Annotated in this window: 43 protein-coding genes and 2 pseudogenes (1 of these 45 running past the window's edge); 36 read left to right on the top strand and 9 right to left on the bottom strand. The window is 57.4% G+C overall.

Annotation, left to right across the window (positions count from 1 at the left end; all coding sequences use genetic code 11):
• From ACK5JN_RS14650 to ACK5JN_RS14670, 5 genes and pseudogenes are all read left to right on the top strand, one after another.
• A pseudogene (locus ACK5JN_RS14650) lies at positions 1–2201 on the top strand (hypothetical protein); the annotation flags it as partial.
• Between the two features lie 799 nt (positions 2202–3000).
• Positions 3001–6000 (top strand): retention module-containing protein, encoded by a 3000-nt coding sequence (locus tag ACK5JN_RS14655; protein WP_416870847.1) that lies wholly within the window; start codon positions 3001–3003, stop codon positions 5998–6000.
• Between the two features lie 129 nt (positions 6001–6129).
• A pseudogene (locus tag ACK5JN_RS14660) lies at positions 6130–7469 on the top strand (TolC family outer membrane protein).
• Positions 7470–7566: 97 nt separating this feature from the next.
• Positions 7567–9753 (top strand): type I secretion system permease/ATPase, encoded by a 2187-nt coding sequence (locus tag ACK5JN_RS14665; protein WP_416870848.1) that lies wholly within the window; start codon positions 7567–7569, stop codon positions 9751–9753.
• A 16-nt stretch (positions 9754–9769) separates the two neighbouring features.
• Positions 9770–11104 carry an HlyD family type I secretion periplasmic adaptor subunit gene (locus tag ACK5JN_RS14670; RefSeq protein WP_416870896.1) on the top strand — a complete coding sequence of 445 codons (1335 nt, stop codon included), beginning with the start codon at positions 9770–9772 and terminating at the stop codon, positions 11102–11104.
• A gap of 86 nt (positions 11105–11190) precedes the next feature.
• On the opposite strand, the gene proP is transcribed toward ACK5JN_RS14670, so the two are convergent.
• On the bottom strand, positions 11191–12693 hold the full coding sequence (gene proP / locus ACK5JN_RS14675; protein WP_416870849.1) for a glycine betaine/L-proline transporter ProP: 1503 nt from the start codon (positions 12691–12693) through the stop codon (positions 11191–11193).
• A 682-nt stretch (positions 12694–13375) separates the two neighbouring features.
• On the opposite strand from proP, the gene kdgT reads away from it, so the two are divergent.
• The 17 genes from kdgT (at position 13376) to phnP (ending at position 26488) form a co-directional block, all read left to right on the top strand.
• The gene (gene kdgT, locus ACK5JN_RS14680) at positions 13376–14374 is read left to right on the top strand and encodes a 2-keto-3-deoxygluconate transporter (RefSeq protein ID WP_416870850.1); all 999 of its coding nucleotides are present in this window, start codon (positions 13376–13378) and stop codon (positions 14372–14374) included.
• A gap of 171 nt (positions 14375–14545) precedes the next feature.
• Positions 14546–14881: a zinc ribbon domain-containing protein YjdM gene (locus ACK5JN_RS14685; RefSeq protein ID WP_064546752.1), complete on the top strand. Its 336-nt coding sequence runs from the start codon at positions 14546–14548 to the stop codon at positions 14879–14881.
• A 174-nt stretch (positions 14882–15055) separates the two neighbouring features.
• A complete protein-coding gene (gene yjdN, locus ACK5JN_RS14690; RefSeq protein WP_416870851.1) occupies positions 15056–15502 on the top strand; it encodes a VOC family metalloprotein YjdN in 447 nt (148 codons plus the stop codon).
• A 131-nt stretch (positions 15503–15633) separates the two neighbouring features.
• Positions 15634–16422 carry a phosphonate ABC transporter ATP-binding protein gene (phnC, locus tag ACK5JN_RS14695; RefSeq protein ID WP_416870852.1) on the top strand — a complete coding sequence of 263 codons (789 nt, stop codon included), beginning with the start codon at positions 15634–15636 and terminating at the stop codon, positions 16420–16422.
• 23 nt (positions 16423–16445) lie between these two features.
• Complete coding sequence (gene phnD, locus ACK5JN_RS14700) at positions 16446–17462, top strand: phosphonate ABC transporter substrate-binding protein (protein ID WP_416870853.1); 1017 nt, start codon at positions 16446–16448, stop codon at positions 17460–17462.
• A gap of 116 nt (positions 17463–17578) precedes the next feature.
• Entirely contained in the window at positions 17579–18358 is a 780-nt protein-coding gene (gene phnE, locus ACK5JN_RS14705) for a phosphonate ABC transporter, permease protein PhnE (RefSeq protein WP_416870854.1), read from the top strand.
• Between the two features lie 20 nt (positions 18359–18378).
• Complete coding sequence (gene phnF, locus ACK5JN_RS14710; protein WP_416870855.1) at positions 18379–19104, top strand: phosphonate metabolism transcriptional regulator PhnF; 726 nt, start codon at positions 18379–18381, stop codon at positions 19102–19104.
• Entirely contained in the window at positions 19105–19557 is a 453-nt protein-coding gene (phnG, locus tag ACK5JN_RS14715) for a phosphonate C-P lyase system protein PhnG (protein ID WP_416870856.1), read from the top strand.
• The gene (phnH, locus tag ACK5JN_RS14720; protein WP_416870857.1) at positions 19554–20138 is read left to right on the top strand and encodes a phosphonate C-P lyase system protein PhnH; all 585 of its coding nucleotides are present in this window, start codon (positions 19554–19556) and stop codon (positions 20136–20138) included. Before phnG ends, phnH begins: the two co-directional genes overlap by 4 nt.
• The gene (locus ACK5JN_RS14725; RefSeq protein ID WP_416870858.1) at positions 20138–21202 is read left to right on the top strand and encodes a carbon-phosphorus lyase complex subunit PhnI; all 1065 of its coding nucleotides are present in this window, start codon (positions 20138–20140) and stop codon (positions 21200–21202) included. Before phnH ends, ACK5JN_RS14725 begins: the two co-directional genes overlap by 1 nt.
• A complete protein-coding gene (gene phnJ, locus ACK5JN_RS14730) occupies positions 21195–22040 on the top strand; it encodes an alpha-D-ribose 1-methylphosphonate 5-phosphate C-P-lyase PhnJ (protein WP_416870859.1) in 846 nt (281 codons plus the stop codon). Before ACK5JN_RS14725 ends, phnJ begins: the two co-directional genes overlap by 8 nt.
• Entirely contained in the window at positions 22037–22795 is a 759-nt protein-coding gene (gene phnK, locus ACK5JN_RS14735; protein ID WP_416870860.1) for a phosphonate C-P lyase system protein PhnK, read from the top strand. The genes phnJ and phnK overlap by 4 nt, the downstream gene beginning before the upstream one ends.
• Before the next feature lie 127 nt (positions 22796–22922).
• On the top strand, positions 22923–23609 hold the full coding sequence (gene phnL / locus ACK5JN_RS14740) for a phosphonate C-P lyase system protein PhnL (protein WP_416870861.1): 687 nt from the start codon (positions 22923–22925) through the stop codon (positions 23607–23609).
• Positions 23606–24742, top strand: coding sequence for an alpha-D-ribose 1-methylphosphonate 5-triphosphate diphosphatase (gene phnM, locus ACK5JN_RS14745; protein ID WP_416870862.1), 1137 nt, complete (start codon positions 23606–23608; stop codon positions 24740–24742). Before phnL ends, phnM begins: the two co-directional genes overlap by 4 nt.
• On the top strand, positions 24742–25299 hold the full coding sequence (gene phnN, locus ACK5JN_RS14750) for a ribose 1,5-bisphosphokinase (RefSeq protein WP_416870863.1): 558 nt from the start codon (positions 24742–24744) through the stop codon (positions 25297–25299). The genes phnM and phnN overlap by 1 nt, the downstream gene beginning before the upstream one ends.
• The gene (gene phnO / locus ACK5JN_RS14755; protein WP_416870864.1) at positions 25286–25720 is read left to right on the top strand and encodes an aminoalkylphosphonate N-acetyltransferase; all 435 of its coding nucleotides are present in this window, start codon (positions 25286–25288) and stop codon (positions 25718–25720) included. Before phnN ends, phnO begins: the two co-directional genes overlap by 14 nt.
• Before the next feature lie 9 nt (positions 25721–25729).
• Positions 25730–26488, top strand: coding sequence for a phosphonate metabolism protein PhnP (gene phnP / locus ACK5JN_RS14760; protein WP_416870865.1), 759 nt, complete (start codon positions 25730–25732; stop codon positions 26486–26488).
• Here the strand turns inward: phnP and yjdP are convergent.
• On the bottom strand, positions 26485–26817 hold the full coding sequence (gene yjdP, locus ACK5JN_RS14765) for a DDRRRQL repeat protein YjdP (protein WP_416870866.1): 333 nt from the start codon (positions 26815–26817) through the stop codon (positions 26485–26487). The genes phnP and yjdP overlap by 4 nt on opposite strands.
• A 309-nt stretch (positions 26818–27126) precedes the next feature.
• Between yjdP and ACK5JN_RS14770 the strand changes: the two genes are divergently transcribed.
• The 7 genes from ACK5JN_RS14770 (at position 27127) to ACK5JN_RS14800 (ending at position 37479) form a co-directional block, all read left to right on the top strand.
• Positions 27127–29112 carry an alkyl/aryl-sulfatase gene (locus ACK5JN_RS14770; protein WP_416870867.1) on the top strand — a complete coding sequence of 662 codons (1986 nt, stop codon included), beginning with the start codon at positions 27127–27129 and terminating at the stop codon, positions 29110–29112.
• Between the two features lie 215 nt (positions 29113–29327).
• Complete coding sequence (locus ACK5JN_RS14775; protein WP_416870868.1) at positions 29328–29603, top strand: YtcA family lipoprotein; 276 nt, start codon at positions 29328–29330, stop codon at positions 29601–29603.
• 19 nt (positions 29604–29622) lie between these two features.
• On the top strand, positions 29623–30654 hold the full coding sequence (gene mdtN, locus ACK5JN_RS14780) for a multidrug transporter subunit MdtN (protein WP_416870869.1): 1032 nt from the start codon (positions 29623–29625) through the stop codon (positions 30652–30654).
• A complete protein-coding gene (mdtO, locus tag ACK5JN_RS14785; RefSeq protein ID WP_416870870.1) occupies positions 30654–32639 on the top strand; it encodes a multidrug efflux transporter permease subunit MdtO in 1986 nt (661 codons plus the stop codon). Before mdtN ends, mdtO begins: the two co-directional genes overlap by 1 nt.
• Entirely contained in the window at positions 32636–34090 is a 1455-nt protein-coding gene (locus ACK5JN_RS14790) for an MdtP family multidrug efflux transporter outer membrane subunit (RefSeq protein ID WP_416870871.1), read from the top strand. The genes mdtO and ACK5JN_RS14790 overlap by 4 nt, the downstream gene beginning before the upstream one ends.
• Positions 34091–34400: 310 nt before the next feature.
• A complete protein-coding gene (fdhF, locus tag ACK5JN_RS14795) occupies positions 34401–36548 on the top strand; it encodes a formate dehydrogenase subunit alpha (RefSeq protein WP_416870872.1) in 2148 nt (715 codons plus the stop codon).
• Between the two features lie 247 nt (positions 36549–36795).
• Entirely contained in the window at positions 36796–37479 is a 684-nt protein-coding gene (locus ACK5JN_RS14800) for a tetratricopeptide repeat protein (protein ID WP_416870873.1), read from the top strand.
• Positions 37480–37667: 188 nt separating this feature from the next.
• On the opposite strand, the gene gltP is transcribed toward ACK5JN_RS14800, so the two are convergent.
• A complete protein-coding gene (gene gltP / locus ACK5JN_RS14805) occupies positions 37668–38981 on the bottom strand; it encodes a glutamate/aspartate:proton symporter GltP (RefSeq protein ID WP_416870874.1) in 1314 nt (437 codons plus the stop codon).
• A gap of 414 nt (positions 38982–39395) precedes the next feature.
• Here gltP and acs point away from each other — a divergent pair, with 414 nt between their 5' ends.
• The 4 genes from acs (at position 39396) to ACK5JN_RS14825 (ending at position 45063) form a co-directional block, all read left to right on the top strand.
• Positions 39396–41354 (top strand): acetate--CoA ligase, encoded by a 1959-nt coding sequence (gene acs, locus ACK5JN_RS14810; RefSeq protein WP_416870875.1) that lies wholly within the window; start codon positions 39396–39398, stop codon positions 41352–41354.
• Positions 41355–41519: 165 nt separating this feature from the next.
• On the top strand, positions 41520–41834 hold the full coding sequence (locus ACK5JN_RS14815) for a DUF485 domain-containing protein (protein ID WP_416870876.1): 315 nt from the start codon (positions 41520–41522) through the stop codon (positions 41832–41834).
• Positions 41831–43480, top strand: a complete 1650-nt coding sequence (gene actP, locus ACK5JN_RS14820; protein WP_416870877.1) for a cation/acetate symporter ActP — start codon at positions 41831–41833, stop codon at positions 43478–43480. The genes ACK5JN_RS14815 and actP overlap by 4 nt, the downstream gene beginning before the upstream one ends.
• 287 nt (positions 43481–43767) lie before the next feature.
• Positions 43768–45063 (top strand): ABC transporter substrate-binding protein, encoded by a 1296-nt coding sequence (locus ACK5JN_RS14825; protein ID WP_416870878.1) that lies wholly within the window; start codon positions 43768–43770, stop codon positions 45061–45063.
• A gap of 54 nt (positions 45064–45117) precedes the next feature.
• On the opposite strand, the gene ACK5JN_RS14830 is transcribed toward ACK5JN_RS14825, so the two are convergent.
• Both ACK5JN_RS14830 and ACK5JN_RS14835 read right to left on the bottom strand, forming a co-directional pair.
• The gene (locus ACK5JN_RS14830) at positions 45118–48075 is read right to left on the bottom strand and encodes an alpha-mannosidase (RefSeq protein ID WP_416870879.1); all 2958 of its coding nucleotides are present in this window, start codon (positions 48073–48075) and stop codon (positions 45118–45120) included.
• Between the two features lie 397 nt (positions 48076–48472).
• Positions 48473–50050: a hypothetical protein gene (locus ACK5JN_RS14835; protein ID WP_416870880.1), complete on the bottom strand. Its 1578-nt coding sequence runs from the start codon at positions 50048–50050 to the stop codon at positions 48473–48475.
• 47 nt (positions 50051–50097) lie between these two features.
• On the opposite strand from ACK5JN_RS14835, the gene ACK5JN_RS14840 reads away from it, so the two are divergent.
• Positions 50098–51393 (top strand): Gfo/Idh/MocA family protein, encoded by a 1296-nt coding sequence (locus ACK5JN_RS14840; RefSeq protein ID WP_416870881.1) that lies wholly within the window; start codon positions 50098–50100, stop codon positions 51391–51393.
• A 105-nt stretch (positions 51394–51498) separates the two neighbouring features.
• Positions 51499–52788, top strand: coding sequence for an ABC transporter substrate-binding protein (locus ACK5JN_RS14845; RefSeq protein ID WP_416870897.1), 1290 nt, complete (start codon positions 51499–51501; stop codon positions 52786–52788).
• Between the two features lie 43 nt (positions 52789–52831).
• Here the strand turns inward: ACK5JN_RS14845 and ACK5JN_RS14850 are convergent, their stop codons facing one another.
• Entirely contained in the window at positions 52832–53521 is a 690-nt protein-coding gene (locus ACK5JN_RS14850) for an LrgB family protein (protein WP_065356578.1), read from the bottom strand.
• Positions 53514–53924, bottom strand: coding sequence for a CidA/LrgA family protein (locus ACK5JN_RS14855; protein ID WP_163447530.1), 411 nt, complete (start codon positions 53922–53924; stop codon positions 53514–53516). The genes ACK5JN_RS14850 and ACK5JN_RS14855 overlap by 8 nt, the downstream gene beginning before the upstream one ends.
• 102 nt (positions 53925–54026) lie before the next feature.
• Between ACK5JN_RS14855 and ACK5JN_RS14860 the strand changes: the two genes are divergently transcribed.
• Complete coding sequence (locus ACK5JN_RS14860) at positions 54027–54911, top strand: LysR family transcriptional regulator (RefSeq protein ID WP_416870882.1); 885 nt, start codon at positions 54027–54029, stop codon at positions 54909–54911.
• 72 nt (positions 54912–54983) lie between these two features.
• Here ACK5JN_RS14860 and ACK5JN_RS14865 read toward each other — a convergent pair whose 3' ends face one another.
• Together ACK5JN_RS14865 and ACK5JN_RS14870 are read right to left on the bottom strand one after the other, a co-directional pair.
• A complete protein-coding gene (locus ACK5JN_RS14865) occupies positions 54984–56630 on the bottom strand; it encodes a Na+/H+ antiporter (RefSeq protein ID WP_416870883.1) in 1647 nt (548 codons plus the stop codon).
• Between the two features lie 177 nt (positions 56631–56807).
• On the bottom strand, positions 56808–57671 hold the 3' portion of the coding sequence (locus ACK5JN_RS14870) for an NCS2 family permease (RefSeq protein WP_416870884.1). Its footprint extends 486 nt past the window's final position; the window shows 864 of its 1350 coding nt (coding positions 487–1350); the start codon falls outside the window, past its right edge — the gene reads right to left on this strand; its stop codon occupies positions 56808–56810.

Below are 57671 nucleotides of genomic sequence, written 5' to 3' on the forward strand. Positions count from 1 at the left end.
CTGATGCAGATGCTGATGCTGATGCTGATGCCGATGCTGATTCCGACAGCGACTCTGACTCCGACAGCGACTCTGACTCCGACAGCGACTCTGACTCCGACAGCGACTCTGACTCCGACAGCGACTCTGATTCCGACAGCGACTCTGATTCCGACAGCGACTCTGACTCCGACAGCGACTCTGACTCCGACAGCGACTCTGACTCCGACAGCGACTCTGACTCCGATAGCGACTCTGATTCCGACAGCGACTCTGATTCCGACAGCGACTCTGATTCCGACAGCGACTCTGATTCCGACAGCGACTCTGATTCCGACAGCGACTCTGATTCCGACAGCGACTCTGATTCCGACGGCGATTCCGACGGCGACTCCGATTCCGACGGCGACTCCGATTCCGACGGCGATTCCGATTCCGACGGCGATTCCGATTCCGACGGCGACTCCGATTCCGACGGCGACTCCGATTCCGATGGCGACTCCGACTCCGACGTCACCCTTAACGTTAACGTGAACGTGACGGAATCATCCAAAGTCACAGAGGTGAACGGCGGCAGTAAAGATCCGAGCGGGAATGGTTTTGACGTCGACAGCAACGGCATGATCGTCGCCGTCGGCCCTAACGTGGTGATTTGGGTGTCGGAAGGCGATATTGGCAAATACGTTTCCAGCGATATTCCTGCAGAAAATATTCACGTTTACGACCAGGGGAACGAGGGTAAAACGGACGTCTTCGTGCTGCATGAAGACAGTACCTACACCCAGAGCGACGGTACCCAGCATCCGATGAACGCCGTCAACGGGAACCGGGAGCCGTCAACGAGTGACGCGAACGACTATATCTTCGTGCCTGGCTCATCGAACTGGAGCTCGTCAGCGGGTTCGGCCAACGTCAATGGCAACATCAACTATTACGAAAGCGTGAACGTCACCATCAACGGTAAAACGTATGGCGGCAACAACAAGGTGACGGAAGTCATCTCCGGTGACGGGAAGGAAGGTCTGGATCCTTCGAATCCGGATACCGATACCACGTGGAAGTATGAGCTGAACATTGATGCGAACCTCGATGGTGCGGCGGATGGCGACCACATCTCGTCAGTTAAACTCACCGGGTTACCGCCGGGCACCACGGTCAGCTACAACGGTGAAAACTACACAGTTGATGAACATGGCAACGTGGTTATCGATATCACCGGTGATAGCAACCTGAATATGGATCTCACCTTTACCTCATCGACGCAGATCGACGATCTCGGGTCGATCAAGGTGGAGATCACTAGCGAGGTTGATGGTTCGTCGCATTCTTCGGGCGAGATCGATGCTAACAGCGGCGATCACGCGATCGCTATCACTGGTGACGAAGATCATCATGCGGATAGCGATTCGGCAAGCCTGATGAGCGCGGACGACGACGTACATCATGCGACGTCGGATCACGCGGAAAGCGGCGATCATGGCCATGCTGACGATACCGCTTCGACGGATACAACCAATAACAGCACCAGCGCAGATCAGGCGGGAGAGACAGATTCACCAGCGCAGACCGGCGAGGAGTCGACGACGGATCAGAGCGAAGGTGACGGCACATCCGAACAGACTGCAGATACCGACTCGACCGACACAACGGACGAGACGGCCTCTACGGAGACGACGGATCATACCGATGGTGACAACACATCCGAACAAACCGCAGCGACCGACTCGGCCGACCCAACGGACGAGACGGCCTCTACGGAGACAACGGATGACAACATCACTACGGATCAAGATGCCTCAACCCTGCTGGATGACCATGATGAGCTCGACCTGAGCAGCGTGAACCAGGACGCTTCGTTGACGCAAACTGCCGAGGAAAACCCGGAAACGTCGCTCAGTCTCTTGCTGGATGATATCGATAGCCAGTTAAACAGCAGCGATGCCGCGCAGAGCGAAGCGACGCAGGCGGATAACTCAGCGGCGGTTGAAACCAGCGAGCCAAACCAGGAGAACGTTATCGATCTCAGCGACATCATTCATGATGATGACGCGAAAGACCTCAGTTCGCTGATTCAGGTCGCGGACGCTGCCGACAGCGAATCGACAGCAGGGCACGTTCAGGATGTGCCCGCCGAAAGTTCAGGCAGTGGCGGAGAGTCCTGGGGCGCATACGATGCGGCCGAATTGGATCACCTGATCGCGCAGCCGGATACGGATGCTTAATACAAAAGGGCTAGCTTACGCTAGCCCTTTTCTTTTTCCCTGGCCAATACATTCAACAATTCAACGTATATAAGACAATCTTTCTTATCTATATTTTAGACCAGATGGTCTGATATTACATATTTCATCATAAAAATACCCCCAACAAAGCTATTACAAATACGAAATTTTGTAATTCTAAAAATGTGCCATGCCACATCCGGCTAACCAATTAAATTTATTAACCAATTGACAGCGCTAAACTCAAATATTTCAGATAATACATTCTTTTTTATCGTAAGGTTATCTAATGCATTAGGGATAATATTGAAATAATAATAGAATGGTCCATCAAGATTAGAATAGCTCATTTATTATCAATATGTTAGAGCATAAGCCTGTTAAATCACAGCCATAAAAACCTTACAACAATGAGCAGTAAGAAAAGTAAATTTCATTTAATATCAATAAATTATAAAACCGTCTATCATAACCCTTATACAGCATGAATTTTTCTGCCAGGTATTTCATGACCTTATCAGAAACAGACATAATCCTATTTCTTTGTGGAAAATTCTTACTAAAACGACATTAAAATCAAAGAAACTGTCTTTTTTGCATATTACTTTATAACCATAGCCAGATTTTTATTTACCAGCCCTCATCTCCAGGCGGGGCTGGAATACTATCAGCACGCACACAAACGTATTAGCTACGGTGTTTTGTGTTGACGGTGCTGCCATGGAGCGAAGTTATACACAACCACTCTATGAGCCATGAACAAATGGAATCGTTCACGTAAGATTAAGAGGAGTAAGATATGGCTGATGTAACCGGAGTAATAAAAGCGATAATAGGGCAAGCCTTCGCTATTTCACCTGACGGAAGCAGACGCTTACTGGTGGAAGGGGATAAAATTTTTGCCGGTGAACAAATTCAAACCAGTGCCGACGGCGCGGTCACGCTGAGCCTGGCCAATGGCAAAAATCTCGATCTTGGACGCGATAGCCTCTGGGATAGTACAAGCATCTCCCCTGCCGCTACTCCTGATACCCCTCCTGTTGATATTGCCGCAATCCAGCAGGCGATTGCCGAGGGTCAGGACCCGACCCAAACCCTTGAAGCGACCGCCGCAGGCCCACAAACCATCGTCGAAAGCGGCGGTGAACCTGGCGTCGGCGGCGCGCACACGCACGTGATTCTCGATCTGACGGGCGAAGTCGTTGACCCCACCGCGGGCTACCCAACGGAAGGGCTGGATTTCCCGGATACCGATATTGTTGAGGAAATGACGATCCTCGACCCCGTCGATCGCAGTTTAGTCGATGATGATACTGATGCGGATGCTGATGCGGATAGTGATTCAGACTCTGATTCCGACAGTGACTCGGACTCCGACAGCGATTCTGACTCTGACAGCGACTCAGATTCCGACAGCGACTCTGACTCCGACAGCGACTCTGACTCCGACAGCGACTCTGACTCCGACAGCGACTCTGACTCCGACAGCGACTCAGATTCCGACAGCGATTCAGATTCCGACAGTGACTCGGATTCCGACAGCGATTCGGATTCCGACAGCGATTCGGACTCTGACAGTGACTCGGACTCCGACAGCGATTCTGACTCCGACAGCGACTCGGACTCCGACAGCGACTCGGACTCCGACAGCGACTCGGACTCCGACAGCGATTCTGACTCCGACAGCGACTCAGACTCTGACAGTGACTCGGACTCCGACAGCGACTCAGACTCTGACAGCGACTCAGACTCTGACAGTGACTCAGATTCCGACAGCGATTCGGACTCCGACAGCGACTCTGACTCTGACACTGACTCTGACTCTGACAGCGATTCTGACTCCGACAGCGACTCAGATTCCGACAGCGATTCAGATTCCGACAGCGACTCAGATTCCGACAGCGACTCAGACTCTGACAGCGACTCAGACAGTGACTCAGATTCCGACAGCGATTCCGACTCCGACAGCGACTCAGACTCCGACAGCGACTCAGATTCCGACAGCGATTCCGACTCCGACAGTGACTCGGACTCCGACAGCGATTCCGACTCCGACAGCGACTCGGACTCCGACAGCGATTCTGACTCCGACAGCGATTCTGACTCCGACAGCGACTCAGATTCCGACAGCGACTCTGATTCCGACAGCGACTCTGATTCCGACAACGAAAAAGTCACACTCTCCGTTAACGTGACTCCAGGCATAAAGTCCGAGATCCCCGGTGAATCAACGGAAGGCAAGGTATTCCAGGTTAACGGCGGTTCTTCAGAACCTTATGGATTTGACGTGGTCGACGGAGTCATTACCGCGATAGGAAGCAGCGTTCGGGTTTGGCTCACTAAGGGCGTCGATCCTGAGCCGACCTGTGATGATCCGTCGCAAATCCAGTATTACACCAGTAAAAACGTGGATGCGACGAAGCTGAATGACAGCGAAAGCTACAGCGATATCTTTGTAATAGGCACTCACTCACAGGCCACAAACGGAAGCAAGCTAGGCGGGGTCGGCGGGGATCAGATAGCTATTGGAGAGAGCGGGTGTAAAGATTACATCTTTTTAGTCGGCGAAGCGGCTGACTACCAATTCAGCGCTACAGAAAAAGATAACGGTCAATTCAACAACCTGACCGCAATCAAAATATTCAGCGCTGACGGTAAAACACAGCTCATCCCGAATGCCACAAAATTTATCGAAGGCGTCATTTATGGGGATGGTCTCTCCGAGCATCCGGGGCAAACCACGGCAAGCTGGAAGGTTACTCTGGATATAAACGTCGATCTGGATAGCGAAAGTGAGACGCAAACCATCACGCAAATAACGCTGCATGGGCTACCGAAAGATGCAGTATTCAGTGGAAATGACATGGAGCACGTGACCGTCATGTACAACGAAGACGGCACCTATACGCTCATCTTTGAGGACGGTATTAAGGATTTCAACGGTCAAATCACTATCACCATACCGGATGGCGAAGACACCACACTCGAACTCGCCATGGATGTAGATACCTCCGCGGGAACTTACGAAGGAGATGAGTTCAGCAGCGAAAATGGATACGCCGATACCACACAATGGGATTACAGCAGCGTCGACAACGAGGAACTGTCTCTTGACGCCCAGGAAATGGATATCGCTATGGCGACCATGGCGGACACCCCTATCGACGTCGAAACCGTAGAGGATGCCAATACCGAAGACCACACCCTGCAACCCACGGACAGCGACGACCACGTCGACGAGAGTCAGTATGCAGAGGATAACGTCTCCACGGAACCGACGGATACCCCAGAAGAAACGGCCGAGATCAGTGATGACCCGCAGGATACCGATGCGGATAGCCTCGATAATCCGCTGGTGGACAGCGACTCGCTGGTTCTCAATAACGTCGGCGATGCACCCGATAGCCTGACCACCGATAGCGCCCCGCTGAACGACGCGCACGGTGACACGGAGGAAAACTCACTCACTACCCTGCTGGGCAGCAATAGCGACGATGGCACGGTTCATGAAACTGAAACAATCAGTGGAGAAAGTAATCACAACGACAATAGTAATGAGTCTGGTCAAGAAACCACCATTATTAGTCAGGATGAACCTTTATCATTCAGTGATATTATAAATGAGGGTGACAATAAGGATATCTCCAACCTCATTCCAACAACGGAGACAACGGAAACGGCGCAAACGCCAAATAACGTTGAGCATGTTCCGGCGGAAGGCGGAGACGCAGACGGCAGTCAGACCTGGGCCAGCAATGAGCCGGATGATTTAATTGCCAAACCTGAAGTTGAAGCCTGATGCATAACGCCATGGGGCTGCTATCAGCCCCATGAGCGTTGGCACCTATTTTGTTTTTTGTCTAATGACATTGCCTCTGGCGGGTAAAGCCACGAGTCAGGGAAATGTACGAAAGGAAAGGACGACATGATGAATAAACACATTCGGGTATTAACAGGCATCTCTCTGCCATTACTGTTTGCCAACAACGTGAGCGCGGCGTCGCTCGAGCAAGCGGTCAGAGACAGTTTACTATGGCATCCGCAGGTGAGCGCGTCGGTGAATAGCCGTTATTCTGCCGACCAGGATCTGCGTGCCGCGAAGGGTGGCTATTTGCCGACGTTGGATCTGTCCGCCGGGACCGGCTGGGAGCAGACCGATAACTCCTCTACCCGTGCGGCAGACGATCATCGTCGTAACCTGCACCGCAGCGAATCAAGCATCAACCTGCGGCAGAACGTGTTTAACGGCTTTGCCACTTCAAGCGAAGTCGCACGCCAGAAAGCCACCGTGAACTCACGTGCGTTCTCGGTGATGAATACCAGTGAAGTGACCGCGCTGGACGCCATCCAGAGCTACCTTGACGTGCTGATGCGTCAGAAAATGGTGAAGCTGGCGCAGGATAACCTGAAAAGCCACGAACGTATTTTCGATCAGATTCGTTTGCGTACCGAGCAGGGCGTAGGCCGTACCGCCGACTATGAACAGGCGCAGGCCCGTCTGGCGCAGGCAAAAAACAACCTGCTGACCGAGCAAACCAACCTGGAAGATGCGCAGGCCAACTACTACAGTGTGATCGGCAAAGAAGCGACCGGTCTTTCGATGCCGATGACCACCAAAGTCCCGGCCTCGCAGGCCGAAGCGCGGAAGCTGATGCTGGAAAACAGCCCGCTGCTGAAACAGGCGGATTCGGACGTTGAGGCCACCCGTCAGCAGTATGAAGCGGCGAAATCCCGCTTCTACCCGAGCGTTAATATCGACGTGGGTCGCCGTATGGATAACAACGTTGACGGCACGCGCGGTCATGACCAGGAGTGGCAGGCCATGGTTCGTATGAACTATAACCTGTTTAACGGCGGCAGCGACCAGGCACAGTTGTCATCCTATGCGTATAAAATGCAGGAGGCGCAGGACGTGAAGCGTAACGCCCTTCGCCAGCTGGATGAAGAGCTGCGTCTGTCGTGGAACGCCTGGCAGAACGCCAAACAGCAGGTGCCGATCGCCAAAGACTATGCCGATCGCAGCGCCGTGGTACGTACCGCCTACCAGGAGCAGTTCAGCATCGGCGAACGTAGCTGGACAGCGAAAACGAAGTCTTCAACGCCCAGCGCCGCTACGTCGAGATGCAGTTTACGGAGATGTTCACCACCTACCGCATCAACGCCCGTATCGGCGATCTGTTAAAGCAGCTGAATATTCAGGCACCGTCTGCCGCGCAGCCGGTCGAGGTGCAGCAAACGGCACACAGCAATTTACCTGACCTGAAGTAACAGATTTTGGGCCTACGGGTTATCTCATCTTATGGTGAGATAACCCATTATATTCTCTAGCCTTAGCGAGTTTTTCGCTGGTATATAAGGTCTGATTATGGCGTCTTATACTGATCCACTTGAGCAAGCAAATACCTCTCCTGATGACTCCATCAGACTCGACCCACGTCAAAACCATGATGATCCCCTGCTCGACTCGCTGATGATCGTGTGCCAGCTGCACAATATCATCACCAGCCGCAACGTCTTAACCGCCGGGCTACCGCTGAATGAACACCGCCTGACCCTCAGCGCCTTTCCGCGCGCCGCGCAGCGTGCGGGGTTAAAAGCGCGCGTATTACAGCGGCCGCTGGAAAAAATCACCGCCCTCTCGCTGCCCGCCATTGTGCTGCTTAAAAACGAGCAGGCCGCGGTGCTGATCGGCTGGGATGACCAGCAGCGCGCGCGTCTGCTGTCGACGGAAACGGAAGGCGGCGAAATCGTGCTCGAGCGCGAAACGCTGGCGGAAAACTACAGCGGGAAAACCATTTTTATCCAGCGCGGGCACGAATTTGATAGCCAGCCGACGGCCATTATCCCGCGCACGAAGTCCTGGTTCAAAGACACGTTAAAACTGTCGAAATTCCTCTATCTTGACTCTATCGTCGCCAGTTTTATCATCAACGTGATCGCTATCGCCACGCCGCTGTTCGTGATGAACGTTTACGACCGCGTGGTGCCCAACCAGGCGACCGCCACCCTGTGGGTGCTGGCGATCGGTATTTCGATTGCCTTTATCTTTGACCTGATACTGAAAGTATTACGCGGTATCTGCCTCGATTTAGCGGGGAAAAAGACCGATCTTATCGTCTCGGCGGCGCTTTTCGAGCGCCTGCTCGGCATGAGGATGAAAGCGCGCCCGTTACGCGTCGGCAGCTTTACGCAGCACTTTCAGGAATACCAGTCGGTACGTGATTTTCTCTCATCGCTCACCCTGACGGCGCTGATCGACCTGCCGTTTACCTTATTGATTTTGCTGGTTATCGGTATCATCGGCGGCCCGCTGGCCTTCGTTCCGCTGCTCTGTTACCCGCTGGCGCTGCTCGTCAACTGGATGATTCAGCGCCCGCTGCAGGCGCAGGTGCAGAAAACCTATCGCCTCTCCACGGAACGTCAGGCCATGCTGGTTGAGACCATTACCGGGCTGGACGCCATCAAGGTCAACAACGCGCAAAGCGAGCGTCAGTACCAGTGGGAACAGATTATCGGCCAGCTCAGCAAGCTTGAGCTGCGGGTCAAATCGCTGTCCTACGTCGCGGTGAACTTCACCGCCTGGATTCAACAAATCGCGGGCGTGGTGATGATTGTCGTCGGGGTTTACAGCATTATTGCCGGTAGCCTCAGTATGGGCGGCCTGATCGCCTGTTACCTGCTGAACCGTCGCGCGATGATGCCGATTGGCCAGCTCTGCAGCCTGATCACCCGCTACCAGCGCGCGAAAATGACCAAGGCCACCATCGACAACATGATGGACCTTGAGCAGGAAGTGCAGGACGACGAAGTGCCGCTGAAGCGCGAAACGCTCTCCGGAGCCATCGAATTCCGCGACGTTAGCTTCCGCTATCCGCATAACCAGTTCCTGTCGCTCAACGGTATTTCGCTGAAAATTGAGCCGGGCGAGAAGGTCGGGATTATCGGCCGCAGCGGCTCCGGCAAAAGCTCGCTGGCCAAGCTGCTGGTCGGTTTCTACCAGCCCGACGGCGGCACTATCCTGATTGACGGTATCGACGCCCGCCAGCTCGACGTCAACGACGTGCGCCACAACATCGGCTACGCGCCGCAGGATATCCATCTGTTCAGCGGCACGCTGCGCGACAACCTGTTAAGCGGCGCCAGCTACGTGGACGAAGAAACAATGCTGCGCGCGGCCACCTTAGCCGGCGTGCACGAGTTTGCGCGCCGTCACCCGTCCGGCTACAACATGCAGGTCGGTGAACGCGGGATGAACCTCTCCGGCGGCCAACGACAGGCCGTCGCGCTGGCTCGTGCGCTGCTGCTCGACCCGCCGGTGCTGCTGATGGATGAGCCAACCAGTTCGATGGATAACACCAGCGAAGACCTGATTAAGAAGGCGCTGACGCCAATGGTGCGCAACAAAACGCTGTTGCTGGTGACCCACCGCGCCTCGTTGCTGACGCTGGTCGATCGTCTGATTATCCTCGACAACGGCAAAATCATCGCCGATGGTCCGAAAGAAAGCGTGATGAACGCACTGAAGAAAGGACAAATTCATGCGCAACGCTAACCGACTTACCCGCCTGATGAAATGGCTGTTTGGCGACAAAAATGCCTCTACGCTCACCGCTAACGAGGTGAATAAGGCGCTTATCGATGACTCCCCGCGGGTGGTGCGTATCACCCTGTGGGCCATTCTCGGCTTCTTTATCATCATGATTACCTGGGCATCGCTGGCCGACATTGATGAAGTCACGCGCGGCGATGGTAAAGCGATCCCGTCCTCACGCCTGCAAAAAATCCAGAACCTGGAGGGCGGGATTGTGGCTGAGGTGTTCGTGCACGAAGGTGAAGTGGTCAAAGCCGGCGCACCGCTGCTGCGCCTGGACGACACCCGCTTTCGCTCTAACGCCGGTGAGTCTGAGGCCGACCGTTTGGCGCTGGAGGCCCGCATTCAGCGCCTGACCGCGCAGCTGGACGATAAAGAGACCCTGACCCTGTCGCCGGATATCCTCGAGAAATCGCCGGATATCGCCAACGGCGAAATGGAGCTGTTCGCCAGCGTCAACAAGCGTATCCAGAGCGAACTGTCCGGCTTAAACGAACAGCTGGTGCAGAAGAAGCAGGAGCTGCTGGACTATCAGGCCAAAGGCTCGCAGTACCGCCGCAGCCTGAGCCTGTTGCAGCAGGAGATCAGCATGTCTGAGCCACTGGTCGCCAAAGGGGCGATTTCTAAGGTCGAGGTGCTGCGTCTGCGTCGTTCTGAGGTGGAAACCCGCGGGCAGCTTGAGTCCGTAACCCTGGCCGTGCCGCGCGCCGAGGCGGCGATTAAAGAGATTGAGAGCAAAATCAATGAAACGCGTGGCCGCTACCGCAGCGAAGCGCTGTCGCAGCTCAATGAAGCGCGAACCGATCTCAGCAAAATCGAAGCCTCCGGCAAAGCGATTGAAGACCGGGTGAACCGTACCCTCGTCACCTCGCCGGTGCGCGGTATCGTGCAGCAGCTGATGGTCAACACCATCGGCGGCGTTATTCAGCCGGGTAATGACCTGGTCGAAATCGTTCCACTGGATGATACGCTGCTGGTCGAGGCGAAAATCCGCCCGCAGGACATCGCGTTCCTGCGTCCGGGTCAGGAAGCTATCGTCAAATTCACCGCCTATGACTACACCATCTACGGCGGCCTGAAGGCGAAGCTGGAGCAAATCAGCCCGGATACGGTGACGGATAAAGAGGGGAAAAGCTTCTACGTCATTCGCCTGCGTACCGAGAAAAACCACCTGGGCAGCGACGAGAAGCCGCTGATTATTATCCCTGGGATGGTGGCGTCGGTAGATATTATTACCGGTAAGAAAACGGTTCTCTCCTATCTGCTGAAGCCGATTCTGCGGGCCAAAGCGGAAGCGTTCCGCGAACGGTAAGCATCAAAAAACCCCGGCGGCTTAACGGGCCGACCGGGGTTGTTTGATCTGTTTCCCGGCGTCGCTGCGCTCGGCCGGGCTACGTTTTACTCGTTAATCTTCGGATGCTGCATCACCAGCTGCGAGCGTTTCTCCTGCAGCTCGGCAATCTCCGCGTCAATATCTTCAATCTTGTGCTCAATATGGTCGTGATGCTCCTGAAGAATTTCACGCGCTTCCTCGATATCCGAGGCCGCAGGTGTCGCGCCTTTCAGCGGACGGTTGGCGGTCTCTTTCATCGTCACGCCGGTAATCAGACCAATCACCGCAATCACCATCAGATAGTAAGCCGGCATCATCAGGTTCTGCGTTGACTCAACCAGCCAGGCCGCCAGCGTCGGCGTCAGACCGGCCACCAGCACCGAGATGTTAAAGGCGCTGGCCAGCGCGCTATAGCGGATGTGGGTCGGGAACATCGCCGGCAGCGACGAAGCCATCACCCCGGTGAAACAGTTGAGGATCACCGCCAGCAGCAGCAGGCCGGAGAAAATCAGCCCGATCGAGTTGCTGTTAATCAGGATAAATGCCGGAATCGAGAACACCAGCAGCGCGACGCTGCCCACTACCACGAACGGGCGACGGCCGAAGCGGTCGCTCAGCAGCCCCATCACCGGCTGCACGAAAAGCATCCCGATCATAATGGCGATAATAATCAGCACGCCGTGGTCTTCCGAGTAGTGCAGGTTATGCGACAGGTAGCTCGGCATGTAGGTCAGCAGCATGTAGTAGGTGACGTTGGTCGAGATAACCAGGCCGATACAGGCCAGCAGGCTACGCCAGTGCTTGGTGGCGATCTCTTTAAACGATACTTTCGGGCCGTCCTGCAGGCCCTGACGATCGCCCTGCTCGAGCTTATCCACGTGCTGCTGGAACGCCGGCGTCTCTTCCAGCGCATGACGCAGGTAAAGACCGATAACCCCTAGCGGCAGCGCGACGAAGAACGGAATACGCCAGCCCCATTCGAGGAAGTTGGCCTCACCGACCGCCGTAGAGAGCAGAACCACCAGCCCTGCGCCCATCACAAACCCGGCGATAGAACCGAAGTCCAGCCAGCTGCCCATAAAGCCGCGCTTACGGTCCGGTGAATATTCGGCAACGAAGATCGACGCCCCGGTATATTCGCCGCCGACCGAGAAGCCCTGCGCCATTTTACACAGCAGCAGCAGCACAGGCGCCCAGATACCAATGGACTCATACGACGGAATAAGCCCGATACAGAATGTACTGAGCGACATAATGATAATGGTGATGGAGAGAATCTTCTGGCGGCCGTATTTATCCCCCAGCATCCCGAAGAACAGCCCGCCCAGCGGACGAATCAGGAAGGGAACGGAGAAGGTCCCCAGTGCGGCAATCATCTGTACGCTTGGGTCTGCGTCCGGGAAGAAGACTTTACCCAGCGCGTAGGCCACGAATCCATAAACCCCGAAATCGAACCACTCCATCGCGTTACCCAACGAAGCGGCGGTAATTGCTTTGCGTAGTTTGGCATCATCGATAATGGTGACGTCACGAAGCGTGATCGGTTTTACTTTTTTCCTTCTAAGCATGGTTTTCCTCGTTCAATTTCGCCTTGAACGCACACCCCGTGGCGGCAAACGGCAAGGCGTTTGCGAAGGTGCGTAAAGGGAACCGTGGCAATTCTGGTTCCGTTTATCCAAGCGTAGCAGGTTTGCATGTCGGCGGTGGAGTATGTTCTCCGGACAATCAAACCTGTTGAGCCTGATGGCGAGTCTGTTAAAAAGGCGCCTCTCGAAAAAATCCCACAGAGGGGCAATCCTATTTACCCTAACAGCGATTAATATTGTGATCAACTTAACAAAAGCATGACACCGACTACGCTGGCGAAATATTTCCCTCACATTTGACCGACCATCGCGGTTTGACCAGCCGAAAAATCGCGCAAATCGCCCCCCTTTTTTCCTCATCTAAGATAAAACTTATTTCAAAATATTTCACAATGTTTTCACAGCATTTCTCAATCTCATCAGAACGCTGATTCCATTTATGAAATATGTGATCCACATAACTAAAACACTGTTTTATTTTGATTGAATCAGCATTCCAGCAAATGCATTATAGCGTCCGAAACAACGTTAAACATGCCAGAAAATTCCTACGCATGGGTAGGCTACTGGGATGTAAACACCAGACGATAGCAATATAAACAACTGAAATTATTATACTTAATCTCTTCTGACGTCAGCCGACGGCACGAAGCGAGGATGCCACATGAAAATTAAAGCAACAATGGAACGAATCCCTGGTGGGATGATGCTGATCCCGTTACTGTTAGGCGCGGTATTAAATACCTTTGCACCTGACACCGGTGAATATTTCGGATCTTTCACTAAAGGTATGATCGGCGGAACGGTGCCTATTCTGGCCGTCTGGTTCTTCTGTATTGGGGCATCCATTGATTTGCGCGCCACCGGCACGGTATTACGTAAATCCGGTACGCTGGTGCTGACCAAAATCGGCGTGGCGTGGGTCGTGGCGATGATTGCCGCGATGTTTATTCCTGAGGGCGGTATTCAGACCGGTTTCTTCGCCGGGCTTTCCGTGCTGGCGATCGTTTCCGCGATGGATATGACCAACGGCGGCCTGTACGCCAGCCTGATGAACCAGTACGGCACCAAAGAAGAGTCCGGCGCATTCGTACTGATGTCTCTGGAATCCGGCCCGCTGATGACCATGGTGATCCTCGGTTCCGCAGGTCTCGCTTCCTTCGAGCCACACCACTTTATCGGTGCGGTGCTGCCGTTCCTGATCGGCTTTACGCTGGGCAACCTGGACCACGATCTGCGTTCTTTCTTCAGCAAAGCCACGCCGGTACTGATTCCGTTCTTCGGCTTCGCGCTGGGTAACACCATCAACCTGAGCGTGATTATGGACACCGGCCTGCTGGGCATTCTGCTGGGTGTTGCCGTTATCGTTATCACCGGTATTCCGCTGATTATTGCTGACCGCGTGATCGGGGGTGGTAATGGTACCGCAGGCGTCGCCGCCTCTTCCGCAGCAGGTGCTGCCGTGGCGAACCCGGTGATCATTGCGCAGATTAACCCATCGTTCGCCCCGGTGGCCGCTTCCGCCACGGCGCTGGTTGCCGCAAGCGTGATTGTCACCGCGATTCTGGTGCCGATTATTACCGCGCTGTATGCGAAACGTTACGGCGCACCAAAACCGGAAGGCGCCGAAAAGCAGGTGATACCGGAGTCCGCGCACCACTAAATCGGTTCCCTCTCCCCGCCGGGGAGAGGGATAATTTCCCCGCCCTTCCCCATCCCGTCCGGGATAACACCGACAAATGCAGGGTTTTATTGTATAATCAGGGCTATTTTCGGCGATTTGCCGTTTTTTCAGGCCCTTGCCTTTCGCACTGCACTTTTGAGGAAACACTCCATGTCATTACCCCACTGCCCACAATGCAACTCCGAATACACCTACGAAGACAACGGCATGTTCATCTGCCCGGAATGCGCACACGAGTGGAACGATGCTGAACCGGCACAAGACAGCGATGCGCTGATTGTTAAAGATGCCAACGGCAACCTGCTGGCCGACGGCGACAGCGTCACCGTCGTCAAAGACCTGAAGGTCAAAGGCAGCTCTTCGATGCTGAAAATCGGCACCAAAGTGAAAAACATCCGTCTGGTCGAAGGCGATCACAACATCGATTGCAAAATCGACGGCTTTGGCCCGATGAAGCTGAAATCTGAGTTTGTGAAAAAGAACTGATTGAGCCTGTAGCATTGCCGGATGGCGATGCTACGTATCTTATCCGGCCTACCAATTGCACTGTCCCGTAGGCCGGATAAGCGAAGCGCCATCCGGCACTCCCCCCGCCACGCTTAGCTCCCTGCACCGACACGCACTACACTTAACTGGCTACTCTTACCTGAGGTAACGATCATGCCTTTAAGTCCCTATCTCGCCTTTTCCGGCAACTGCGCCGATGCCATTGCCTACTACCAGCAGGCGCTGGGTGCGGAACTGCGCTATAAAATCACCTTTGGCGAAATGCCGCCGTCCGCGATGGACGACGAAGGCGGCTGCCCCTCCGGCCTGAAATTTCCCGACAGCGCTATCGCCCACGCCAACGTGCACATCGCCGGCAGCGACATCATGATGAGCGACGGCACCTCGCCGGATAACGCCCACTACGCGGGCTTTACGCTGGTGCTCGACACCCAGGACGTCAAAGAAGGCAAACGCTGGTTTGATAATCTCGCCGCCAACGGCAAAGTGGAAATGCCCTGGCAGGAGACCTTCTGGGCGCACGGTTTTGGCCGCGTGGTCGACCGGTACGGCGTGCCGTGGATGATTAACGTTGTCAAACCGCAGGAGCCCACGCTCTGACCCCACGGGAGGCCCGGCCTCCCGCTCTGTCATCGAATTCCCGTCAACTATTCATCCCTCAGTAACTATCTCTTAACCCAAATGTCACACAAGTTCGCCACGATGGGGCCACCTTTTTTGAGGGGTCCAACATGCAAACAATTATTCGCGTTGAAAAGCTGAACAAAACGTTCAACCAGCATCAGGTGCTGCACGCCGTTGACCTGAACGTCCACGCCGGTGAGATGGTGGCTCTGCTTGGCCCGTCCGGTTCTGGCAAATCCACCCTTTTACGTCATCTGAGCGGCCTGATCGTCGGCGATAAAACGCCGGAGTGCCGCATTGAGCTGCTGGGCAAAACCGTACAGCAGGCGGGCCGACTGGCGCGCGACATCCGCCAAAGCCGCGCCCACACCGGCTACATCTTTCAGCAGTTCAACCTCGTTAACCGCCTGAGCGTACTGGAGAACGTGCTGATCGGCGCGCTCGGCAGCACGCCGTTCTGGCGCACCTGTTTTAGCTGGTTCACCCGCGAACAAAAACAGCGCGCCTTGCAGGCGCTCACCCGCGTCGGCATGGCGCACATGGCCCACCAGCGCGTGTCTACTCTCTCCGGCGGCCAGCAGCAGCGCGTCGCCATTGCCCGCGCGCTGATGCAGCAGGCAAAAGTCATTCTTGCCGACGAGCCTATCGCCTCGCTGGACCCGGAATCGGCGCGCATCGTGATGGACACGCTGCGCGACATTAACCAGACCGACGGCATCACCGTGGTGGTGACGCTGCACCAGGTCGACTATGCGCTGCGCTACTGCGAACGCATCATCGCGCTACGTCAGGGACACGTGTTCTACGACGGCAGCAGCCAGCAGTTTGATAACGAACGTTTTGACCATCTCTACCGCAGCATCAATCGCGTCGAAGAGAACGCGCAGGCTGCTTAACGTCCCCACGATGAGGAATGGAAATGAGTTATAAAGCCGTTGCCGCGCTGGCCTTCACCAGCATGTTTAGCCTCAGCACCCTGTTCGCTCCCGCACACGCGGAGGAGCAGGAAAAAGCGCTGAACTTCGGCATTATTTCGACGGAATCGCAGCAGAACCTGAAACCGCAGTGGGAACCGTTCCTGAAGGATATGGAAAAGTCGCTGGGCGTGAAGGTGAACGCCTTCTTCGCCCCGGACTACGCCGGGATTATCCAGGGCATGCGCTTCAATAAAGTGGATATCGCCTGGTACGGCAACCTCTCCGCCATGGAAGCGGTGGATCGCGCCAACGGCCAGGTGTTCGCGCAGACCGTCGCCGCCGACGGTTCACCGGGCTACTGGAGCGTGCTGATCGTCAACAAAGACAGCCCCATCAACAACCTCAACGACCTGCTCGCCAAACGCAAAGAGCTGACCTTCGGCAACGGTGACCCGAACTCCACCTCCGGCTTCCTCGTGCCGGGCTACTACGTCTTCGCCAAAAACAACGCCTCCGCCAGCGACTTCAAGCGCACGCTCAACGCCAGCCACGAAACCAACGCTCTGGCGGTTGCCAACAAGCAGGTGGATGTCGCCACCAATAACACCGAAAACCTCGACAAGCTGAAGGTTTCCGCGCCGGAGAAGCTGAAAGCGCTGAAGGTAATCTGGAAATCGCCGCTGATCCCCGGTGACCCGATTGTGTGGCGTAAAAACCTCTCCGAAGCCACTAAGGACAAGGTCTACAGCTTCTTTATGAGCTACGGCAAAACGCCAGAGCAGAAAGCGGTGCTGGAACGTCTGGGCTGGGCGCCGTTCCGCGCCTCCAGCGACCTGCAGCTGCTGCCGATTCGCCAGCTGACGCTGTTTAAAGAGATGCAAACGGTGAAGGGCAACAGCACGCTGAACGCCGAAGAGAAGGCCAGCAAGACCGCCGATATTCAGGCGCGGCTCAATGACCTTGACCGTACCACGGCGGCGATTGGCGCAATGAACGCGACGGCAAAAGCGGTGCAGTAATGAGTCCCCTCTCCCCTATGGGGAGAGGGTTAGGGTGAGGGGGCAGCGGCGTACGCTGATGCCCTCACCCCGGCCCTCTCCCACAGGGAGAGGGAGAAAACACGACGGAGCTAAATATGCAAACCATCACTATCCCACCCCCCAAGCGCAGCTGGTTCTCGCTGATCGGCTGGGCCGTTTTGCTGGCAGTGCTCGTGGTCTCCTGGAAGGGAGCCGAAATGAACCCGGTCACCCTGTTCCAGGACGCGGGCAACATGGCGACCTTCGCCGCCGACTTCTTCCCGCCGGACTTCAGCCAGTGGCAGGACTATCTCAGCGAGATGGCCGTGACCCTGCAAATCGCCGTCTGGGGCACCGCGCTGGCGGTGGTGCTTTCCATCCCCTGCGGCCTGATGAGCGCCGAAAACCTGGTGCCGTGGTGGGTTTACCAGCCAATGCGTCGCCTGATGGACGCCTGCCGCGCGATTAACGAAATGGTCTTCGCCATGCTGTTCGTCGTCGCCGTCGGCTTAGGCCCGTTCGCCGGGGTGCTGGCGCTGTTTATTCACACCACTGGCGTGCTCTCCAAGCTGCTGTCCGAAGCGGTGGAAGCGATTGAACCCGGCCCGGTTGAAGGCATTCGCGCCACCGGGGCCAACAAAATTGAAGAGATCCTCTACGGCGTGCTGCCGCAGGTGATGCCGCTGCTCATTTCCTACTCGCTGTACCGCTTCGAATCCAACGTCCGCTCCGCCACGGTGGTGGGGATGGTCGGCGCGGGCGGTATCGGCGTGACCTTGTGGGAAGCGATTCGCGGCTTCCAGTTCCAGCAAACCTGCGCGCTGATGGTGCTGATCATCGTCACCGTCAGCCTGCTGGATTTCCTCTCCCAGCGTTTGCGTAAGCACTTTATCTGACTCGCGAGGTATTGATGGCTATGCACTTGTCTACACATCCGACCAGTTATCCGACGCGCTATCAGGAAATTGCCGCGCGTCTGGAGCAGGAGCTGCGGCAGCACTACCGCTGCGGCGACTATCTGCCCGCCGAGCATCAGCTGGCGGCGCGTTTTGCAGTCAACCGCCACACCCTGCGCCGCGCCATCGACCAGCTGGTGGAAAAGGGCTGGGTCCAGCGCCGTCAGGGCGTGGGAGTGCTGGTGCTGATGCGCCCGTTCGACTACCCGCTTAACGCTCAGGCACGCTTCAGCCAAAACCTGCTCGACCAGGGCAGCCACCCCACCAGCGAAAAGCTGCTATCGGTGCTGCGCCCCGCATCTAGCCATATCGCCGAAGCGCTGGGCATTAACGAAGGCGACAACGTCATTCACCTGCGCACCCTGCGCCGGGTAAACGGCGTGGCGCTGTGTCTTATCGACCACTACTTTGCTGACCTCAGCCTGTGGCCGACGCTGCAAACCTTCGACCACGGTTCGCTGCACGATTTTCTGCGCGAGCAGACCGGCATTGCGCTGATGCGCAGCCAGACCCGCATCAGCGCGCGCCGGGCGCAGGCCAAAGAGAGCCAGCGGCTGGAAATTCCCAATATGGCGCCCCTGCTGTGCGTGCGCACCCTGAACCATCGTGAAGGCGATAACCGGGCGATGGAGTACTCCGTCAGCCTGACCCGCGCCGACATGATCGAATTTATTATGGAGCACTGAATGCACCACGATACCGCGACCCGCCAGCACTGGATGTCGGTGCTGGCCCACAGCGACCCCGCGAACCTCGCGGCAAAAATGGTCGCCCTGAATATCACCGCCGATTACGACGTGCTCCGCGCGCCGGAAACCGGGCTGGTACAGCTACAGGGCCGGATGGGCGGCACCGGCGAGCGTTTCTTTGCCGGCGACGCCACGCTGACCCGCGCCGCCGTACGTCTGCATAACGGCACCCTCGGCTATAGCTGGGTGTTGGGGCGCAATAAAGCCCACGCCGAGCGCTGCGCGCTGATCGACGCCCTGATGCAGCAGCCAGGCCATTTTCAAACCTTACTCGAAACCCTGATTACCCCGCTGGACGCCGACCGCAGCGCGCGCATTGCCGCCCGCCAGGCGCAGATCAACGCCAGCCGGGTCGACTTCTTTACGCTGGTTCGCGGAGATAACGCATGACCCTGGAAACCGCTTTTACCCTACCCGTGCAGGATGCCCAGCACAGTTTTCGCCGTCTGCTGAAAGCGATGAGCGAACCGGGCGCGATCGTCGCGCTGCATCAGCTCAAACACGGCTGGCAGCCGCTCAACGTCGCCACCACCAGCGTGCTGCTGACGCTGGCCGACAACGATACGCCGGTGTGGATTTCCACCGCGCTGCATAACGATATCGTCAGCCAGAGCCTGCGCTTTCACACCAACGCGCCGCTGGTGGAGCAACCGCAGCTGGCCACCTTCGCCGTCGCCAGCGACGCCATCAGCAGCGAGCAGCTCAACGCCCTGTGCGAAGGCAGCGCCGTGGCCCCGGAAACCAGCGCCACGCTGATAGTGCAGGTGTCGAGCCTCAGCGGCGGCCGCATGCTGCGCCTGACCGGCGCGGGCATCGCCGAAGAGCGAATGATCGCCCCACAGCTGCCGAGCTGCATTCTGCATGAACTGACCGAACGCCCGCACCCGTTCCCGCTTGGTGTGGATCTGATCCTCACCTGCGGCGAGCGCCTGCTGGCCATCCCGCGCACCCCCCATGTGGAGGTTTGCTGATGTACGTTGCCGTTAAAGGGGGCGAGAAGGCGATTGCCGCCGCCCACCAGCTACAGGAAAACCGACGCCGGGGCGATACCGCGCTGCCGGAGCTGAGCGTCGAGCAGATAGAACAGCAGCTGAACCTGGCGGTGGACCGGGTGATGACCGAAGGCGGCATCGCCGACCGCGAGCTGGCGGCGCTGGCGCTGAAGCAGGCCAGCGGCGATAACGTCGAGGCTATCTTTTTGCTGCGCGCCTACCGCACCACGCTGGCGAAGCTGGCGGTGAGCGAACCGCTGGCAACGGGCGATATGCGCCTGGAACGCCGCATCTCCGCTGTCTATAAAGACGTGCCGGGCGGCCAGCTGCTCGGCCCGACCTACGACTACACCCATCGACTGCTGGACTTTACCCTGCTGGCGAACGGAGAGGCCCCGGCCCTGCAAACCGAAGCTGGGGAGCCAGCGCCCGCGCCGCACGTCTTCAGCCTGCTGGCCAGCCAGGGACTGGCAAAAACGGAGGCGGACAGCGGCGCGACGCCGGACGACATCACCCGCACCCCACCGGTCTACCCGTGCTCGCGCTCGTCGCGCCTGCAACAGCTGATGCGCGGCGACGAGGGGTATCTGCTGGCGCTGGCCTACTCCACCCAGCGCGGCTACGGGCGCAACCACCCATTTGCCGGTGAAATTCGCAGCGGCTATCTCGACGTCTCCATCGTGCCGGAAGAGCTGGGTTTTGCGGTGAACGTCGGCGAACTGCTGATAACTGAGTGCGAAATGGTCAACGGCTTCGTCGACCCGGCCGACGAACCGCCGCACTTTACCCGCGGCTACGGGCTGGTGTTCGGCATGAGCGAGCGCAAAGCGATGGCGATGGCGCTGGTCGACCGTGCCTTGCAGGCTCCGGAGTACGGCGAGCACGCCGTCGGCCCGGCGCAGGATGAAGAGTTCGTCCTCGCCCACGCCGACAACGTCGAAGCCGCCGGTTTCGTCTCGCACCTCAAACTTCCCCACTACGTCGATTTCCAGGCCGAACTGGAACTGTTAAAACGCCTGCAACGGGAGCAGAACCATGGCTAATCTCAGCGGCTATAACTTTGCCTACCTCGATGAACAGACCAAACGCATGATCCGCCGCGCCATCCTTAAAGCGGTGGCGATCCCCGGCTATCAGGTGCCGTTCGGCGGCCGTGAAATGCCGATGCCATACGGCTGGGGCACCGGCGGCATTCAGATCACCGCCAGCGTGATCGGCGAAGCGGACGTGCTGAAAGTGATTGACCAGGGCGCGGACGACACCACCAACGCGGTCTCCATCCGCCAGTTTTTCCAGCGCGTGACCGGGGTGAATACCACCGAGCGCACCGAGGACGCCACGCTGATCCAGACCCGCCACCGCATCCCGGAGACGCCGCTAGTGGAGGATCAGATCCTGATCTTCCAGGTGCCGATCCCCGAGCCGCTGCGCTTTATCGAACCGCGCGAAACCGAGACCCGCACCATGCACGCGCTGGAGGAGTACGGCGTGATGCAGGTAAAGCTGTATGAAGATATCGCCCGCTTTGGCCATATCGCCACCACCTACGCCTATCCGGTGAAGGTCAACGATCGCTACGTGATGGACCCGTCACCGATCCCGAAATTCGATAACCCGAAGATGGACATGATGCCCGCCCTGCAGCTGTTCGGCGCCGGGCGCGAGAAGCGCATCTACGCGGTGCCGCCATATACCCGCGTGGAGAGCCTCGATTTCGACGACCATCCGTTCACTGTCCAGGCCTGGGACGAGCCGTGCGCTATCTGCGGCTCGACCCACAGCTATCTCGACGAAGTGGTGCTGGATGACAGCGGCAAACGGATGTTTGTCTGCTCCGACACCGACTACTGCCGCCAACAGAGCGAGGCGAAAACCGCATGACGCAACCATTACTCTCCGTTGACCGCCTGACCCATCTCTATGCGCCGGGCAAGGGCTTCAGCAACGTCTCTTTTGATCTCTGGCCGGGCGAGGTGCTGGGCATTGTCGGCGAGTCGGGTTCCGGCAAAACCACCCTGCTGAAATCCATTTCCGCGCGTCTGATGCCGCAGGAAGGAGAGATCCGCTATCAGGACAGCTCGCTGTACGCCATGAGCGAAGCCGAGCGTCGTCGCCTGCTGCGCACCGAATGGGGCGTGGTGCATCAGCACGCGATGGACGGCCTGCGCCGTCAGGTGTCGGCGGGCGGCAATATCGGCGAACGGCTGATGGCCACCGGCGCGCGCCACTACGGTGATATTCGCGCCACCGCCCGACGCTGGCTGGAGGAGGTGGAGATCCCCGCCTCGCGCATCGACGACCTGCCCACCACCTTCTCCGGCGGGATGCAGCAGCGTTTGCAGATTGCCCGCAACCTGGTGACCCACCCTAAGCTGGTGTTTATGGACGAACCCACCGGCGGGCTGGACGTTTCGGTGCAGGCGCGCCTGCTCGACCTGCTGCGCGGGCTGGTGGTGGAGCTGAACCTGGCGGTGGTGATTGTCACCCACGATCTGGGCGTCGCTCGCCTGCTGGCCGACCGCCTGCTGGTGATGAAGCAGGGACAGGTGGTGGAAAGTGGGCTTACCGACCGGGTGCTCGACGATCCGCATCATCCGTATACCCAGCTGTTAGTGTCGTCGGTGTTGCAGAATTAATTATCGAGCAGCGCATTGCCGGATGGCGGCTGCGCCTTATCCGGCCTACAGGCCCGCTTCGCTTGTAGGCCTGATAAGCGAAGCGCCATCAGGCAATCGAACGCACAATTGCTTAAAGAGGCTAAAAATGAACGCGATCCGCGTCGAAAACGTCAGTAAAACCTTTGTTCTGCACCAGCAAAACGGCGTCCAGCTTCCAGTGCTGCGCGACGCCTCGCTCACCGTTAACGCCGGTGAATGCGTGGTGCTGCACGGCCACTCCGGCAGCGGCAAATCGACGCTGCTGCGTTCGCTGTATGCCAACTACCTGCCGGATGAAGGCCATATTCATATTAAACACGGCGATGAATGGGTGGATCTGGTCAGCGCCCCGGCGCGCAAGGTGGTGGAAGTGCGTAAAACCACCGTCGGCTGGGTCAGCCAGTTTCTGCGGGTTATCCCACGCATCTCCACGCTGGAGGTGGTGATGCAGCCGCTGCTCAATACTGGCGTGCCGCGCGAAACCTGCGCCGTCAAAGCCGCACAGCTGCTGACGCGCCTCAACGTTCCCGAACGCTTATGGCACCTGGCGCCGTCGACCTTTTCCGGCGGCGAGCAGCAGCGCGTCAACATCGCCCGCGGCTTTATCGTCGACTACCCGATTCTGCTGCTCGACGAACCGACCGCCTCGCTGGACGCCAAAAACAGCGCCGCGGTTGTCAGCCTGATTGAAGAAGCCAAAGCCCGCGGCGCGGCCATCGTCGGTATTTTCCACGACGAAACCGTGCGTAACCAGGTCGCCGACCGCCTTCACCCTATGGGTACACCTGTATGATTATCAATAATGTAAAGCTGGTGCTTGAGAACGATGTGGTCCACGGTTCGCTGGAGGTACAGGACGGAGAAATCCGCGCCTTTGCCGAAAGCCAGAGCCGCCTGCCGGAAGCCTTCGACGGCGAAGGCGGCTGGCTGCTGCCGGGGCTGATTGAGCTGCATACCGATAATCTGGATAAATTCTTTACCCCGCGCCCGAAGGTTGACTGGCCCGCCCACTCGGCGATGAGCAGCCACGACGCGCTGATGGTCGCCAGCGGCATCACCACCGTGCTGGACGCGGTGGCGATTGGTGACGTGCGCGACGGCGGCGACCGGCTGGAAAATCTGGAGAAGATGATCAACGCCGTGGAAGAGACGCAAAAGCGCGGCCTCAACCGCGCCGAGCATCGCCTGCATCTGCGCTGCGAACTGCCGCACCACACCACGCTGCCGCTGTTTGAAAAACTGGTTGGCCGCGAGCCGGTCTCGCTGGTGTCGCTGATGGACCATTCACCGGGCCAGCGCCAGTTTGCCAACCGAGAAAAGTATCGGGAATACTATCAAGGTAAGTACTCACTTACTGATGAGCAGATGCGCCAGTACGAAGAAGAGCAGCTTCAGCTGGCGGCGCGCTGGTCGCAGCCTAACCGTGCCGCTATCGCCGGAATGTGCCGGGACAGACGCATCGCGCTGGCCAGCCACGATGACGCCACCCATGAGCACGTGGTGGAGTCGCACCAGTTGGGCACCGTGATCGCCGAATTCCCTACCACTTTTGAAGCCGCCGAATCGTCGCGCCGCCACGGCCTGAACGTGCTGATGGGCGCGCCGAATATCGTGCGCGGCGGTTCGCACTCCGGCAACGTCGCGGCGCATCAGCTGGCGGAGCTGGGGCTGCTGGATATCCTCTCCTCCGACTACTATCCGGCCAGCCTGCTCGACGCCGCGTTCCGCGTGGCCGACGACGCGCACAATGCCTTCACCCTCTCGCAGGCCATCAACCTGGTGACTAAAAACCCGGCGCGGGCGCTGAACCTGCACGATCGTGGCGTGATTGGCGAAGGCAAACGCGCCGACCTGGTACTGGCCCACCGCAAGGGCGAGCACGTGCATATCGATCACGTCTGGCGTCAGGGGAAAAGGGTATTCTGATGAAGGGAAAACTGATCTGGTTAATGGGGCCCTCCGGCTCCGGCAAAGACAGCCTGCTGGAAGTGCTGCGCCAGCAGGGCCACGCGCAGCTGCTGGTGGCCCATCGCTATATCACCCGTCCGGCTAACGCCGGCTGTGAGAACCACATCGCGCTAAGCGAACAGGAGTTTTTTACCCGCGCCGGGCACAACCTGCTGGCGCTGAGCTGGCACGCTAACGGCCTGTATTATGGCGTCGGCGTGGAGATAGATCTGTGGCTGCACGCCGGGTTTGATGTGGTCGTCAACGGCTCACGCGCCCATCTGGCGCAGGCCAAAGCCCGCTACGCCGACGCGCTGCTACCGGTCTGTTTGCAGGTGTCCCCCGAGATTCTGCGCCAGCGGTTACAGGCGCGGGGTCGTGAAAACAGCGCGGAGATTGCCGCGCGGCTGGAACGCGCCGCCCGCTATACGCCGGAGAACTGTCATACGCTCAATAACGACGGAAGTTTGCTACAGTCGGTGGATATTTTACTGACCCTGATGGGACGCAAGGAGAAGGACTATGTCTGTCTGTGAACTGCGCCATGCCACGTTCGAGGATATCGACGAGGTTTACGCGCTGATGTGCGAACTGAAGCAAGCTGAATTCGACCGCGACGCCTTCTACACCGGCTTCGCCGCCAATCTTCAGGACCGCAATTTGCATTATCAGCTGGCCCTGCTGGGCGGCGAGGTGGTCGGTATCATCAGCCTGCATTTGCAGTTTCACCTGCATCACGCCAACTGGATTGGCGAGATTCAGGAGCTGGTCGTGATGCCACGCGCGCGCGGCCTGGGCGTCGGCAGCCAGCTGCTGAGCTGGGCTGAAGAAACCGCGCGCGACGCGGGCGCGGAAATGACCGAGCTCTCCACCAGCACCAAACGACTCGACGCGCATCGCTTTTATCAGCGTGAGGGCTATGCTCCCAGCCATATTCGATTCACCAAAGCGTTATGAGGATGCTGTATGAGTTTAACCCTCACCCTCAGCGGCACCGGCGGCGCGCAGGGCGTACCCGCCTGGGGCTGCCATTGTCCAGCCTGCGCCCGCGCCCGCCGTGCGCCGCAGTATCGCCGTAAGGCGTGCAGCGGCGTGGTGCGCTTCAACGACGCGGTTACCCTTCTCGACGCGGGCCTGCACGATCTTACCGAGCGCTGGCCCGCCGGCTCTTTCCAGCAGTTTTTGCTGACCCACTATCATATGGATCACGTTCAGGGGCTGTTTCCGCTGCGCTGGGGCGTGGGCGAGACCATTCCGGTGTATGGCCCGCCGGACGAGCAGGGCTGCGACGATCTGTTCAAACATCCCGGCCTGCTCGATTTCAGCCATACCGTGGAACCGTTCGTGGTGTTTGATTTACAGGGATTACAGGTGACGCCCGTTCCATTAGCGCACTCAAAGCTGACCTTCGGCTATCTGCTGGAGACGCCCCACAGCCGCATCGCCTGGCTCTCCGATAGCGCCGGGCTGCCGGACAAAACGCTCACCTTTTTAAGTAATAACCAGCCGCAGGTGATGGTGATTGATTGCAGCCACGCGCCCCGCGAACAGACGCCGCGTAACCATAGCGATTTAGCGACAATTGTGGCGCTAAACGAATCCATCCGCTGCCCGCGGGTGGTGCTCACCCATATCAGCCACCAGTTTGATGAATGGATGATGACCCATCTCCTGCCGCCCGGCGTGGAAGCCGGCTACGACGGCATGGAAATTCATCTCGATTAGCGGTTGTAGTCGTCATCAAGACGACGCTCATCGTCCGACAGCTGGCGGCGTTCTTCATCCAGCTGGCGCTGACGATCGTTAAGCTGGCGGCGACGATCGTCGAGCTGACGGCGGCGATCGTTATATTGCTGAGAGCTCTGGCTCCGATCCCGGCTATCGTCCCAGGAGCGATCGTCATCATCGCGGCTGGTGCGGCCGCTGTCGGGATTGTAGGCGTCATTAATGGCCTGCTGAATATTGCCGATAGCGTCATCAATGATATCGGCGTGCGCCAGCTGGCTGGCCAGCGACAGCGCGCACAGAAGGGCGGCGGTGAGATAACGTTTCATAGAACCAGTCTCGTTGGGATGCTGTCGGTAGGTTATGCAAGCGCACTTTCCCGGTGTAGCGGAGGAATCTCAATTTTTCATCACCCTCCCCCTCTCTTCGTTTAAAAATAACAATTAAATATTTTAAATTAAAAAATATATATTAATTCTATTATTTAAGCCCACCCGCACAATACCTTATAAAAATAACGATCGGACTCACAATTTATTGTGAAGAACTCACTCATTAGCACTTAATATAGAGCGTCATAGCGTGGGCAAGTTTTTACCCTATTTATTCATAGAATTAATCATGGATTGGAGATTGATATGAAAAGCTCTAGATTATTCCGTCTAAGCAAGACATTTATCGCAATGTCTGCGGCAACGGTTTTTTGCATGAATACCGCCTTTGCGGCAGAGACACCGAAAGAGGCGACGGAGTTCACCAAACAAATCAATCAGACCTATTTAGATTCGCTGCCGTTTAATAATCGCCAGGACTTTGACGATGCACAACGTGGATTTATTGCGCCGCTGCTCAATCACGGTGAGTTAAAAAATGCCGAAGGCAAAACCATGTATCGGGCGGAAGATTATAAGTTCGATATCAATGCGCCGTCTCCGGATACCGTCAACCCTAGCTTCTGGCGCCAGGCTCAGGTCAACGGTATTTCCGGCCTGTTTAAAGTAACGGACCGGATGTATCAGGTGCGCGGGCAGGATATTTCCAATATCACCTTTGTCGAAGGTGATACCGGGCTGATTGTTATCGATCCGCTTGTCTCACCGGAAGCGGCAAAATCCAGCCTCGATCTCTACTATCAGCATCGTCCGCATAAACCCATCGTGGCGGTGATTTATACCCATAGCCATACCGACCATTATGGCGGCGTAAAAGGCATTATCTCTGAAGCTGACGTGAAGGCAGGTAAGGTGCAGGTTATCGCCCCGGCGGGCTTTATGGAGGAGGCAATCAGCGAAAACGTGCTGGCGGGCAACATCATGAACCGCCGTGTGCTTTATTCCTACGGCCTGCTGCTGCCGCATAACGCCAAAGACAACGTCGGCAACGGTCTGGGCGTAACGCTGACCACCGGCAACCCAACAATTATTGCCCCGACCAAATCGATTACCAAAACCGGCGAGAAGCTTAATATCGACGGGCTGGACTTCGAATTCCTGATGGCCCCGGGCAGCGAAGCTCCGGCGGAAATGCACTTTTACATTCCGGCGCTCAAAGCGCTGTGTACCGCGAAAAACTCCAGCCATACGCTGCATAACTTCTATACCCTGCGCGGCGCGAAAACCCGCGACTCGAGCAAGTGGTCCGGCTACCTGAACGAAACGCTGGATAAATGGGGTAATCAGGCGGAAGTGCTGTTTATGCCGCACACCTGGCCGGTCTGGGGCAATAAACATATTAACGATTACATCGGCAAATACCGCGACACCATTAAGTACATCCACGATCAGACGCTGCACCTGGCTAATCAGGGCTACACCATGAATGAAATCGGCGACATGATTACCCTGCCGAAAGCGCTCAACGATAACTGGGCCAGCCGCGGCTACTACGGCTCCGTCAGCCATAACGCCCGCGCCGTCTATAACTACTATCTCGGCTATTTTGACGGTAACCCGGCCAACCTGCATCCGTACGGCCAGGTAGAGATGGGCAAACGCTATGTTAAGGCCCTCGGCGGCGCGGAACATGCGATTAAGCTGGCTCGCGAGGCTTACGACCAGGGGGATTATCGTTGGGTCGCAGAGCTGCTGAAACATGTGATTGCCGCCGATCCGGCGAATCAGGAAGCGAAAAACCTGCAGGCGGACGCGTTCGAGCAGCTCGGCTATCAGTCGGAGTCAGCCACCTGGCGCGGGTTCTATCTGGTTGGCGCGAAAGAGCTGCGTGAAGGGGTGCACAAGTTTAGCCACGGTTCATCCAACTCGCCGGATACGGTGAAAGGGATGACGGTTGAAATGCTGTTTGATTACATGGCGGTACGTCTGGACAGCGCCAAATCGGCAGGGAAAGATATCAGCATTAACTTCAATCTCGACAATACCGATAATCTCAATCTGACCCTGAACGACAGCGTGCTCAACTACCGCAAAACGCTGCTGCCGAAAGCGGATGCATCATTCTACATGACGCGCGCCGACCTCCAGCACGTGTTGACCGGGCAGGCGAAAATGGCTGACCTGATTAAAGCGCAGAAAGTGAAAGTCATTGGCGATGCTACGAAGCTTGATGAAATCACCCGCTGTCTGGATCAGTTTGAAATGTGGGTTAATATCGTTACACCAAATTAATACGGTTGATATCCAGAGGCGAGCTCGCCTCTGGATATAGTAAATTCATCATGAAAATACAAAACTCAATAAAATAAACATAATAAATAAGTTATGAATGCTATATAAAAAATAAAATATTTTTCTCCCATGTAAAAATAGCCATACTACTCACTCATCATTCTATTTGATATTCACCCCAGTTATTGCTTGCAATACACAGGATGTATTTTCTTATGCAAATAGTTAAATCCAGGATTGTGACCCAGTTAAAGAAAATAAGCTGGCTCGCACCGGCCACGTGCCTGACGGGATGTTCATTATCGCCCGCCATTCCGGTTATTGGCGCCTATTATCCCAGCTGGCTTTTTTGCATTATTGTCGGCGTTATTCTCACGCTTATTACACGACGGGTGATATTGCGCCGCTATCCCGCGCTGGCCTATACGGGCATTGTCTATACCGCCCTTTTTGCTCTCTACGCCATGCTGTTCTGGCTGATATTTTTCTAATTCCAATTGAGATGCGCTAATGGAAAGCACGCAGAAAAAAGCTCCTCGTCACAAAATACCGGCCCTGCTGCTGGTGATAATCGCTCTGGTGGTTCTGGTGTTTATTATCTGGCGATTGGACACCGCGCCCTCCACAAATGATGCCTATGCCTCTGCCGATACCATTGACGTGGTCCCGGAAGTCAGCGGTCGAATTGTTGAGCTGGCCGTCACCGATAACCAACAGGTTAAGCAGGGCGATCTGCTGTTCCGTATCGATCCTCGCCCCTATGAGGCCAGCCTTGCGAAAGCCGAAGCCTCGCTTGCCGCGCTGGATAAACAAATCATGCTGACGCAGCGCAGCGTGGACGCACAAAAATATGCCGCCAGCTCGGTAGAAGCCACCGTCGCAAAGGCACGCGCGGCGGCCAAACAGGCCAGCGATACGCTTAAGCGCACCGAACCGCTGCTGTCGCAGGGTTTTGTCTCGGCCGAAGATGTCGATCGCGCCAGAACCGCGCAGCGCGCCAGCGAAGCCGATCTCAACGCGGTGTTATTACAAGCACAGCAGGCTGCCAGCGCGGTCAGCGGCGTGGATGCGCTGGTGGCCCAGCGGGTAGCGGTTGAAGCGGATATCGCCCTGACAAAACTGCATCTGGAGATGGCAACGGTGCGCGCACCGTTCGATGGCCGCGTGATATCGCTGAAAACGTCGATCGGCCAGTTTGCCTCCGCAATGAAGCCGGTCTTTACGCTGATCGATACCCGCCACTGGTACGTCATCGCCAACTTCCGTGAAACCGAACTGAAAAACATTCATGCCGGCACCCCAGCGACCCTGCGCCTGATGAGCGACAGCGGTAAAACCTTTACCGGTAAGGTCGACTCGATCGGCTACGGCGTGTTGCCCGATGACGGCGGTCTAGTGATGGGCGGCCTGCCGCGCGTCTCCCGCTCAATCAACTGGGTGCGCGTCGCCCAGCGCTTTCCGGTGAAAATCAGGGTCGATAAGCCCGATGCGGAACTGTTCCGCATCGGCGCGTCGGCGGTCACTACCATTGAGTCACCATAATGAAGATCCTCAACTACCTGCCGCTGCCGCTGGTCAGGCTGCTGGCGTTTTTCCATGAGGAGCTAAGCGAAAAGCGCCCTGGTCGCGTGTCGCAGACGATCCAGCTGTGGACAGGCTGCCTGCTGGTGGTGTTGATCTCCATGACCTTTGAGATACCGTTTCTGGCTATCTCACTGGCGGTGCTGTTTTACGGCGTCCAGTCCAATGCGTTTTACACGAAATTCGTGGCGATCCTGTTTGTCGCCGCGACGGTCATGGAAATTGGCAGCCTGTTTCTGATCTACAAATGGGCCTACAGCTACCCGTTGATCCGGATGATCGTCGCCAGTCTGGTGGTATTTGGCTGCATGTTTATGATGCGCACCTACAAGCTGGGGCTGCTGTTCTTCGCCGTTGCGATTATCGCCGTCTACGGCCAGACCTTCCCCGGCATGGTCGACGCCCCGGAAATTGTCGTGCGCCTCACCCTCTGGTGTATCGTGGTCGGCCTCTATCCGGCCCTGCTGATGGTGCTGTTAGGCGTATTGTGGTTTCCAAGCCGCGCGGTAAAACAAATGCGCGAAACCCTGAACGCCAGGCTCGATGATGTCCTGACTCACCTGACCCATGCTGCTGCACCACTGGCGGAAAAGTACGTCGAACGTGAAGCGCTAGCGCTACAAAAGCTGAACGTTTTTTGTATGGCCGATGATGCCGACTGGCGTAAGCGCAGCGCCTGGTGGCAAAGCTGTGTCGCTACCGTGACCTATCTGTATACCACGCTCAATCGCTATCATCACAAGGATGCAGCGCCATATCCGGCATTGGTGGAAAAGCTGCGGGCCGAAATAGTCAGTCTGCAGCAGGCCATTGCGCAAGGGGAAATCTGGCAGAGCAGATGGCAACTTAGCGCGGAGGAACGGGCCGCCGCGCGCGCCTGCGGGCTCGAAAATGTCTGCCACCAGCTGATACAATTGGGGCATCTCGATCCCGACACGCCGGCAGCCCCTGCCGCCAAAGAGCCATCGATGGTCGCAGACGCCTTCAGCAGCCCCGCATATATCCGCTATGCGCTGAAAACGCTGCTGGCCTGCCTGATCTGCTATGTCTTCTATTCCGGCGTCGACTGGGAGGGCATTCATACCTGCATGCTGACCTGCATTATCGTCGCCAACCCCAGCATCGGTTCGTCGTATCAGAAAATGGCGCTACGCTTTGGCGGCGCGTTATGCGGCGCGGTGCTAGCGCTGCTGGTGACCATTTTCATCATCCCGTGGCTGGACAATATCGTTGAGCTGCTGTGCCTGCTGGCACCCATCCTGCTGCTCGGCGCGTGGATCGCCACCGGATCGGAGCGATCATCCTACATCGGCACGCAGATGATCGTCACCTTCGCGCTGGCGACCCTCGAGAACGCCTTTGGCCCGATTTACGATCTGGTGGAGATCCGCGATCGCGCCGTTGGCATCCTGATTGGCACCGCCGTATCCGCGGTGATTTACACCTTTATCTGGCCGGAAAGCGAAGCGGATGCCCTGCCGAAAAAACTGGCGGCGGCGCTGGGTATGCTGGCAAAAATGCTGCGGACGCCGCAGCAGGATCCCGCGTCCCAGCGCGGCTGGCTACAGCTGCGCATTGGCTGCCATGCGGCATTCAATAGTTGTGAAGAGATGTGCGACCGCGTGGCGCTGGAGCGCCAGCTGGCGGATACCTCCCGAATCCATCTGCTGAACAACAGCCGGGCCGTTATTCGCCAGGGGCGCACCATCCTTTACGCCTGGGACAACGCGCCTACCCCCGATCCGCGTCTGGCCGAAGCTCTGGAGCAGTACGCCGCCAGTTTGTCGGCGGGCCTCAGCGTACCGCCAGACTTTGCCGCTGCGATCGCATCCCCCTCATCTGAACAGACGCAGAACGTTATGCAGCAGATCGTCCGTCTACCCGACTGGACCCGCCCGGCCGCCGTTTCCGCCGGGGAACAGACGCAAGGAGCCCTTTCATCATGACTCATCATCTTTCCCGTATATTGCTTTGCGGTCTGCTCACCGGTACGACGGCGCTGTCGGGCTGTGCGTTAATCCGCAGCGATTCCGCGCCGCACGCGCAGCTACAGCCGGAACAAATCAAGCTGGCCGACGATATCCATCTGGCCAGCCAGGGCTGGCCGCAGGCCCAGTGGTGGCGGCAGTTTAACGACCCGCAGCTCACGGCGCTGATTGAGAAAACGCTCTCGGGTTCCCACACGTTGGCGGAAGCGAAGCTGCGTGAGGACAAAGCCCAGGCGCAGGCCGATCTGCTGGAAGCCGGTTCCCAGCTGCAAATGGCGGCCCTGGGGATGATTAACCGCCAGCGCGCCTCGGCTAACGGTTTTCTTGGCCCCTACGCGCTGGATGCGCCAAAGTTAGGGATGGACGGCCCGTACTATACGCAGGCTACCGTCGGCCTGGTGGCGGGCTTCAACCCGGATCTCTGGGGAGAGCATCGTTCAGCGGTGGCGGCAGCCATCGGGGCGCAGAACGCCACGCTTGCTGAAACCGCCGCGGTGGAGCTATCGCTCTCGGTCGCTGTCGCGCAGCTGTATTACAGCATTCAGGCCAGCTACCAGATGCTCGACCTGCTGGAGCAGACCCGCGGCGTGATTGACTACGCGGTTCAGGCACACCAGAGCAAAGTGGCGCAGGGACTGGAGGCAAAAGTGCCGTACCACGGCGCGCGAGCGCAAATCCTGGCGGTGGATAAACAGATTGCCGCCGCTAAAGGGCAAATCAAAGAAACCCACGAATCGCTGCGCGCGCTGATGGGGGCGGGGGCCGACGGGCTGCCGGAGATAAAGCCGGCCTCCCTGCCGCAGGTTCAGGTGGGCATTCCGTCTACCCTTTCCTATGATTTGCTCGCCCGCCGCCCGGATCTCCAGGCGATGCGCTGGTACGTGCAGGCGTCGCTGGATCAGGTCGACGCCGCGCGGGCGCTGTTCTACCCGAGCTTTGATATCAAAATGTTCTTTGGCCTCGACGCCATTCATATCGACGATCTGTTCAAAGGCACCAGCCGCCAGTTTAACGTTATCCCCGGCCTGCGCCTGCCGCTGTTCGACGGCGGCCGCCTCAACGCCAACCTGAAAAGCACCCGTGCCAGCAGCAATATGTTGATTGAGCGCTACAACCAGTCGGTGCTGAACGCGGTTCGCGATGTCGCTATCAACGGCACCCGCCTGCAAACGCTGAGCGATGAGCGGTCCATGCAGGCGGATCGCGTCGACGCCATGAGCTACACCCAGCGTGCCGCCGAGGCGGCCTTTAGCCGTGGTCTTGGCAGCCGCTTACAGGCCACCGAAGCACGTCTGCCGGTACTCGCCGAGCAGATGTCGCTGCTGATGCTCGACACCCAGCGGGTGATTCAGAGCCTGCAGCTGATTAAATCCCTCGGCGGCGGCTATCAAGCCGCTTCCGGGAAGTAGGCCTGATAAGCGCAGCGCCATCAGGCAGATCGGCGCACATTGCCGGATGGCGGCGTTGCCTTATCCGGCCTACAAAAATGTATCCCGGACGAGGCGCGCCAGCGCCGACTCCGGGATTGTTCGCCTCCCAGAAACGTCACCCATTTTTCCCATCGACACGTCAAATATGACGACAGCCTGTTTTTCGTCAGGGTTTTGACCAAAAATCGCCCGTAATATCAGGGAATGCCCACAATAAAAAAGTGGCATAAAAGATGCATACTGAGGGCGACAGCGCGTATGCGCGATTTGATTAACTGGAGCGAGACCGATGAAAAAAGTCGTCACGGTTTGCCCGTATTGCGCATCAGGTTGCAAAATCAACCTGGTGGTCGATAACGGCAAAATCGTCCGGGCGGAGGCGGCTCAGGGGAAAACCAACCAGGGTACCCTGTGTCTGAAAGGCTATTACGGCTGGGATTTTATTAACGATACCCAGATCCTGACGCCACGTCTGAAAACCCCAATGATCCGTCGCCAGCGTGGCGGCAAGCTGGAATCCGTCTCCTGGGACGAAGCGCTGAATTACGTTGCCGACCGCCTGAGCGCGATCAAAGCGAAATACGGCCCGGATGCCATTCAGACTACCGGTTCCTCACGCGGAACGGGTAACGAAACTAACTACGTCATGCAAAAATTCGCGCGCGCCGTTATTGGTACCAATAACGTCGACTGCTGCGCTCGCGTCTGACACGGCCCTTCGGTTGCAGGTCTGCACCAATCGGTCGGTAACGGCGCAATGAGTAACGGCATCAACGAAATTGATGACACTGATTTAGTCTTTATCTTCGGGTACAACCCGGCTGATTCCCACCCTATCGTGGCGAATCACGTGATTAACGCCAAACGTAAAGGGGCGAAAATCATCGTATGCGATCCGCGCAAAATTGAAACCGCGCGCATTGCCGACATGCATATCGCGTTGAAAAACGGCTCGAACATCGCGCTGCTCAACGCCATGGGGCATGTCATTATTGAAGAAAACCTGTACGACCAGGCGTTCGTCGCCAGCCGTACCGAAGGATTTGAAGAGTACCGTAAGATTGTTGAAGGCTATACGCCAGAGTCTGTCGAAGACATTACCGGCGTCAGCGCGCAGGAAATTCGTCAGTGTGCGCGCATGTACGCCAGTGCGAAAAGCGCGGCCATCCTGTGGGGCATGGGTGTGACCCAGTTCTATCAGGGCGTGGAAACTGTACGTTCACTAACCAGCCTCGCGATGCTGACCGGCAACCTCGGTAAGCCTAGCGTCGGCGTTAACCCGGTCCGTGGCCAGAACAACGTTCAGGGCGCGTGTGATATGGGCGCGCTGCCGGATACCTATCCGGGCTATCAGTACGTGAAAGATCCGGCTAACCGCGAAAAATTCGCCAAAGCCTGGGGCGTCGACAGCCTGCCTGCACACACCGGCTATCGCATCAGCGAGCTGCCGCACCGTGCGGCGCATGGCGAAGTGCGCGCGGCGTACATCATGGGTGAAGATCCGCTTCAGACCGACGCGGAACTCTCTGCGGTGCGTAAAGGCTTCGAAGATCTGGAACTGGTTATCGTCCAGGATATCTTTATGACTAAAACCGCGGCGGCGGCGGATGTGATTTTACCGTCAACGTCATGGGGCGAGCATGAAGGCGTCTTTACCGCGGCGGACCGCGGCTTCCAGCGCTTCTTTAAAGCCGTTGAACCGAAGTGGGACCTGAAAACGGACTGGCAGATCATCAGTGAAATCGCCACCCGTATGGGCTATCCGATGCACTACAACAACACCCAGGAAATCTGGGACGAGTTGCGTCATCTGTGCCCGGACTTCTACGGTGCCACCTACGAGAAAATGGGCGAGCTGGGCTTTATCCAGTGGCCGTGCCGCGACACGTCCGATGCCGACCAGGGCACAACCTATCTCTTCAAAGAGAAGTTCGATACCCCGAACGGCCTGGCGCAGTTCTTTACCTGCGACTGGGTAGCGCCAATCGACAAACTCACCGACGAGTATCCGATGGTGCTCTCTACGGTGCGTGAAGTCGGCCACTACTCTTGCCGTTCGATGTCCGGCAACTGTGCGGCGCTGGCGGCGCTGGCGGATGAACCGGGCTATGCCCAGATCAACACCGCCGATGCGGCGCGTTTAGGTATCGAAGATGAAGCGCTGGTGTGGGTGAACTCCCGCAAAGGCCGCATCATCACCCGTGCAGCGGTCAGCGACCGTCCGAACAAAGGCGCGATTTACATGACCTACCAGTGGTGGATTGGGGCCTGTAATGAGCTGGTAACCGAGAACTTAAGCCCGATTACCAAAACGCCTGAGTATAAGTACTGCGCCGTGAACGTTGAGCCGATTGCCGACCAGCGTGCCGCCGAGCAGTATGTGATTGACGAGTACAACAAGCTGAAGGCCCGCCTGCGCGAAAGCGCAATGGGTTAAGCGCGGCTACGTAGCAGGGAGTAGCCCGGACGAGGCGCGTTAGCGCCGACTCCGGGAAACCCGGCGTCACTGCGTTCGGCCGGGCTACGTGCCATTGCGTAGCCCGGACGAGGTGCGCCAGCGCCGACTCCGGGAAACCCGGCATCACTGCCGTTATCGTCAATCTGAACGCCCCCATCCGGGGGCGTTTTTTTATCTTTGCTTTCTCTTTATACTGCCCCTTCCCTCGACTACCTACACACTATAGATGAAACGACTTTTAGCATTGCTGTGGTTCGCCACGCTGTCGGTATACGCCGAAGCGCCGGGCAGCCAATACCAGCAGGCCGCCGAGGCGGGAGACGCCCGCGCGCAGTACTATCTGGCCGATACCTGGTTTAGCTCAGGCGACCTGAGCAAAGCCGAATTCTGGGCGCAGAAATCGGCCAATGGCGGTGATGCCGACGCCTGCGCCCTGCTGGCGCAGATCAAAATCACCAACCCGGTGAGCCTCGACTATCCGGCGGCTAAAGCGCTAGCGGAGAAAGCCGTCACGGCAGGCAGCAAGGCCGGTGAGGTGATACTGGCGCGCATTCTGATCAACAGCCAGGCGGGCCAGACCGACTACCCACGGGCCATCACGCTGCTTCAGCAGGCCTCGATGAACGCCGAGAGCGACTTCGCGGTGGACGCGCAAATGCTGCTGGGGTTGCTATACGCCAACGGCGTGGGCGTGAAGGAAGACGACGAGAAGGCCACGGACTACTTCAAAAACAGTTCAGCGCTCTCCCGCACCGGCTATGCCGAATACTGGGCCGGAATGATGTTCCTGAACGGCGAGAAGGGCTTCATAACCCCCAACAAACAGAAGGCGCTACAGTGGCTGAATCTGAGCTGTACAGAAGGGTTTGATACCGGGTGCGAAGAGTTTGATAAGGTGAGTGCGGAGTAACAGCCTGCACCAACCAGTCCCCTCGCCCCTTTGGGGAGAGGGTTAGGGTGAGGGGCATTTCAGCTCGGCGTTAAACCCTCACCCCAGCCCTCTCCCTTAAAAAGGGAGAGGGAGCACATTGTGCCAGCCAGAACGTTCATCAATGCCAAAAACAATAATGCCGGACAAGCCCGGCATTATTGTTCTATTTATTGGTCCGCAGTTTTATCAAACTTGCCCAATACTTCGCGCTCATACGCCCGCGCTTTTTTACGGTCAAACTTGTGTTCCCACTTGGCAATCACCAGCACCGCCAGCGCGTTGCCCACCACGTTCAGCGCGGTACGCGCCATATCGAGGATACGGTCGACGCCGGCGATAAACGCCAGCCCTTCCAGCGGAATGCCGACGCTGCCGAGCGTTGCCAGCAGCACCACGAAGGAGACGCCCGGCACGCCCGCGATCCCTTTCGAGGTCACCATCAGCGTCAGCACCAGCACGATTTCCTGCCAGATAGACAGGTCGATACCGTACAGCTGGGCACTAAAGATCGCCGCGATACTCTGGTACAGCGTGGAACCGTCGAGGTTAAAGGAGTAGCCGGTCGGCACCACGAAGCTGGTGATCGACGCCGGTGCGCCATAGGCTTCCATCTTCTCAATGATACGCGGCAGCACGCTCTCGGAACTGGCGGTGGAGTACGCCAGAATCAGTTCGTCCTTCAGAATACGAATCAGGATCCAGATACTCAACCCGCAAATACGTGCCACGATGCCCAGAACCACCAGCGCGAAGAACAGAATCGCGAAGTGAACCAGCAGCACCAGCTTGGCCAGCGGCCACAGCGAGGCAAAGCCAAAGTTAGCCACCGTCACGGCAATCAGCGCGAACACGCCGACCGGCGCGTAGCGCATCACCATATGGGTGACTTTAAACATGGTTTCGGAAATGGAGCGGAATACCGTTACCAGCGGCTCACGGTGCGTGGCCGGCAGCGAGGAGAGGCCAAGGCCGAACAGCACCGAGAAGAAGATGATCGGCAGCATGTCGCCTTTCGCCATCGACGCGATAATGTTGGTGGGCACCAGCGACAGGATGGTTCCCATCAGGCCGTGCGCGTGGCTCTGCACCTCCGCGGTGGTACTCTGGTATTTCGAAATATCCACCGTCGCCAGCTGCGACATGTCGATACCGGCACCCGGCTGGAACACATTAGCCATGGTGATACCGATAATAATCGCAATCGTGGTGATCACTTCGAAATAGATGATGGTTTTTGCGCCAATTCGTCCCAGCTGTTTTGCATCGCCCACGCCCGCTATTCCGACAATCAGCGTCGAAATAACAATCGGCACCACGATCATTTTAATCAGATGGATGAAAATATCGCCAGCAGGAGACAGCAGATTCATAACCAGCCAATCACGGCTATCGCTATGATAATGCAGATAACTACCCAGAATAATACCCAGAATGAGGGCAATAAGAATTTGCCAGGCCAGGCTGACACGTGTTTTCTTCATAACGGCAAACTTCCTCAATGAAAAATACCATGCCGTAAGGGAATGGTATCCACTTGAAAGGGGGTGATTTGTGTTGCGTTTACTTTTAGAGGTTTTTAACGCGCATTATCAGTATCATCTGCATGGCGTCTCATGCAACCCTTTCAGATCAGAGCTTTTCACCAACTAAATCTATATTACCGCTAATTTCTACCAATAATTATTTATAAGTTTTTGTTATAAAAACAAAAAGATTTGAGATTTTTCTATAAATCCCCTTCCGTAATTATTTTGCTTCAAAGAATCAAATGAACGTTATTTGAACAATTCCAATAATGCGTGATCTGCCGCGCAAATAGTAAACAAAGCGACACACACCTCTGTTATTAACTTTTGTGAGACATATTATTAACATCTTACAAGGAGAAAAAAAGCATGAGCCAAATTCACAAACACCCTATTCCTGCAAATATTGCAGACCGCTGCCTGATTAACCCGGAGCAATACCAGACCAAATATCACCAGTCAGTGACCAGTCCGGATACGTTCTGGGGTGAAGAGGGTAAAATCCTCGACTGGATGCGGCCTTACACCAAAGTCAAAAACACCTCCTTTGCGCCGGGCAACGTCTCCATCAAGTGGTACGAAGACGGCACGCTGAACCTGGCGGCGAACTGCCTTGACCGCCATCTGGCGGCCCGCGGCGACCAGACCGCCATCATCTGGGAAGGCGACGACGCCTCGCAGAGCAAACACATTACCTATCGCGAACTGCATCGCGATGTCTGCCGCTTCGCCAACACCCTGCTGTCTCTGGGCGTGAAAAAAGGCGACGTGGTGGCTATCTATATGCCGATGGTGCCGGAAGCGGCGGTCGCGATGCTGGCCTGCGCCCGCATTGGCGCGATCCACTCGGTGATTTTTGGCGGCTTCTCGCCGGAGGCCGTTGCCGGTCGTATCATCGACTCCAGCGCCCGTCTGGTGATTACCTCCGATGAAGGCGTTCGCGCCGGGCGCAATGTGCCGCTGAAAAAGAACGTCGACGACGCGCTGAAAAACCCGAACGTCAAAACCATCGACAACGTGGTGGTGCTCAAACGTACCGGCGGCAATATCGACTGGCACGAAGGGCGCGACCTGTGGTGGCACGACCTGCAGGAGAAAGCCAGCGACCAGCACCAGCCGGAAGAGATGAACGCGGAAGACCCGCTGTTTATCCTTTATACCTCCGGTTCCACCGGCAAGCCGAAGGGCGTGCTGCACACCACCGGCGGCTACCTGGTGTACGCGGCGACCACCTTTAAATATGTCTTCGACTACCACCAGGGCGATATCTACTGGTGCACCGCCGATGTGGGCTGGGTGACCGGCCACAGCTATCTGCTGTACGGCCCGCTGGCCTGCGGCGCCACCACGCTGATGTTTGAAGGCGTGCCAAACTGGCCGACCCCGGCGCGCATGTGCCAGGTGGTCGATAAACATAAAGTCAATATTCTGTATACCGCCCCGACGGCGATTCGCGCGCTGATGGCGGAAGGCGACAAAGCCACCGCGGGCACCGATCGCTCCTCGCTGCGCATTCTCGGTTCCGTCGGCGAGCCGATTAACCCGGAAGCGTGGGAGTGGTACTGGAAGCAGATCGGCAACGAGAAGTGCCCGGTGATGGACACCTGGTGGCAGACCGAAACCGGCGGCTTCATGATCACCCCGCTGCCGGGCGCGACCGAACTGAAGGCCGGTTCCGCCAGCCGTCCGTTCTTCGGCGTACAGCCGGCGCTGGTCGACAACGAAGGCCATCCGCAGGAGGGCGCCACCGAGGGCAACCTGGTGATCACCGACTCCTGGCCGGGCCAGGCGCGCACGCTGTTTGGCGATCACGAACGCTTTGAGCAGACCTACTTCTCGACCTTCAAAAATATGTACTTCAGCGGCGACGGCGCGCGCCGTGACGAAGACGGCTACTACTGGATCACCGGCCGCGTCGACGACGTGCTGAACGTCTCCGGCCACCGTCTGGGGACGGCGGAAATTGAATCGGCGCTGGTGTCGCATCCGAAGATTGCCGAAGCGGCGGTCGTGGGGATCCCGCACAGCATTAAAGGCCAGGCGATTTACGCCTACGTAACCCTGAACCACGGCGAAGAGCCGACCCCGGCGCTGTACACCGAAGTGCGTAACTGGGTGCGCAAAGAGATTGGCCCGCTGGCGACGCCGGACGTGCTGCACTGGACCGACTCGCTGCCGAAAACCCGCTCCGGCAAGATCATGCGCCGTATTCTGCGCAAGATCGCCGCGGGCGATACCAGCAACCTGGGCGATACTTCAACGCTCGCCGATCCGGGCGTGGTGGAAAAACTGCTGGAAGAGAAGCAGGCCATCACGATGCCGTCATAAGAGCAGGCTTCCCCCTCTCCTGTTACCGGGAGAGGGCCGGGGTGAGGGTGTCAACGCCGTACACCGCCCCTCGCCCTATCCTTCTTCCTGCGGAAGAAGGAACAGTACGGTGTTCTGATTTGCACAACAAAAAACACGACTCAAAAAACCTCTGGAGACTCTGTGATGAATGATCAAATTTGTCAGCAGATAGAAGGTAGTGCGCATTTCAGGGAGCTCGTCGAAAAACGGCAACGGTTTGCCACCTTCTTATCGCTGATTATGTTAGTGGTGTACGTCGGTTTTATTTTACTTATCGCCTTCGCGCCGGGCTGGCTGGGTACGCCGCTGCATGCGGGCACCAGCGTCACGCGCGGTATTCCCATTGGCATCGGCATTATCGTGATTTCCTTTGTTCTGACCGGCGTGTACGTCTGGCGGGCTAACAATGAATTCGATCGCCTGAACAAGGCCGTCCTGCGCGAGGTAAAAGCATCATGAAGAAAGTCCTGACGGCGCTAGCCGCCACACTTCCTTTTGCGGCCAGCGCGGCAGACGCCCTGAGCGGCCCGGTCGAACGCCAGCCAACCAACTGGCAGGCGATTATCATGTTCCTGATTTTCGTCGTGCTGACGCTGTATATCACCTACTGGGCGTCGAAGCGCGTACGTTCGCGTAACGATTACTACACCGCCGGCGGCAACATTACCGGCTTCCAGAACGGGCTGGCGATTGCCGGTGACTTTATGTCGGCGGCATCGTTCCTCGGTATCTCCGCGCTGGTCTACACCTCCGGCTACGATGGGCTGATCTACTCGCTCGGCTTCCTCGTCGGCTGGCCGATCATCCTGTTCCTGATTGCCGAACGCCTGCGTAACTTAGGCCGCTATACCTTTGCCGACGTCGCCTCCTATCGACTGAAGCAGGGCCCAATCCGTATGCTCTCCGCCTGCGGCTCGCTGGTGGTGGTGGCGCTGTATCTGATTGCCCAGATGGTGGGCGCAGGTAAGCTTATCGAGCTGCTGTTCGGCCTGAACTACCACGTCGCCGTGGTGCTGGTGGGCGTGCTGATGGTGATGTACGTGCTGTTTGGCGGCATGCTCGCCACCACGTGGGTACAGATCATTAAAGCCGTCCTGCTGCTGTTCGGCGCCAGCTTTATGGCTTTTATGGTGATGAAGCACGTCGGTTTCAGCTTCAATAACCTGTTTAACGAAGCGATGGCGGTGCACCCGAAAGGCGCGGCGATCATGAGCCCTGGCGGGCTGGTGAAAGACCCGATATCGGCGCTGTCGTTAGGCCTCGGACTGATGTTTGGTACCGCCGGTCTGCCGCACATTCTGATGCGCTTCTTCACCGTGAGCGACGCCAGCGAAGCGCGTAAGAGCGTGTTCTACGCCACCGGTTTTATGGGTTATTTCTACATTCTGACCTTTATCATCGGCTTCGGCGCGATCATGCTGGTGGGCGCTAACCCGGCGTTTAAAGACGCAGCGGGGGCGCTGATTGGCGGCAACAACATGGCGGCGGTGCACCTGGCCGATGCCGTCGGCGGCAACCTGTTCCTCGGCTTTATCTCTGCGGTCGCTTTCGCCACCATTCTGGCGGTGGTTGCCGGTCTGACGCTGGCCGGTGCTTCAGCGGTCTCTCACGACCTGTACGCCAACGTCTTTAAGAAAGGGGCAACCGAGCGTGAAGAGCTGAAAGTCTCCAAAATCACGGTGCTGGTGCTGGGCGTGGTGGCGATTCTGCTGGGCATTCTGTTCGAGAATCAAAACATCGCCTTTATGGTCGGCCTGGCGTTCTCCATCGCCGCAAGCTGCAACTTCCCGATCATTCTGCTCTCCATGTACTGGTCGCGTCTGACCACCCGTGGCGCGATGATCGGCGGCTGGCTCGGCCTGCTGACGGCGGTGGTGCTGATGATCCTCGGCCCGACCATCTGGGTACAGATCCTCGGCCACGAGAAGGCGATCTTCCCGTATGAGTACCCGGCGCTGTTCTCTATCGCCGTGGCGTTTATCGGTATCTGGTTCTTCTCGGCCACCGATAACTCTGAGGAAGGCAACCGCGAACGCGAGCAGTTCCGCGCGCAGTTTATCCGTTCTCAGACCGGTCTGGGCATTGACCAGGGTCGTGCGCATTAATGTTATCCTCCCCGGCCTTCTGGCCGGGGATCACAGTTTATCGCCCTTGAGGTGAGATCAATCACAACTACCGGCACGAAATAAGCCAACCGCTTCACATTAAATATTTCCAGGTTGTGAAGAGCATTCCATCCCCATCTATTTCCCGCGTCCCCGCCAGAATTCGCATTTATTGTTCCCTGCCGCCCGGTTAAATATTTCTATGCTTCCGTAGCTAATATTATTAGCGAATAACAAAAACAAACGCTTATTAATTCATTTTGCCTATCCTACAGGAGCAATAATTCATGAAACGTCTAATCTGTGCCAGCGTAATAGGAATGAGCAGTTTGCTGGCGACCAGCGTCGCCTTCGCCCAGCAGGACGTCACGCTAAGAATGTCATGGTGGGGCGGGAAATCACGGCATGAGGTGATGCTTAACGCGCTGCAGGCATTTGAAGCACGCAACCCAGGCATTAAAGTGAACGCCGAATATATGGGCTGGGACGGCTATCTGGAGCGGATGACCACGCAAATTTCCGGCGGTCTTGCCCCGGACGTAATGCAGATTAACTGGCCCTGGTTCCCGATATTTTCCCGCACCGGCGACGGTTTTTACGATATCAACACGCTCGGCGACAGCTTTGATTTGAGCCAGTACCCGGCTAAAGCGCTAAAGTCGACCACCATTAACGGCAAGCTGAATGCCATTCCGATTTCGCTTAACGTACCGGGTTTTTATTACAACACCGAAACCTGGAAAAAAGCCGGGCTGGCCTTCCCGAAAAACTGGGATGACCTCTTTGCCGCAGGGAAAGTGTTTAAAGAAAAGCTCGGCGATGAGTATTACCCGCTTATCTTCGGCGATCAGGATACGTTCCTGATGGTGAACTGCTATATGTCGCAGAAATACAATACCCCCATGTTTACCCCCGACGGCAACCATTTTGCCTGGAATCAGGAGCAGTGGCGTGAAGCCTTCCGCTTTATTCAGCGGCTGGTGAGCGACCACGTTATCCCCGGCCCAAAATACCTGGCCTCATTCGGCAAGTTTGACTTTATCGATACCAAATACTGGCAGGACGGCAAATGGGCGGGCACCTACACCTGGAACGTGGTAATTCAGTACTACGCGCCAAAGCTGACGCCGCCGGCAAAGCTGGTGCTGGGCGACTACGTGATGTACCCCGGCGCCACCAACGCCAGCGCCTACTTTAAGGTGTCGCTGACCTATGCCATCAGCAAAGAGACGAAGCACCCGAAAGAGACGGCTAAGCTTCTGAATTTCCTGCTCAACGATCCGCAGGCGATCGCCGCCATTAAGCTGGAAAACGGCATTCCGCTCAGCAAAATTGCGGTAAAAACGCTGACCGACGACGGTACGCTGACCAACGAAAATCCCTCCGTCGCCGGCTTTAACGCGGCGCAAAAGCTCACGTCTGAATCAACGGCGACGTCGTGGATGGAGGACCAGAAAATGCAGTCCTTTTTCCAGGAGGCGCGGCAGAATATGGACTACGGGCGAATGACGCCTGAGCAGGCGGCGGATGATTTTGTGGCGAAATCTGAGCGATTAATGAAGCGGTCTGCGGCGCGCAACTAGCGGAGGCTGAACGAGGGTGAGGGTTATTACCCCCTCACCCGTTTTTAAACACCTTTACGGCTGCATCAACAGCAGCGTCTTAATCTCAAACGGCGTAAACGTCAGCGTCACGCTTCCCTCCACCACCGCGATCTCTTCTTCTACCGTTTCCATCAGATTGGCGAGATAACAGCGTGTTACGCCAGCCGGCAGTTGGATCGTCGCCGTCGCCTGTACGCCGTCAAACTCGTAGGCGCGTACTGCCAACGCAGGCAACTCTTCCGCTCTTTTCACCGTCTCGAGACAAATATGCGGTGAATCGCAGGCGATAAACGACGCCCTGTTTGCATCCTGCTCTCCTTCACTCACCAAGACCCGCAGCGGGTTGTTGAACAGATACGCTTCCCGATTCACCTCGCCCACCACCTCGTCGCCGCAATGGGGGAACAGCGCATAGGAAAAACGGTGCTCGCCAACGTCGGCATTCACGCCGGGATAATGCTGCGAGCGCAGCAGGTTGAGATCCAGCACGCCGTCTTTGGCATAGTGGCCATACTTGCTGTCGTTAAGCAGCGCCACGCCGTAGTCCGGCTGCGAATAGTCGATCCACTTATGCGCGCAGATCTCAAACTGCGCCGCGTCGTAGACGTTGTTCACTCTGGCGCTGCGCTGGATTTTGCCAAACTGAATATCGCAGCTGACGCGTTCACTCTGCACGTTAACGGCAAAGGCGGTGCGCAGCATTTTCTCGCTTTCATGCCAGTCAACGCGGGTATCGAAGGTCAGGCGTTTGCTGCCCGGCAGCAGGCTGATTTTCTGGGTTAAGGCTGAGCTTCCGTAACGATAGCGCTGTTCCACTACCGCCGCCGCGCCCTCCCGGTAGGCGGAAGTGTCGGCCAGCACAAAGCCGTCCGCATCGCGCTGGCGGTAGGTGATGTCAATATCCCAGCAGTCGCCGCAGATATCGTCATACACCGCCAGCCGGTTGCCGACGGTGCCGGGTTGCAGCAGCGAACGCCCGGCCTGTTTATCCACCAGCGCCACGATATGCCCCTGCGCGTTAAATTCGACCCGCAGCAGATCGTTCTCCAGACGCTGCGTCTGGGCGATGATATCCGGCAACGGCGTGGCCAGCGCCTCATCAATCACCCGGTAGCCAAAGGCGGGAACGGCCACGCGCACCGGGGTATCCGCCAGCATCAGCCACTCCTCGCGATCGAAGCCGCTCAGGTTATGGATCACGAAGGTACCGCGCTGCGTCAGGTTCGCGCGGATAAGCTGCTCAACCTCGGCCAGCAGCGCCTGGTAGCGCGCGACGGATTCGTCGTACACCCGCTTGATGGACGAGCCGGGCAGAATATCGTGGAACTGGTACAGCAGCACCTCCTGCCAGATAGCGTCGAGGCGGGCGGCAGGGTATTCGCCCTCGCCATAAAACCAGCGGCAGCTGGCCACAAACTCGAGCTCGCGCAGCGCATTTTCCAGCTTGCGGTTAAACCACTTGTTCCGCGCCTGGGTGGTCAGCGTTCCCTGATGCTTCTCCAGATACAGCTCGCCGTGGTAGTGAGGATAGCGCTCGCGGCCGTGGTCGATATGGCGGAAAAAGTCGATGGCGTTGCCCTGCGTCACCGGCGCGATACCGCTGAGGTTCTTGATACGCCGCAGCCGCTCCAGGTGCTCTTCGCCGGGGCCACCGCCGCCGTCGCCAATGCCGAACAACATCAGCGCTTTATCGCACACCCCCGCCTCATGATAGGCCGTTTCAATACGCCGAATGCTGCGCGGGGCCGCCGGGCCGTTGTAGGTCTCTTCCGGCAGCATATGCGCCAGCACGCTGCTGCCGTCGATGCCGTGCCAGATAAAGGTATGGTGGGGAAAGGGATTGTGTTCATTCCACGACAGCTTTTGCGTCATAAAGTAGTCAACGCCCGACTTGCGCATAATCTGCGGCAGGTTGCCATTGTAGCCGAAGACGTCCGGCAGCCACAGCATCTGCGTCGTCTGGCCAAACTCGCGCTGGAAGAACCGCCGCCCGTAGAGAAATTGCCGCACCAGCGATTCACCGGAGGGCACGTTGGTATCCGCCTCCACCCACATATCGCCCTGGATTTCAAAGCGCCCCTCCTGCACCTGCCGCTGCACCCGCGCATAAAGCTGCGGATAATCCTCTTTCACCCACTGGAACAGCTGCGGCTGGCTGGCGCCGAAGTAATAGTCAGGATAGCGTGCAAGCTGATCCAGCGCGGTGGCAAAGGTGCGCGCGCCCTTACGCTTGGTTTCGCGAATCGGCCACAGCCAGGCGAGATCGATATGCGCATGGCCAATACCGACAACGCTCATCGCCGGGTCACCACCCTGTTTTAACAGCTCCACCGCCAGCGCCTGCCGACAGCGGGCTACCGCCTCGGCGCTATGGTCACGCAAAGCGTTGAGGGCTTCGCTCAGGCAGACCAGCACGCGCTTGAAGCGGGCGGAAGATCGTTCCAGACATTTGAGAAGATCGGCCAGTACCCAGGCGTCATAATAGAGATCGCGCAGCGCCACATTGCAGGTTGCAATATGCGCCTGCACCAGCACGCCGCCGCGCAGGGATCCAAACAGATCGTTGCAGGCCAGATCCAGCCACAGATCCACCTCACGCACGCCATCCAGCGGAAACACAACCTTCCCCGCCTGGCCAAGACTGGGTTCAAAGGTGGAATCTACGTTGGTCAACCCGCGCACCGGCGCACCCTCGGCATCCACCACCAGCGCCTCGCCGCCGCAGTCGAACAGCATCACCGTTTCTTGCGCCTTTAGGTCATCAGGCACGCGACCGCGCACGTTTACCCATGCGCAGTCCCATAATTCGCCCCAGCGCTCGCCGAGGCGAAAAGCGTGCGCCTTGCCGCGTTTACGTTCGGCAAAGGGCACCGGGTCCGGCGTCAAAAAACCGTTGACCGTTAATTCACAGACCGGCGTATAGATCGCCTTTTTTATTTGCTGGATCTGATAATCAATATCACGCAGCAATTTCTCATCAAAACTGAGCATTCAATATTCCTTTATGGGTGATGGCTGGCGGATGGGAAATAATCGAATGCAGTAGATAAGGTTTAAATATTGAAATCCGTGACTCACCACAAAAACGGAGAAATAAACAACAAGAGCAGTAAATGCTATTTCTTAAATAAATATATCCCCACTTGTTTATATAAATATATTTATATTCCAGAACGCTCCCTATAAAAAGCTGAACTTGTACGAGATCACATTATTTACCTTATCGGGTGATAAGCATCACGATTCACAAACTTAAAAAGATGACTCAGATCACCTAATATTTTTATAAACCGTGACAAATACCTCATTTTACCCCTCAACACGCCTGGACACCCCCGAATCCCCCCGCTCGAAGGCGACATTTCAGGCCTCACTTTTTATGCTTAGCTCATTCGGACTCGGTCAGGCTGCGCGCAAAGCGGGCCAGGCGTTGAGGGCTTAAGAGCAGCGGTAAAAACAGCGGGCTCCCCGCAGGCGGCGACGCCAGCCAGCGTTCCAGCGTATCGACGTAGTGCAGAAGCTGGGTCTGGTGCTGGTGCAGCGCATCGGCGGGCAGCGCGTTATCGCCGTAGTGATCGCGCCATAGCAAGTCGACGGTGGCGCCGGCGACCCGCGAGAACATCTGGCTGTAGATTTCCGCGTTGCGCCAGGCGGCAAACAGGATCTCCAGCGAGTCGTCAGGGCAGGTAATGCGCGGCATCAGCTCTCGCAGCGTCTGTACCGCATTGGCGGCAAGGAAACAGGCGGCCTCTTTTTCCAGACGGATAAGCTGCCGCTGCTCCTGGCCCAGCGGCAGGTCGTCAGCCGGAATCAGCGGCTGCCAGGCCTGAAGCCAGTTGGCGCTACGGGTGTCCATATGCAGCACCTGCTGCGCCTGGGCGACGCTGTCCGGTACCTGGCTTTGATAGTGCAGACGGCGGCCCAGCAGGTTAGGCGTTTTACACAGCCAGTCGTAGCTGGAGTGAAACAGCGACGCCAGCCGCTGACGGTCCTGGACCGTGCGAAAGCGCAGCTGTTGCTGCTCAACCCAGCGGTCGAAGACCGACTGCGTCGCGCCATCTGCGCTCTGGTTCGCGGCCATCAGACCGATCAGATTGATGCTGTTCGCCGAGTCCATCACCCGGCTGTCCGGCATCCACTGCCAGCTCACGCGGGAAGTAATCGCCTCCACTTCGTTACCGGTGGCGCTGATGGCCCAGCTCAGGCGGCCGCTGATTTCATCCGCCAGGTAACACGGCAGCGCCGTCCAGCCGTAGCCGGTGCCAACAAGGTCGTACTCGATCCACTTTTTGTGGCCGGGCAGCGCGACGATATGCGGATGGTTGGCAAAGCCGGGATGGTAGTCAATTTCGGTAGCCTTAACGGCGGCGCGAACGTCGTCAGGCAGGGAAGAGAGCACCGTCGCCAGCTGCTGGCGCGGCCAGCTGTCATCGATGAAATCGCGCAGCACCAGCTTTTTACCAAAGCTGCGCAGCTGGCTCCAGACGCTATACAGCCCCTGCTGCCAGCCGGCGGTCTGGAAGGCGGGCGTCGTCAGCCCAAGTACCACGCCGCTTAAGTGCGGCAGCGTGGAAAGCAGCGGCGAAAATATCGCAGCGTAGAAATGCTGCCAGAAATCGGGCGCGCTTTTTTCATCAAAAGCGAGTTCGGGAAATTTACGCTTGATGATGTCGTCGGTCGGCGCGGCCTCTCCCTGAAGCCAGAAGGAGAGATTATTTTCCGCCAGGTAACGATCGACGCGTTTTAAATACTGCAACGCGTAATGTTGCTGATGAATAAGGTTCTCGACGTTCAGTTTCTGACTTAGCGGCGAGGGCGTAGCCAGAATAGAAAGTAGTTCCTGTTGGTGCAGGATGATGCCGGTGAAACCGTGCTGTTTCGCACTTTTAACGCCCTGAATAAACCAGGGCCAGTGCCAGATAAAGGTGCTGTTCAGCTCCATCAACTGATGCGGAATACGTTTCATCGCCTCACCCTGCAAATAAATATGTGCTTATCATAATCGAGGATGCCATGAAAAAATATGCTCTGGTCGGGACTGGAGGTCGTGCAGGTTTATATATTTCCGCTATCGGTGGAGCCTGGCGTGAAAATGCCAGAATGGTCGCCTTTTGCGACACCAACCAGACACGAATGAACTACGCCAACCAGCTATTGCAGAAAGAAGGCACCGAGCCGGTGTCGACCTGGAAAGCGGCGCAGTTTGAAGAGATGATCCGCGAAACGCGCCCGGATATTATCATCGTCACCACCATGGACCGCACCCACGATGATTACATCGTTCGCGCGCTGCACGCCGGCTGCGACGTGATCACCGAAAAACCGATGACCATCGACGAGAAGCGCGCGCTGCGCATCCTCGACGCCATCGAAGAGACCGGGCACACCGTGCGCGTAGCGTTCAACTACCGCTATGCACCGCACCACAGTAAGGTGCGCGAGCTGCTGATGCAGGGCGCGATCGGCAATGTCACCTCCGTTCACTTCGAGTGGCTGCTCAACACCGAGCACGGCGCGGACTACTTCCGCCGCTGGCACCGCGAAAAACGCAACAGCGGCGGCCTGCTGGTGCACAAATCGACCCACCACTTTGACCTGATGAACTTCTGGCTGGCCAGCTACCCTGAGCGCGTTTACGCCGAAGGCAGCCTGCAGTTCTACGGCAAAGAGAACGCCGAAAAACGCGGCGTCACCCAATTCTATCCGCGCGCCCACGGCTTTGCCGAAGCGAAGGACGATCCGTTTGCGTTGAATATGGCCGACAACGCCCAGCTGAAGGCGCTGTATCTCGACGCCGAGCATGAAGATAACTACTTCCGCGATCAGAGCGTGTTCAGCGACGGCATCACCATTGAAGACACCATGTCAGTGCTGGTGAAGTATCAGAACCAGGTGCAGCTTACCTACTCGCTGAACGCCTATCTGCCGTGGGAAGGGCTGAACGTGGTCTTCAACGGCACCGAAGGCCGCCTGGAGATGAAAATCGTCGAGAAATCTTACGTTAACGCCGGCGGCAAGCGGGAGAACGAAGGCAGCCTGGAGCAGTGCGACATTACCGTGTTCCCAATGTTTGCCGAGCCGTGGAAAGCAGAGTTCAACCTCGGTGAAGGCGGCCACGGCGGCGGCGATAACGCCATGCTGGCCGACCTGTTCGGCGAGCCGGGTCACGACCCGCTCCAGCGGGCGGCCGACCATCGCGCCGGGGCCATGTCGATCCTCACCGGGATTGCGGGCAACATCTCCATACAGCAGCAGCGCCCGGTGAATTTTAAGGAGTTTGAACTGGTTTCCCGTTTGGCGAAGCGCTAAACCCCATTCCGGCGCGGCAGGGAAAGCCGCGCCGGAGCGAATGGTCAGTATTTTGCAGTTACTCACCTGTTTAATAACACTCTTTCTGCCTCTGTCCCGGAGACAATAATGAATAAAATCGCATCAGGTGTTATCGCGTCACTGTTATTTTCCTGTACCTCTGTCTGGGCGCAGCAGCCCGTCGAATTACGCATGTCGTGGTGGGGAGGCAATAGCCGCCACCAGGCGACCCTCAAGGCGCTGGAAGCCTTCGAGAAAAAGCATCCCGATATCAAAGTGAAAGCTGAATATACCGGCTGGGACGGGCACCTTTCGCGCCTCACCACCCAAATGGCCAGCGGCACCGAGCCGGACGTGATGCAAACCAACTGGCCGTGGCTGATTATTTTCTCCAAAAACGGCGAGGGGTATTACGACCTCAACCAGCTGAAAGACCAGCTCGATTTGAGCCAGTATCAGGCCAAAGATTTGCAGTCCACCACCGTCAAAGGCAAGCTCAACGGCCTGCCGATTTCCGTCAACGCGCCGGTCTTTTACTACAACGACGCCACCTGGAAAAAAGCCGGGCTGGCCTATCCCAAAACCTGGGATGAGTTTTTTGCCGCCGGGAAAGTGTTCCAGCAGAAGCTGGGCGATAACTACTATCCCTACGTGATGGTTGACCAGGACGTCATCCTGCTGCTGAACGCCTATATGATGCAGAAGTATCAGAAGCCAATGTTCACCAGTGAAGGGAAATTTACCTGGAGCGACGCGCAGTGGAACGAAGCTTTTAGCTTCGTAAAACGTCTGAGTGACGATCGCGTCGTGCCGTCGCCAAAAGTCATCTCCTCCTACGGCAAAGGCAACCAGTATGAGATGAAACCATGGATAAACGGCGAATGGGGCGGCCTGTTTACGTGGAACATCACTATCCGTATGTTTGCCAACAATATGACGCCGCCCGCAAAGCTGGTGCTGGGCGACTACGTAATGCAGCCCGGTTCGGCGGAATCGGGCGTCTATTTTAAAACGGCGCAGATGTTCTCGGTGGCGAAGTCGACAAAGCATCCGAAAGAAGCGGCGATACTGCTGAACTTCCTGGTCAGCGATCCGCAGTCGGTGGAAGCGCTGGGCCTGGAGCGCGGCATTCCGCTGAACAAGGCGGCGGAAACGTTATTGACCGAGAAAGGGGTTATTGACCCAAACGATCCCGTTATCGCAGGACTGAAGCAGGCTCAAACACTGCCAACCACGGTTGTTGCCACACCTTACATCGAAGATTTACAGGTTATCGACCAGTTCTTATCGGCACGTGAGAAACTGGATCAGGGCAAGCAAACGCCTGCCGAAGTCGCGGCGGATTTTCGCCAGCAGGTGGAGCGCATTGTGCGACGTTTGAATCGCTCATCCTGATGCAAGGATCGCTTCATAGGCCGGGGTTCCCGGCCACTGGCGTTTAAAACATAATCCAGCCAACCAGCGGGGCCACCAGCACCATCACCACCCCGGAGAGCATCATCACCAGGCTGGCCACCACGCCTTCCTGCGGGCCCAGCTCGTAGGAACGCGCGGTCCCCGCGCCGTGCGACGCTGCGCCAAAGCCCGCCCCCTTCGCCATCCCTTCACGAATGGAAAGCCGTAAAAACAGCACGTCGCCAATCGCCATACCGAACACGCCGGTGACCACCACAAACAACGCCACCAGCTCCGGCTGGCCGCCAAGCGATTTCGCCGCCGCCAGCGCAAACGGCGTGGTGATTGAGCGCACCGCCAGGCTACGCTGAATTTCATCCGACAGGGTAAACAGCCGCGCCAGCCACACCGAACTGGTCACCGCCACCACGGTTGCCGTGATCACCCCCGCCGACAGCGACATCCAGTGACGTTTGATGATCGCCAGATTGTCGTACACCGGCACGGCAAAGGCGATGGTCGCCGGGCCGAGCAGCCACAGCAGCCAGTGCGCCTCCCCCATATAGTTCTGGTAGGAGATATGGCCAAACACCAGCATCAGCACCAGCAGTACCGGCGTAAGCACCAGCGGCATCAGCGGCAGCTTACGAAAGCGGCGGTACAGTCGTTTATTGGCAAAGTAGAGTACCAGGGTAATAACCAGGCACAGGACGCTCAGCTGAAAGTTATTCATTACGCATCCGCTTCAGTTCATAGCGATACACTTTATCGACCACCCACGCCGTGGCCCCCAGCACCATCATGGTGCTCAGCGCAATCACGAGGAAAATACGCCAGCCGTCGACCATCAGCAGTTGGGCGTAATTCACCACCGCCACCACCGCCGGAACGAAGAACAGCAGCATCTCCGCCAGCAGCCAGCGGGAGCCGGCGCGAACCCATTTGAGCGGCACCACGTGGCAAACAATCAGCGCCAGCAGCAGCACCATACCGACCAGATTGGCAGGCAGCGGCAAATGCCACCAGCTCACCAGATATTCAGCGAAAACAAACAGCCCGGCGTACAGTACAACCTGCACCGGCACCTGCAGACGATTTAACACGGAGGGCACAACGCGCCCTAAGGCCTCAGCCATGGAGGGATGTCCAGAAAAAATCACAGGCGCTCAGTATAGTGAGGCAACGATGATGACAGAAATGAATTAAACTCATCGGTAGCATAGTTTAGAGGCATAATCATGGACATAAGAACGCTGCGCTACTTTGTTGAAGTCGTTCGCCAGCAGAGCTTTACTCGAGCGGCGGAGAAACTCTACGTCACGCAACCGACCATCAGTAAAATGCTCAAAAACCTGGAAGATGAGCTGAACTGCACCCTGCTGATCCGCGACGGCCGCAAGCTGTTGATGACCGATACCGGGCAGGTGGTGTTTGAGCGCGGGCTGGCGATACTCGATGAATTCCGTCAGCTGGAAGCCGAGCTGAGCGATATTAACCACCTCAACAAGGGCGTGCTGCGCCTCGGCATCCCGCCAATGGTCGGGATGCTGATGGCCGGGCCGATCGGTCTGTTTCGCCAGCGCTACCCGGGCGTCGAGCTGAAAATTTCCGAGTTTGGCGGCCTGACGGTGCAGCAGGCGGTGATGAACGGCGAGCTGGATCTGGCAATGACCGCGCTGCCGGTTGAAGAGGAGAGCGCACTGACGACCCTGCCGCTGTTCAGCCACCCGCTGTGCGTGCTGGTGCCCCGCTCCGGCGAATGGCTGGAACAAACGTCGGTGTCGCCAACGCAGCTGGCCGCCCATCCGCTGCTGATTTATAACGAAGATTTCGCCCTTAGCCGCCAGCTGATGCAGCTGTTCGCCCGTCATGACGTCAAGCCGCGCATCGCGGTGCGCAGCGGGCAGTGGGATTTTCTGGCGGCGATGGTGCAGGCGGGCGTCGGCGTGGCGATTCTTCCGGAACCGATTTGCCGCAAGCTGGACGAAAAAACGCTGCGCTGGCTGCCGCTGGAGAGCGAGCTGCGCTGGCAGCTGGGGATGATCTGGCGGGAGGGGGTGTATTTGTCGCACAGCGCCCAGGCGTGGCTGAAGTGCTGTGAGGGGTTTACGCTGCCGGAGTAGAAGTTTAGGCACGGTCCGCCCCCTCTCCCTTTTTAAGGGAGAGGGAACTGGTCGGCACACGCTTTATCGGTATTACGCGTCTTCGATCAACAACGCTTCCAGCAGGTCGAGATCGTGCAGCAGTTTTTGCAGCGTCTCATTACTGATCTGTCTGGTCGCGCGCAGGTGGTACAGCTCCCCGCGCTCGGAACGCAGCGCCGCAAGGCGGAAGCGGCGTTCCAGCTGCTCTTCCAGCATCGACGTTTCCACATCGTTACGCCCATCCACGCGGCGGCGCAGGTTACCGATCACTCGTGAGCTGACCTCGGTCAGCAGCTGGTTGTCGATATTCTCGTTGGTGTCCGCCGCCAGACGTTCTTCCATTTTCTGGATGGCGACAATCGCCACGTCCGCCGTGGCCGCACGCGCCAGACGCTCTTCGCTACGCTGCTGCGCGTGGTCGGTAGATTCGATATGGCGCAGCAGAATCGGCAGCGCAATCACGCCCACAAACAGCGAGAACAGAATGACGCCCGCGGCGAGGAACACCAGTTCATAGCGCGCCGGGAAGGCATCGCCCGTCGGCAGCAGCAGCGGGATAGAAAGCACACCGGCGAGGGTAATCGCCCCGCGCACCCCGGCGACAGAGGAGATCAGCAGCTCGCGGGTGGTCCAGGAACCAAACTCCATCGGTTTCTTTTTCAGGAAACGCTGACTGAGCTTGCGCATCGTCCACAGCCAGCCGAAGCGCACCACCATCAGCGCCGCGTAGATCAGGATGATATCGGTAAACAGCATCCAGGTTTCCACGTTCGGGTCGGCTTCGGCAGCGACCAGCGACGTCTCAAGGATCGCCGGCAGCTGCAGGCCCAACAGCAGGAACACCATGCCGTTACACACCACCTCCAGCATCGCCCAGGTGCTGTTGGCGCGCAGGCGCATCGCCAGCGGCGCGGTGCGCATTACGCCAGAGCGGGTGATGGTCATCCCCGCCGCCACCGCCGCCAGAATGCCGGAGACGCCGATATGTTCGGCAATCAGGTAAGACGCGAACGGCAGCAGGAACAGCAGCACAATCTGGGTGGCGGGTTCATCGCCGCCCCAGCGGCTGAGGAAGCGCATTGAGCGGCCGTACAGCCAGCTCACCACGAAACCCGCGAGGATCCCGCCAATCGCCACCTTGAGGAATTCCACCGTCGCCCCGCCCACGGTAAACACCATGGTGCCCATCGCTACCGCGACGGCAAACTTCAGCGACACCAGGCCGGAGGCGTCATTCATCAGCGCCTCGCCCTGCAAAATGCCCATGATTTTCTTCGGAATGCGCCCTTCTCCGACAATGCCGGAAAGCGCCACGGCATCGGTCGGCGACAGCACCGCCGCCAGCGCAAACGCCGGAATAAGCGGGATGCCCGGCACAATCCAGTAGATCAGGAAGCCAATCCCGACCACCGTCACCAGCACTAACGCCAGCGCCAGGCCGAGAATCTCCCTGCCGTGCTCGATAAACTCGCGGGTCGGCGTTTTCCAGCCGTCGGCAAACAGCAGCGGCGGGATGAACAGCACCAGGAAGAGTTCAGGATCAAATTCCACATGCAGGCCAAAGGTTGGCCAGGCCAGCATCGCGCCAATGGCGATTTGCATTAAAGGAAGTGGAACCTGGAAGGGCAGTACGCGTGTAACCACCCCTGAGAGCGAAACCACGAGGGTCATGATGAGTATGGTAAAGAATATTTCCATGCGTTCCCTGTTTACAGCGTTGTCTTATTATTCAAAACATGAAGCGTCGTGCTTCTTATCATACGCGTATCAGAGTAACGCAAAAGGAAACGAGACGCGGCTGAAAATCGAAAAAAATGGCCGGGCTATAATGCAAAAACCCGCCGAGCGGCGGGTTGTTGTGCAGCGAAAGGGGGATTAAATCGCCCAGCCGCCCGCATAGAAAGCCACCAGCGCCACCGCGATAATCACGGTGCCGATGTTCAGCTTGCGCCATTCGCCGGACACCATGCGGCCCACCACCAGCGTTGCGAAGCCGATCATGATGCCGGTAACGATGTTACAGGTCAGCACGATCATCACCGCGGTGATCAGGCCGGACATCGCATCAACGAAGTCGTTGAAGTCGATACGCGCCACGTTGCTCAGCATCAGCAGGCCCACGTACATCAGCGCCGGTGCGGTCGCGTAGCCCGGGACCAGGTAAGACAGCGGAGAGAGGAACAGGATCAGCAGGAACAGCACGCCAACGGTGATGGCCGTTAAGCCGGTTTTCCCGCCCGCCGCCGTACCCGCTGCGGATTCGATGTACACCGCCGCCGGGGCTGCACCGACTACCGCTGAGAAGACGCTGCTCAGGGAGTCGGTGGTCAGCGCTTTGCCGCCGTTGATGATCTGGCCGTCTTTATCCAGCAGGTTTGCCTGGCCGGCGACCGCGCGGATAGTACCAGTGGCATCGAACACCGCCGTCATCACCAGCGCCAGCACGCTTGGCAGCACGATCGGGTTGAGCGCGCCCATGATATCCAGGCTGCCGATCAGCGAGTTGCCGTTGTCATCGCTCAGCGACGGCATGGCGAACACGCCGGAGAAGTGCACGTTCGGGTCGAAAATCAGGCCGACGATAGAGACGCCGATGATGGTCAGCAGAATGCCACCCGGGACCTTCAGTTTTTCAAGGCCGATAATCATCGCCAGGCCAATCAGCGTCATCACCACCGGGAAGCTGTCGAACTGACCCAGCGCAACCGGCAGGCCGTCCAGCGGGTTTTTCACCACCAT

The sequence above is a fragment of the Kluyvera sp. genome, from assembly GCF_047971185.1.
In the GTDB taxonomy this organism is placed as follows: domain Bacteria; phylum Pseudomonadota; class Gammaproteobacteria; order Enterobacterales; family Enterobacteriaceae; genus Kluyvera.

Bases quoted from the DNA above. Each gene is read 5' to 3' on its own strand.
- phnM (WP_416870862.1), top strand. From the start codon at position 23,606: ATGATTATCAATAATGTAAAGCTGGTGCTTGAGAACGATGTGGTCCAC.
- phnJ (WP_416870859.1), top strand. From the start codon at position 21,195: ATGGCTAATCTCAGCGGCTATAACTTTGCCTACCTCGATGAACAGACC.
- ACK5JN_RS14840 (WP_416870881.1), top strand. From the start codon at position 50,098: ATGAAAAAATATGCTCTGGTCGGGACTGGAGGTCGTGCAGGTTTATAT.
- acs (WP_416870875.1), top strand. From the start codon at position 39,396: ATGAGCCAAATTCACAAACACCCTATTCCTGCAAATATTGCAGACCGC.
- actP (WP_416870877.1), top strand. From the start codon at position 41,831: ATGAAGAAAGTCCTGACGGCGCTAGCCGCCACACTTCCTTTTGCGGCC.
- phnP (WP_416870865.1), top strand. From the start codon at position 25,730: ATGAGTTTAACCCTCACCCTCAGCGGCACCGGCGGCGCGCAGGGCGTA.
- ACK5JN_RS14835 (WP_416870880.1), bottom strand. From the start codon at position 50,050: ATGAAACGTATTCCGCATCAGTTGATGGAGCTGAACAGCACCTTTATC.
- ACK5JN_RS14800 (WP_416870873.1), top strand. From the start codon at position 36,796: ATGAAACGACTTTTAGCATTGCTGTGGTTCGCCACGCTGTCGGTATAC.
- phnO (WP_416870864.1), top strand. From the start codon at position 25,286: ATGTCTGTCTGTGAACTGCGCCATGCCACGTTCGAGGATATCGACGAG.
- yjdN (WP_416870851.1), top strand. From the start codon at position 15,056: ATGCCTTTAAGTCCCTATCTCGCCTTTTCCGGCAACTGCGCCGATGCC.
- ACK5JN_RS14815 (WP_416870876.1), top strand. From the start codon at position 41,520: ATGAATGATCAAATTTGTCAGCAGATAGAAGGTAGTGCGCATTTCAGG.
- phnH (WP_416870857.1), top strand. From the start codon at position 19,554: ATGACCCTGGAAACCGCTTTTACCCTACCCGTGCAGGATGCCCAGCAC.
- mdtO (WP_416870870.1), top strand. From the start codon at position 30,654: ATGAAGATCCTCAACTACCTGCCGCTGCCGCTGGTCAGGCTGCTGGCG.
- ACK5JN_RS14830 (WP_416870879.1), bottom strand. From the start codon at position 48,075: ATGCTCAGTTTTGATGAGAAATTGCTGCGTGATATTGATTATCAGATC.
- ACK5JN_RS14860 (WP_416870882.1), top strand. From the start codon at position 54,027: ATGGACATAAGAACGCTGCGCTACTTTGTTGAAGTCGTTCGCCAGCAG.
- ACK5JN_RS14725 (WP_416870858.1), top strand. From the start codon at position 20,138: ATGTACGTTGCCGTTAAAGGGGGCGAGAAGGCGATTGCCGCCGCCCAC.
- phnE (WP_416870854.1), top strand. From the start codon at position 17,579: ATGCAAACCATCACTATCCCACCCCCCAAGCGCAGCTGGTTCTCGCTG.
- gltP (WP_416870874.1), bottom strand. From the start codon at position 38,981: ATGAAGAAAACACGTGTCAGCCTGGCCTGGCAAATTCTTATTGCCCTC.
- ACK5JN_RS14685 (WP_064546752.1), top strand. From the start codon at position 14,546: ATGTCATTACCCCACTGCCCACAATGCAACTCCGAATACACCTACGAA.
- ACK5JN_RS14855 (WP_163447530.1), bottom strand. From the start codon at position 53,924: ATGGCTGAGGCCTTAGGGCGCGTTGTGCCCTCCGTGTTAAATCGTCTG.
- ACK5JN_RS14825 (WP_416870878.1), top strand. From the start codon at position 43,768: ATGAAACGTCTAATCTGTGCCAGCGTAATAGGAATGAGCAGTTTGCTG.
- proP (WP_416870849.1), bottom strand. From the start codon at position 12,693: ATGCTTAGAAGGAAAAAAGTAAAACCGATCACGCTTCGTGACGTCACC.
- ACK5JN_RS14850 (WP_065356578.1), bottom strand. From the start codon at position 53,521: ATGAATAACTTTCAGCTGAGCGTCCTGTGCCTGGTTATTACCCTGGTA.
- ACK5JN_RS14665 (WP_416870848.1), top strand. From the start codon at position 7,567: ATGGCGTCTTATACTGATCCACTTGAGCAAGCAAATACCTCTCCTGAT.
- phnC (WP_416870852.1), top strand. From the start codon at position 15,634: ATGCAAACAATTATTCGCGTTGAAAAGCTGAACAAAACGTTCAACCAG.
- phnN (WP_416870863.1), top strand. From the start codon at position 24,742: ATGAAGGGAAAACTGATCTGGTTAATGGGGCCCTCCGGCTCCGGCAAA.
- ACK5JN_RS14655 (WP_416870847.1), top strand. From the start codon at position 3,001: ATGGCTGATGTAACCGGAGTAATAAAAGCGATAATAGGGCAAGCCTTC.
- phnL (WP_416870861.1), top strand. From the start codon at position 22,923: ATGAACGCGATCCGCGTCGAAAACGTCAGTAAAACCTTTGTTCTGCAC.
- kdgT (WP_416870850.1), top strand. From the start codon at position 13,376: ATGAAAATTAAAGCAACAATGGAACGAATCCCTGGTGGGATGATGCTG.
- ACK5JN_RS14865 (WP_416870883.1), bottom strand. From the start codon at position 56,630: ATGGAAATATTCTTTACCATACTCATCATGACCCTCGTGGTTTCGCTC.
- ACK5JN_RS14770 (WP_416870867.1), top strand. From the start codon at position 27,127: ATGAAAAGCTCTAGATTATTCCGTCTAAGCAAGACATTTATCGCAATG.
- phnF (WP_416870855.1), top strand. From the start codon at position 18,379: ATGCACTTGTCTACACATCCGACCAGTTATCCGACGCGCTATCAGGAA.
- ACK5JN_RS14775 (WP_416870868.1), top strand. From the start codon at position 29,328: ATGCAAATAGTTAAATCCAGGATTGTGACCCAGTTAAAGAAAATAAGC.
- ACK5JN_RS14670 (WP_416870896.1), top strand. From the start codon at position 9,770: ATGAAATGGCTGTTTGGCGACAAAAATGCCTCTACGCTCACCGCTAAC.
- phnD (WP_416870853.1), top strand. From the start codon at position 16,446: ATGAGTTATAAAGCCGTTGCCGCGCTGGCCTTCACCAGCATGTTTAGC.
- yjdP (WP_416870866.1), bottom strand. From the start codon at position 26,817: ATGAAACGTTATCTCACCGCCGCCCTTCTGTGCGCGCTGTCGCTGGCC.
- phnK (WP_416870860.1), top strand. From the start codon at position 22,037: ATGACGCAACCATTACTCTCCGTTGACCGCCTGACCCATCTCTATGCG.
- mdtN (WP_416870869.1), top strand. From the start codon at position 29,623: ATGGAAAGCACGCAGAAAAAAGCTCCTCGTCACAAAATACCGGCCCTG.
- ACK5JN_RS14790 (WP_416870871.1), top strand. From the start codon at position 32,636: ATGACTCATCATCTTTCCCGTATATTGCTTTGCGGTCTGCTCACCGGT.
- phnG (WP_416870856.1), top strand. From the start codon at position 19,105: ATGCACCACGATACCGCGACCCGCCAGCACTGGATGTCGGTGCTGGCC.